Annotated in this window: 55 protein-coding genes (2 of these 55 cut by a window edge); 26 read left to right on the top strand and 29 right to left on the bottom strand. The window is 71.2% G+C overall.

The features are described 5' to 3' along the window. Positions 1-86: the 5' portion of a hypothetical protein gene (locus tag ACFYWS_RS07990; RefSeq protein WP_389270984.1), read on the bottom strand. Its footprint begins 283 nt before the window's first position; only the first 86 of its 369 coding nucleotides appear in the window; the start codon lies at positions 84-86; its stop codon lies beyond the left edge, outside the window. A 350-nt stretch (positions 87-436) separates the two neighbouring features. Between ACFYWS_RS07990 and ACFYWS_RS07995 the strand changes: the two genes are divergently transcribed. Beyond that, a complete protein-coding gene (locus ACFYWS_RS07995; protein WP_389270987.1) occupies positions 437-1,186 on the top strand; it encodes a hypothetical protein in 750 nt (249 codons plus the stop codon). A 74-nt stretch (positions 1,187-1,260) separates the two neighbouring features. Here the strand turns inward: ACFYWS_RS07995 and ACFYWS_RS08000 are convergent, their stop codons facing one another. Next, positions 1,261-3,138, bottom strand: coding sequence for a lysine--tRNA ligase (locus ACFYWS_RS08000; RefSeq protein WP_389270990.1), 1,878 nt, complete (start codon positions 3,136-3,138; stop codon positions 1,261-1,263). Positions 3,139-3,278: 140 nt separating this feature from the next. Between ACFYWS_RS08000 and argS the strand changes: the two genes are divergently transcribed. Continuing rightward, positions 3,279-5,039 carry an arginine--tRNA ligase gene (gene argS, locus ACFYWS_RS08005; RefSeq protein WP_389270993.1) on the top strand — a complete coding sequence of 587 codons (1,761 nt, stop codon included), beginning with the start codon at positions 3,279-3,281 and terminating at the stop codon, positions 5,037-5,039. A gap of 62 nt (positions 5,040-5,101) precedes the next feature. Here the strand turns inward: argS and ACFYWS_RS08010 are convergent, their stop codons facing one another. Further along, positions 5,102-5,692, bottom strand: a complete 591-nt coding sequence (locus ACFYWS_RS08010; RefSeq protein ID WP_389270996.1) for a TetR/AcrR family transcriptional regulator — start codon at positions 5,690-5,692, stop codon at positions 5,102-5,104. Between the two features lie 119 nt (positions 5,693-5,811). On the opposite strand from ACFYWS_RS08010, the gene ACFYWS_RS08015 reads away from it, so the two are divergent. Next, complete coding sequence (locus tag ACFYWS_RS08015; RefSeq protein WP_389270999.1) at positions 5,812-7,245, top strand: MFS transporter; 1,434 nt, start codon at positions 5,812-5,814, stop codon at positions 7,243-7,245. Between the two features lie 31 nt (positions 7,246-7,276). Here ACFYWS_RS08015 and ACFYWS_RS08020 read toward each other — a convergent pair whose 3' ends face one another. Beyond that, positions 7,277-8,596 (bottom strand): helix-turn-helix domain-containing protein, encoded by a 1,320-nt coding sequence (locus ACFYWS_RS08020; RefSeq protein WP_389271002.1) that lies wholly within the window; start codon positions 8,594-8,596, stop codon positions 7,277-7,279. 185 nt (positions 8,597-8,781) lie between these two features. Between ACFYWS_RS08020 and ACFYWS_RS08025 the strand changes: the two genes are divergently transcribed. The 6 genes from ACFYWS_RS08025 (at position 8,782) to ACFYWS_RS08050 (ending at position 12,102) form a co-directional block, all read left to right on the top strand. Continuing rightward, a complete protein-coding gene (locus ACFYWS_RS08025) occupies positions 8,782-9,489 on the top strand; it encodes a DUF4232 domain-containing protein (protein ID WP_389271005.1) in 708 nt (235 codons plus the stop codon). A gap of 83 nt (positions 9,490-9,572) precedes the next feature. Beyond that, complete coding sequence (locus ACFYWS_RS08030) at positions 9,573-9,938, top strand: PH domain-containing protein (protein WP_389271008.1); 366 nt, start codon at positions 9,573-9,575, stop codon at positions 9,936-9,938. A gap of 91 nt (positions 9,939-10,029) precedes the next feature. Then, a complete protein-coding gene (locus ACFYWS_RS08035) occupies positions 10,030-10,857 on the top strand; it encodes a Scr1 family TA system antitoxin-like transcriptional regulator (RefSeq protein WP_389271011.1) in 828 nt (275 codons plus the stop codon). Next, positions 10,854-11,048 (top strand): DUF397 domain-containing protein, encoded by a 195-nt coding sequence (locus ACFYWS_RS08040; RefSeq protein WP_389271014.1) that lies wholly within the window; start codon positions 10,854-10,856, stop codon positions 11,046-11,048. Before ACFYWS_RS08035 ends, ACFYWS_RS08040 begins: the two co-directional genes overlap by 4 nt. Before the next feature lie 26 nt (positions 11,049-11,074). Next, complete coding sequence (locus ACFYWS_RS08045) at positions 11,075-11,425, top strand: hypothetical protein (protein WP_389271017.1); 351 nt, start codon at positions 11,075-11,077, stop codon at positions 11,423-11,425. A 2-nt stretch (positions 11,426-11,427) separates the two neighbouring features. Further along, the gene (locus tag ACFYWS_RS08050) at positions 11,428-12,102 is read left to right on the top strand and encodes a nucleotidyl transferase AbiEii/AbiGii toxin family protein (RefSeq protein ID WP_389271790.1); all 675 of its coding nucleotides are present in this window, start codon (positions 11,428-11,430) and stop codon (positions 12,100-12,102) included. Positions 12,103-12,118: 16 nt separating this feature from the next. Here ACFYWS_RS08050 and ACFYWS_RS08055 read toward each other — a convergent pair whose 3' ends face one another. Then, entirely contained in the window at positions 12,119-13,690 is a 1,572-nt protein-coding gene (locus tag ACFYWS_RS08055) for a FadD3 family acyl-CoA ligase (protein WP_389271020.1), read from the bottom strand. Between the two features lie 110 nt (positions 13,691-13,800). On the opposite strand from ACFYWS_RS08055, the gene ACFYWS_RS08060 reads away from it, so the two are divergent. The 3 genes from ACFYWS_RS08060 to ACFYWS_RS08070 all read left to right on the top strand — a co-directional run bounded on the left by ACFYWS_RS08060 (position 13,801) and on the right by ACFYWS_RS08070 (position 16,286). Next, complete coding sequence (locus tag ACFYWS_RS08060; RefSeq protein WP_389271023.1) at positions 13,801-14,952, top strand: lipid-transfer protein; 1,152 nt, start codon at positions 13,801-13,803, stop codon at positions 14,950-14,952. 105 nt (positions 14,953-15,057) lie between these two features. Further along, the gene (locus ACFYWS_RS08065; protein ID WP_389271026.1) at positions 15,058-15,516 is read left to right on the top strand and encodes a Zn-ribbon domain-containing OB-fold protein; all 459 of its coding nucleotides are present in this window, start codon (positions 15,058-15,060) and stop codon (positions 15,514-15,516) included. Next, a complete protein-coding gene (locus ACFYWS_RS08070; protein ID WP_389271029.1) occupies positions 15,513-16,286 on the top strand; it encodes an enoyl-CoA hydratase/isomerase family protein in 774 nt (257 codons plus the stop codon). The genes ACFYWS_RS08065 and ACFYWS_RS08070 overlap by 4 nt, the downstream gene beginning before the upstream one ends. 12 nt (positions 16,287-16,298) lie before the next feature. Here ACFYWS_RS08070 and ACFYWS_RS08075 read toward each other — a convergent pair whose 3' ends face one another. The 3 genes from ACFYWS_RS08075 to ACFYWS_RS08085 all read right to left on the bottom strand — a co-directional run bounded on the left by ACFYWS_RS08075 (position 16,299) and on the right by ACFYWS_RS08085 (position 19,799). Beyond that, the gene (locus tag ACFYWS_RS08075) at positions 16,299-16,451 is read right to left on the bottom strand and encodes a hypothetical protein (protein WP_389271031.1); all 153 of its coding nucleotides are present in this window, start codon (positions 16,449-16,451) and stop codon (positions 16,299-16,301) included. 71 nt (positions 16,452-16,522) lie between these two features. Next, the gene (locus ACFYWS_RS08080) at positions 16,523-18,901 is read right to left on the bottom strand and encodes a PQQ-binding-like beta-propeller repeat protein (protein ID WP_389271034.1); all 2,379 of its coding nucleotides are present in this window, start codon (positions 18,899-18,901) and stop codon (positions 16,523-16,525) included. A 181-nt stretch (positions 18,902-19,082) separates the two neighbouring features. Next, entirely contained in the window at positions 19,083-19,799 is a 717-nt protein-coding gene (locus tag ACFYWS_RS08085; protein WP_389271037.1) for a VOC family protein, read from the bottom strand. Between the two features lie 163 nt (positions 19,800-19,962). Between ACFYWS_RS08085 and ACFYWS_RS08090 the strand changes: the two genes are divergently transcribed. Next, complete coding sequence (locus tag ACFYWS_RS08090) at positions 19,963-20,610, top strand: TetR family transcriptional regulator (protein WP_389271040.1); 648 nt, start codon at positions 19,963-19,965, stop codon at positions 20,608-20,610. Between the two features lie 79 nt (positions 20,611-20,689). Here ACFYWS_RS08090 and ACFYWS_RS08095 read toward each other — a convergent pair whose 3' ends face one another. Next, positions 20,690-21,166 carry a nitroreductase family deazaflavin-dependent oxidoreductase gene (locus ACFYWS_RS08095; RefSeq protein ID WP_389271043.1) on the bottom strand — a complete coding sequence of 159 codons (477 nt, stop codon included), beginning with the start codon at positions 21,164-21,166 and terminating at the stop codon, positions 20,690-20,692. Further along, on the bottom strand, positions 21,166-22,371 hold the full coding sequence (locus ACFYWS_RS08100; RefSeq protein ID WP_389271045.1) for an acyl-CoA dehydrogenase family protein: 1,206 nt from the start codon (positions 22,369-22,371) through the stop codon (positions 21,166-21,168). The genes ACFYWS_RS08095 and ACFYWS_RS08100 overlap by 1 nt, the downstream gene beginning before the upstream one ends. Positions 22,372-22,499: 128 nt before the next feature. On the opposite strand from ACFYWS_RS08100, the gene ACFYWS_RS08105 reads away from it, so the two are divergent. Both ACFYWS_RS08105 and ACFYWS_RS08110 read left to right on the top strand, forming a co-directional pair. Beyond that, positions 22,500-23,669 (top strand): acetyl-CoA acetyltransferase, encoded by a 1,170-nt coding sequence (locus ACFYWS_RS08105; protein WP_389271048.1) that lies wholly within the window; start codon positions 22,500-22,502, stop codon positions 23,667-23,669. Positions 23,670-23,724: 55 nt separating this feature from the next. Beyond that, positions 23,725-24,390, top strand: a complete 666-nt coding sequence (locus tag ACFYWS_RS08110; RefSeq protein WP_389271051.1) for a pyridoxal 5'-phosphate synthase — start codon at positions 23,725-23,727, stop codon at positions 24,388-24,390. 34 nt (positions 24,391-24,424) lie between these two features. Here ACFYWS_RS08110 and ACFYWS_RS08115 read toward each other — a convergent pair whose 3' ends face one another. The 4 genes from ACFYWS_RS08115 to ACFYWS_RS08130 all read right to left on the bottom strand — a co-directional run bounded on the left by ACFYWS_RS08115 (position 24,425) and on the right by ACFYWS_RS08130 (position 26,093). Next, complete coding sequence (locus ACFYWS_RS08115) at positions 24,425-24,838, bottom strand: PIN domain-containing protein (RefSeq protein WP_389271054.1); 414 nt, start codon at positions 24,836-24,838, stop codon at positions 24,425-24,427. Beyond that, the gene (locus ACFYWS_RS08120) at positions 24,835-25,098 is read right to left on the bottom strand and encodes a CopG family transcriptional regulator (RefSeq protein WP_389271057.1); all 264 of its coding nucleotides are present in this window, start codon (positions 25,096-25,098) and stop codon (positions 24,835-24,837) included. The genes ACFYWS_RS08115 and ACFYWS_RS08120 overlap by 4 nt, the downstream gene beginning before the upstream one ends. 111 nt (positions 25,099-25,209) lie before the next feature. Further along, positions 25,210-25,644, bottom strand: a complete 435-nt coding sequence (locus ACFYWS_RS08125) for a Zn-ribbon domain-containing OB-fold protein (protein WP_389271060.1) — start codon at positions 25,642-25,644, stop codon at positions 25,210-25,212. Further along, entirely contained in the window at positions 25,641-26,093 is a 453-nt protein-coding gene (locus tag ACFYWS_RS08130) for a DoxX family membrane protein (protein ID WP_389271063.1), read from the bottom strand. Before ACFYWS_RS08130 ends, ACFYWS_RS08125 begins: the two co-directional genes overlap by 4 nt. Positions 26,094-26,293: 200 nt before the next feature. On the opposite strand from ACFYWS_RS08130, the gene ACFYWS_RS08135 reads away from it, so the two are divergent. From ACFYWS_RS08135 to ACFYWS_RS08145, 3 genes are all read left to right on the top strand, one after another. Beyond that, positions 26,294-27,454 (top strand): flavin-containing monooxygenase, encoded by a 1,161-nt coding sequence (locus tag ACFYWS_RS08135; protein ID WP_389271066.1) that lies wholly within the window; start codon positions 26,294-26,296, stop codon positions 27,452-27,454. Positions 27,455-27,667: 213 nt separating this feature from the next. Continuing rightward, entirely contained in the window at positions 27,668-29,890 is a 2,223-nt protein-coding gene (locus ACFYWS_RS08140) for an acetate--CoA ligase family protein (RefSeq protein ID WP_389271069.1), read from the top strand. Between the two features lie 53 nt (positions 29,891-29,943). Beyond that, entirely contained in the window at positions 29,944-30,774 is an 831-nt protein-coding gene (locus ACFYWS_RS08145) for an enoyl-CoA hydratase/isomerase family protein (RefSeq protein ID WP_389271072.1), read from the top strand. Here ACFYWS_RS08145 and ACFYWS_RS08150 read toward each other — a convergent pair. Further along, positions 30,761-31,852, bottom strand: coding sequence for a GlxA family transcriptional regulator (locus tag ACFYWS_RS08150; protein WP_389271075.1), 1,092 nt, complete (start codon positions 31,850-31,852; stop codon positions 30,761-30,763). The genes ACFYWS_RS08145 and ACFYWS_RS08150 overlap by 14 nt on opposite strands. An 82-nt stretch (positions 31,853-31,934) precedes the next feature. On the opposite strand from ACFYWS_RS08150, the gene ACFYWS_RS08155 reads away from it, so the two are divergent. Next, positions 31,935-33,272 carry an MFS transporter gene (locus ACFYWS_RS08155; RefSeq protein ID WP_389271793.1) on the top strand — a complete coding sequence of 446 codons (1,338 nt, stop codon included), beginning with the start codon at positions 31,935-31,937 and terminating at the stop codon, positions 33,270-33,272. Here the strand turns inward: ACFYWS_RS08155 and ACFYWS_RS08160 are convergent. From ACFYWS_RS08160 to ACFYWS_RS08175, 4 genes are all read right to left on the bottom strand, one after another. Beyond that, a complete protein-coding gene (locus tag ACFYWS_RS08160) occupies positions 33,261-33,872 on the bottom strand; it encodes a flavin reductase family protein (protein ID WP_389271796.1) in 612 nt (203 codons plus the stop codon). The two genes, ACFYWS_RS08155 and ACFYWS_RS08160, sit on opposite strands and share 12 nt — an antisense overlap. 123 nt (positions 33,873-33,995) lie before the next feature. Continuing rightward, positions 33,996-35,045: a Zn-dependent alcohol dehydrogenase gene (locus tag ACFYWS_RS08165; protein ID WP_389271078.1), complete on the bottom strand. Its 1,050-nt coding sequence runs from the start codon at positions 35,043-35,045 to the stop codon at positions 33,996-33,998. Next, the gene (locus ACFYWS_RS08170) at positions 35,042-36,268 is read right to left on the bottom strand and encodes an acyl-CoA dehydrogenase family protein (protein WP_389271081.1); all 1,227 of its coding nucleotides are present in this window, start codon (positions 36,266-36,268) and stop codon (positions 35,042-35,044) included. The genes ACFYWS_RS08165 and ACFYWS_RS08170 overlap by 4 nt, the downstream gene beginning before the upstream one ends. A 15-nt stretch (positions 36,269-36,283) precedes the next feature. After that, complete coding sequence (locus ACFYWS_RS08175; protein WP_389271084.1) at positions 36,284-37,198, bottom strand: SDR family oxidoreductase; 915 nt, start codon at positions 37,196-37,198, stop codon at positions 36,284-36,286. Between the two features lie 101 nt (positions 37,199-37,299). On the opposite strand from ACFYWS_RS08175, the gene ACFYWS_RS08180 reads away from it, so the two are divergent. After that, on the top strand, positions 37,300-38,226 hold the full coding sequence (locus ACFYWS_RS08180; protein ID WP_389271087.1) for a cyclase family protein: 927 nt from the start codon (positions 37,300-37,302) through the stop codon (positions 38,224-38,226). A gap of 66 nt (positions 38,227-38,292) precedes the next feature. Here the strand turns inward: ACFYWS_RS08180 and ACFYWS_RS08185 are convergent, their stop codons facing one another. The 4 genes from ACFYWS_RS08185 to ACFYWS_RS08200 form a co-directional block, all read right to left on the bottom strand. Next, positions 38,293-38,748: an ATP-binding protein gene (locus tag ACFYWS_RS08185; protein WP_389271090.1), complete on the bottom strand. Its 456-nt coding sequence runs from the start codon at positions 38,746-38,748 to the stop codon at positions 38,293-38,295. Positions 38,749-39,234: 486 nt separating this feature from the next. Beyond that, positions 39,235-40,092 (bottom strand): acyl-CoA dehydrogenase family protein, encoded by an 858-nt coding sequence (locus tag ACFYWS_RS08190; RefSeq protein WP_389271093.1) that lies wholly within the window; start codon positions 40,090-40,092, stop codon positions 39,235-39,237. A 2-nt stretch (positions 40,093-40,094) separates the two neighbouring features. Next, positions 40,095-41,243, bottom strand: coding sequence for an acyl-CoA dehydrogenase family protein (locus ACFYWS_RS08195; RefSeq protein WP_389271095.1), 1,149 nt, complete (start codon positions 41,241-41,243; stop codon positions 40,095-40,097). A gap of 3 nt (positions 41,244-41,246) precedes the next feature. Continuing rightward, positions 41,247-42,440: an amidohydrolase family protein gene (locus ACFYWS_RS08200; protein WP_389271098.1), complete on the bottom strand. Its 1,194-nt coding sequence runs from the start codon at positions 42,438-42,440 to the stop codon at positions 41,247-41,249. A gap of 147 nt (positions 42,441-42,587) precedes the next feature. Between ACFYWS_RS08200 and ACFYWS_RS08205 the strand changes: the two genes are divergently transcribed. Further along, the gene (locus ACFYWS_RS08205; RefSeq protein ID WP_389271101.1) at positions 42,588-44,144 is read left to right on the top strand and encodes a class I adenylate-forming enzyme family protein; all 1,557 of its coding nucleotides are present in this window, start codon (positions 42,588-42,590) and stop codon (positions 44,142-44,144) included. Positions 44,145-44,477: 333 nt separating this feature from the next. Here the strand turns inward: ACFYWS_RS08205 and ACFYWS_RS08210 are convergent, their stop codons facing one another. Further along, positions 44,478-44,975, bottom strand: coding sequence for an EF-hand domain-containing protein (locus ACFYWS_RS08210; protein WP_389271799.1), 498 nt, complete (start codon positions 44,973-44,975; stop codon positions 44,478-44,480). 121 nt (positions 44,976-45,096) lie between these two features. Then, on the bottom strand, positions 45,097-45,471 hold the full coding sequence (locus ACFYWS_RS08215) for an STAS domain-containing protein (protein WP_389271104.1): 375 nt from the start codon (positions 45,469-45,471) through the stop codon (positions 45,097-45,099). A 299-nt stretch (positions 45,472-45,770) separates the two neighbouring features. On the opposite strand from ACFYWS_RS08215, the gene ACFYWS_RS08220 reads away from it, so the two are divergent. Then, complete coding sequence (locus ACFYWS_RS08220) at positions 45,771-46,346, top strand: sigma-70 family RNA polymerase sigma factor (protein WP_389271107.1); 576 nt, start codon at positions 45,771-45,773, stop codon at positions 46,344-46,346. Next, on the top strand, positions 46,343-47,605 hold the full coding sequence (locus ACFYWS_RS08225; protein WP_389271110.1) for an MDMPI N domain containing protein: 1,263 nt from the start codon (positions 46,343-46,345) through the stop codon (positions 47,603-47,605). The genes ACFYWS_RS08220 and ACFYWS_RS08225 overlap by 4 nt, the downstream gene beginning before the upstream one ends. A 61-nt stretch (positions 47,606-47,666) precedes the next feature. On the opposite strand, the gene purU is transcribed toward ACFYWS_RS08225, so the two are convergent. Continuing rightward, positions 47,667-48,539 (bottom strand): formyltetrahydrofolate deformylase, encoded by an 873-nt coding sequence (gene purU, locus ACFYWS_RS08230; RefSeq protein ID WP_389271113.1) that lies wholly within the window; start codon positions 48,537-48,539, stop codon positions 47,667-47,669. A 46-nt stretch (positions 48,540-48,585) separates the two neighbouring features. Further along, positions 48,586-49,086, bottom strand: coding sequence for a hypothetical protein (locus tag ACFYWS_RS08235; RefSeq protein WP_389271116.1), 501 nt, complete (start codon positions 49,084-49,086; stop codon positions 48,586-48,588). Positions 49,087-49,203: 117 nt separating this feature from the next. Between ACFYWS_RS08235 and ACFYWS_RS08240 the strand changes: the two genes are divergently transcribed. Continuing rightward, the gene (locus ACFYWS_RS08240; protein WP_389271119.1) at positions 49,204-50,487 is read left to right on the top strand and encodes an ABC transporter substrate-binding protein; all 1,284 of its coding nucleotides are present in this window, start codon (positions 49,204-49,206) and stop codon (positions 50,485-50,487) included. 36 nt (positions 50,488-50,523) lie between these two features. Here ACFYWS_RS08240 and ACFYWS_RS08245 read toward each other — a convergent pair whose 3' ends face one another. Together ACFYWS_RS08245 and ACFYWS_RS08250 are read right to left on the bottom strand one after the other, a co-directional pair. Then, positions 50,524-52,059 (bottom strand): hypothetical protein, encoded by a 1,536-nt coding sequence (locus ACFYWS_RS08245; RefSeq protein WP_389271122.1) that lies wholly within the window; start codon positions 52,057-52,059, stop codon positions 50,524-50,526. Between the two features lie 145 nt (positions 52,060-52,204). Then, entirely contained in the window at positions 52,205-53,593 is a 1,389-nt protein-coding gene (locus tag ACFYWS_RS08250; RefSeq protein WP_389271125.1) for a transcriptional regulator, read from the bottom strand. Between the two features lie 302 nt (positions 53,594-53,895). Here ACFYWS_RS08250 and ACFYWS_RS08255 point away from each other — a divergent pair, with 302 nt between their 5' ends. Continuing rightward, a complete protein-coding gene (locus ACFYWS_RS08255; protein WP_389271128.1) occupies positions 53,896-54,582 on the top strand; it encodes a bifunctional DNA primase/polymerase in 687 nt (228 codons plus the stop codon). A gap of 77 nt (positions 54,583-54,659) precedes the next feature. Further along, a protein-coding gene (locus ACFYWS_RS08260; protein ID WP_389271131.1) for an ABC transporter ATP-binding protein crosses the window boundary here: on the top strand, positions 54,660-55,246 show its 5' portion. Its footprint extends 301 nt past the window's final position; 587 of the gene's 888 nt are visible here — the first part of the coding sequence; it begins with the start codon at positions 54,660-54,662; its stop codon lies off the right edge, out of view.

The raw sequence follows: 55,246 nt of genomic DNA on the forward strand, positions 1-55,246 counted from the left end.
GTTTCACCCTCAGCTGCACCACCGTGACGACGGCGTCGGAATGTGACCAGGCTCTTGAGGGCGGGCTTCCAGAGTTCGGTGCCCATGGCTCCCCCCATAGAGGCAGCGGCTGTGAGCAGAAGATCGGCCGATGTTGTCACGACAAACTCCCCCATGCGTGGCCGTCACAGCTCGGTCCTGCAGGCCAAAGATCCTGCTGTTCACTGCGACTTGTAGGAGGATGGTATGTCCACGTCGATCGTTTCAGGTGCCGAGCGAACACGGTGGCTTGATTCTGTTGATGGTGTAAGTGCCCTTGCAGCTCCAGAAGAACGCGAGCCAAGTAGCCACGCCTGAAAGCAGGCCTGCAGCACCTTTAGGTGCCCGCGTAACTCACATCCCAGACATCTCTTTTGCGCCTCCACCTGTAGAGACGTGCCGTTGACTAGAGATAAGGATGAAGCTGTGGGAGCTGCGTTCGTACGACCAGGTCATCAAGTTGGAGCAGGAGCGGCTCGTCTATCAGGCGCGGCTGCGTTCGCGGTTCGGGAAGGGGTGGCGGCGGAAGGCTCCGGTGGAGTCGCTGATGCCGCTGCGTCTGGCGCGTTACGGGGTGCCGCTGTCGCAGACCGCGCCGGAGGGTCTCGCGGCGGCGGGCATCGACCCGCAGTTGCTTCCGGCGGCTCCGCGCGAGGCTCCGGCCCAGCTCCCCTCGGCGCAGCCGCGGCCCGAGGCGCCCTCCGAGGATGTGGGCTATGTCCCGCCGGCGTTCAACGGGCAGCCGCGGAAGGAGTACCGGGGTGGTTACGACCCGAACTTCGAGCCGTCGGTGTCCGTTCCCGAGCCGGAGCACCAGGGCCGGTACGAGGAGCGGTCGCCGCGGGCCCAGGTGCCGGTGCCGGCTCCCCGCGCCCCGGAGCCCGAGCCGGAACCGCAGTTCCAGGAGCCGCAGTTCCCGGTGCCCAACGGGGCGGGCGGGACGCGGCCGATGGGGGACGGCGCTCCGGAACTCGTCGAGGAGCCCACGGACGACGAGCTCTATCAGGTGTTCCGGAACGCGATAGACGGCGAGGGGTATCCCACGAAGAAGGTGTTCGCGGCGAACGTGGAGGCGCAGTACAGGCAGCGGCTGACGCCGGACGACGTGGACCGGTACATGAACCAGTTCGCGGTCCGCTTCGAGCAGGACATGATGAGCGAGGCGTAGTGCCCTGGTGGCATGCGTGAGGGGCGGCACCGGATCGGATCCGGTGCCGCCCCTCACGTGTGTCCGGTGACCCGTTACGCGCCGAGCAGCTTGCGCACGCGGTCCGCGCCGACGGCGAGGAGCAGCGTGGGCAGTCGCGGTCCGGTGTCGCGGCCGACGAGCAGGTGGTAGAGCAGCGCGAAGAACGAGCGCTGGGCGACCTTGATCTCGGCGGGGAGTTCCTTGGCGGTGGCGTCGGCGGGGAAGCCGGCCTGCACCTTGGGAACGCCGTACACGTGGTGGGTCAGGCCGTCGAGCGACCAGTGGTCGTCGAGGCCTTCGAGGAGCAGGCGGATGGATTCGCGGCCCTGCTCGTCGAGTGCGGTGAGCGCCTCGGTGTCGGGCTCGGTGCGCACGATGGTGCGGGACTCGGCGGGTACGTACTTGGTGATCCAGGCCTCGGCCTTGTCGAGCCGGGGGCGGACGGTGTCCAGGTCCGTGACCGGGTTGTCCGGGTCGAGTTCGGAGAGGATCCGCTGGGTCTGCTCCTCGTCCCCCGCGGTGACGTCGGCGACGGAGGCGAGCGTGCGGTACGGCAGGGGGCGCGGGGTGCGGGGCAGTTCGCGGATCCCGACCTCGGCCGCGCGGGTGCCGTCGGCTGTCGGGCCTGCCTGTCCGGCCGGGGGTCCGGGGGTTGCCCCCCGGGAAGACACAGCGCGGCCTGCGACGCCGATGGCGCGGCTGTGGGCGGCGGCGTCGGCGGGCAGCGCGGTGCCGTCGGCGACCTTCGCGTTCAGCTTGTCCCACTCGTCGTAGAGCCGCTGGATCTCCTGGTCGAAGGCGATCTTGAACGACTGGTTGGGCCTGCGGCGGGCGTACAGCCAGCGCAGCAGCTGCGGTTCCATGATCTGGAGCGCGTCGCTGGGGGTGGGGACCCCGCCCTTGCTCGACGACATCTTGGCCATGCCGGAGATGCCGACGAAGGCGTACATCGGGCCGATGGGCTGCTTGCCGCCGAAGACCTGGTCGACGATCTGGCCGCCGACCTGGAACGACGAGCCCGGCGACGAGTGGTCGACGCCGGAGGGCTCGAAGATGACGCCTTCGTAGGCCCAGCGCATCGGCCAGTCGACCTTCCAGACCAGCTTGCCGCGGTTGAACTCCGACAGCGGGACGGTCTCGGTGTAGCCGTCGAGCGTGCAGGTGTAGGACAGCTCGGTGGTCTCGTCGTCGTACGACGTGACGGTGGTGAGGTCCTTGCCGCACTGGCCGCAGAACGGCTTGTACGGGTAGTAGCCGCCGGCGCCGCCGCTGCCGTCGTCCTCGGACGCGGCGCCGGAGCCCTCGGCGGCCTCCAGCTCGGCCTCGTCGAGCGGCTTCTGCTGCTGCTTCTTGCCGCCCTTGGCCGGGTCCTTCTTGGTGCGGTACTGGTCGAGGATCGCGTCGATGTCGCCGCGGTGCTTCATCGCGTGCAGGATCTGCTCGCGGTACGTACCGGCCTGGTACTGCTCGGTCTGGCTGATGCCGTCGAACTCGACGCCGAGGTCGGCGAGGGCCTGGACCATGGCGGCCTTGAAGTGCTCCGCCCAGTTCGGGTACGCGGATCCCGCGGGGGCCGGGACCGAGGTCAGCGGCTTGCCGATGTGCTCGGCCCAGGTCTCGTCGGTGCCGGGGACGCCGGCCGGGACCTTGCGGTAGCGGTCGTAGTCGTCCCAGGAGATGAGGTGCCGCACGGTGTGTCCGCGGCGGCGGACCTCGTCGGCGACCAGGTGCGGGGTCATGACCTCGCGGAGGTTGCCGAGGTGGATCGGGCCGGACGGGGAGAGGCCGGAGGCGACGACGACCGGTTTGCCCGGGGCACGACGCTCGGACTCGGCGATGACATCGTCCGCGTATCGGGAGACCCAGTCCGTGTTCTCGGTGGGCTCGGCGCCTGTGCTCTGGGCCACGATCGGTTGTCCCTCTCTTCGCATCCGGGGTGGGGCTTCATGTCTGCCCACCCCATTCTCCCAGCTTCCCGGTGCGGAACGAAAACGCGTTACGGCTTCGCGGCACGGCTCTGGGATACTGGTGGTGCATTCCAGCCCACCCCGACCAGAACGGCAGCCCCTACATGGCCCCGGTCAAGTCCATCACCGCCAACGTCAACGCACGCCTCGCCGACGCCCTGACTTCCGCCCTGCCGGAGGCCGGCGGCGCGGACCCGCTGCTGCGACGTAGCGACCGGGCCGACTACCAGGCCAACGGGATCCTGGCCCTCGCCAAGAAGGCGAAGGCGAACCCGCGGGAGCTGGCGACGCAGGTCGTCGAGAAGATCACGAACGGCGAGCTGATCGCCGACGTCGAGGTCTCTGGCCCCGGCTTCCTGAACGTGACGGTCACCGACAGGGCGATCACCGACACCCTCGCGGCGCGCGCCGCCGACACGGACCGGCTCGGCGTGCCGCTGAAGGACGTCCCCGGCACGACGGTCATCGACTACGCGCAGCCGAACGTGGCGAAGGAGATGCACGTCGGGCATCTGCGGTCCGCGGTGATCGGTGACGCGCTGCGCGGCATGCTCGACTTCACGGGCGAGAAGACGATCGGCCGGCACCACATCGGTGACTGGGGCACGCAGTTCGGCATGCTCATCCAGTACGTGATCGAGCACCCGGACGAGCTGCCGAAGGCCGGTGCGGACGCCGACGGCGAGCAGGCCATGTCGACGCTGAACCGGATCTACAAGGCCTCGCGTGCGGTCTTCGACGCGGACGAGGACTTCAAGGAGCGGGCCCGTAAGCGGGTCGTCGCGCTCCAGTCCGGCGACAAGGAGACCCTCGACCTGTGGCAGCGGTTCGTCGACGAGTCGAAGGTCTACTTCTACTCGGTCTTCGAGAAGCTCGACATGGAGATCCGGGACGACGAGATCGTCGGCGAGTCGGCGTACAACGACGGCATGCCGGAGACGGCCCGCATCCTGGAGGAGACGGGTGTCGCGGTCCGCTCGGACGGCGCGCTCGTCGTGTTCTTCGACGACATCAAGGGCAAGGACGACCAGCCGGTCCCGCTGATCGTGCAGAAGGCGGACGGCGGCTTCGGCTACGCGGCGTCCGACCTGACGGCGATCCGCAACCGTGTGACGGACCTGGACGCCACGTCGCTGCTCTACGTCGTGGACGTGCGGCAGTCGCTGCACTTCAAGATGGTCTTCGAGACGGCGCGGCGCGCGGGCTGGCTCTCCGACGACGTGTCCGCGCACAACATGGCGTACGGCACGGTGCTCGGCGCGGACGGCAAGCCGTTCAAGACGCGTGCGGGTGAGACGGTGCGGCTGGAGGACCTGCTCGACGAGGCGGTGCAGCGTGCCGCCGAGGTCGTGCGGGAGAAGGCGCGGGACCTCACCGAGGACGAGATCCAGGAGCGGGCCACGCAGGTCGGTATCGGTGCGGTGAAGTACGCGGACCTGTCGACGTCGCCGAGCCGGGACTACAAGTTCGACCTGGACCAGATGGTGTCGCTGCACGGTGACACGTCGGTGTACCTCCAGTACGCGTACGCCCGTATCCAGTCGATCCTGCGCAAGGCGGGTTCTACGGCTCCGGCCGCGCACGCGGAGCTCGAACTGGCCCCGGCGGAGCGGGCGTTGGGACTGCACCTGGACGCGTTCGGTGACACGGTCTTCGAGGCGGCGGCCGAGTACGCGCCGCACAAGCTGGCGGCGTACCTGTACCAGTTGGCGTCGCTGTACACGTCGTTCTACGACAAGTGCCCGGTCCTGAAGGCGGATTCGACGGAGCAGGTGGCCAACCGCCTCTTCTTGTGCGACCTGACGGCGCGGACGCTGCACCGCGGGATGGCGCTGCTCGGCATCCGCACGCCCGAGAAGCTCTGACCCGCACCTGTACGTGCGCCGCGGCCCGCCCTCCCGTTCCGGGAGGGCGGGCCGCGGCGCGTTCAGGCCAGCTCGGGCCAGCCGCGCCGGAAGCGGTCGAACGCGGCGGCCAGGGATTCGCGGGGGGCGGGGTCGGTGGCGACGAGGTCGGGCAGTTCGAGGATGTACCGGGACAGCAGGCGCAGCCCGACCTCGTCGGCGTCCGCCCCCGTCTCCTCCGCGATGACCTGGGCCAGTGCGTGCTCACAGTCGACCCACAGGGTGCGGGCGTAGCGACGCAGGGCGGGGGTGGTGACGACGAGGTCGAGCCTGCGCCGGAACTCGTTGTCGAGGTCGTCGGAGAACATGCCGCGTCCGGCCATGAACTCATGCAGCGCGTCCAGGACGGAGAGGTCTTCGGCGCGCTCGCGCACGGCCGCCGTCAGTGACGCCTTGCGCTCCTCGCTGTCGCCGAGGATCAGCGCCTCCTTCCCGCCGGGGAAGTGCGCGAACAGCGTGGTGAGGGCGGTGTCGGCGGCGGCCGCGATCTCGGCGACCTTCACGTTGTCGTAGCCGCGTTCAAGGAAGAGCCGCAGCGCCGCGTCGGAGAGCGCCCTGCGGGTGGCGGCCTTCTTTCGCTCACGACGGCCGGGGGTCTGCTGCGTCTGCGTCATGCCCTCACGATAACCGCCACCCCCTACTCACTTCAAAGTCGTAGCGATTGCGTTTTCATAGTCGCTATGGTTTTCTGAAATGGCAATGGAGGTCGTCAGCACACCGGAAGGAGCCCGCCATGACGTCCACAGACACCACCCCCACGCATACGACGGGAGCGGGCACGCTCTCGAAAGCCGCCTTCTGGACGGTCCTCGCGCTCGTCCTGCTGGCCGACGCGCTCGACATGATCGACTCGACGGTCACCAACATCGCGGCGCCGACGATCGTCGCCGACATCGGAGGCGGCGAAGCCCTGGTCAAGTGGCTCGGCTCGGCGTACGCCCTCGCGATGGGCGTGCTGCTCGTCATCGGCGGGCGGCTCGGCGACAAGTACGGTCAGCGCCGCCTGTTCCTGATCGGCATGACGGGCTTCACGCTCGCCTCCGCGCTCGCGGGCCTCTCCCCCGACCCGGCGCTGCTGATCGTCGCCCGCGTCCTCCAGGGCGCGTTCGGCGCGCTGCTGATCCCGCAGGGCATGGCGATCATGACGCGGAACTTCTCGCGGGAGCAGCTGAGCAAGGCGTTCGGCCTCTTCGGCCCGCTGCTCGGCCTGTCATCGGTCGGCGGCCCGATCCTCGCCGGATTCCTGATCGACGCCGACATCGCGGGCCTGACCTGGCGGCCCATCTTCCTGATCAACCTGATCCTCGGCACCGTCGGCGTCCTCGCCGCCGCCAGGCTGCTGCCGCGCGACGAGGGCGACCGTACGGTCACCGTCGACACCCGCGGCTCGGTGCTGCTCGCGGCGACGATGTTCGGCCTGATGCTGGGACTGATCGAGGGTTCCAGCAGCGGCTGGGGTCCTCTCGCCCTCGGCTCGCTCGCGGCGGGGCTGCTCTTCCTGGCGCTGTTCCTCCGCCGCCAGCGCACCGCGCCCGATCCCCTGATCAAGCCGTCCCTGCTCCGCAACAAGGGCTTCACATCGGCCCTGCTCCTCGGTCTGATGTTCTTCGCGGTGACCTCGGGTCTGATCTACGTGATCTCGCTGTTCATGCAGCAGGGCCTCGGCGCGGCCCCCGGCGACGCCGCGCTCGGGCTGCTCCCGCTCACCCTCGGCATCATCGTCGCGGCGTTCGCCACCATGGGCGGGCTGACGAAGAAGCTCGGCCGGAACGTGGTGACGCTCGGCCTGCTCCTCACGCTCGCGGGCGGCGCCTGGCTGCTGATGCTGGTCGTCGCCCAGGGCACCGGGCTCTCCCTCTGGGCGATGGCCCCGGCGGTCTTCCTCACCGGACTCGGCATGGGCTGCTGCTTCGGCACGGTCTTCGACCTCGCCCTCGGCGACGTCTCCGCCGAGGAGGCGGGCAGCGCGTCGGGCTCCCTCACCGCGATCCAGCAGCTCGCCAACGGCCTCGGCTCGGCGGTCGTCACCACGGTCTACTTCCACGCGGGCGCCCCCGCCCACGCGATGACCGTCTCCCTGACCGTGGTCCTCGTGGTGACGGCGGCCTGCCTGCCGGTGCTGCGGCTGCTGCCGCGGCGGGCGCCGGAGCAGGCGCACGGCCACTGAGCGAAAGCTCCGGACCGTACGTGGTGTGGCCCTACCCCTCGCGCTCGATCCACTCGCTGCCGCCCAGCGGGTAGTCGTATCCGGGGCGGCCGGAGTTTCCGCTCGTACGGAACGGGGTGCCGCCGTTGTCGACGTGGACGGTGCCGTGGCGGGTACCGCTCGACCAGTCGAGGGTGAGGTCCCAGCGGACGTCGTGCGCCTTGGCGTGCGCGGTGACGTAGAAGACCTCCGGGTCGGACTCGCTGACCTTGTACGGAAAGTCGCGCTGGCCGTTCTTGACGGTGACCGAGGGGCTGCCGTTGTCGAGGTCGATGTCGAACGACTTGGTCCCCACGTTGCCGCCGCAGCCGACGCCCATCGAGTAGTCGTTCCACGCGAGCGGGGCGGCCTTCCCGGCGACGCGTACGTGCAGGTCCTCCAGGACGACGGTCTCCTCGCCGGTCCCCTGCACGGTGAGGGCGACGCGCTGTTCGCCCGAGGAGACCGCCCCGTACGCGGCGGCCCAGCGCGGGGCGTCCTGCTCGCTCGCGGGCGGGCCGACCTGTTCGGGTGCGCTGTCGACGAGGAAGTGCTGGCTGCACGGGCTGTCGTATACGTAGGGGCGGGTCGCGACGTTGAGCGGCGCGGCGCCGCCGTCCTGGCCGCCGGGCGCTGCCGCGTCCGCCCCGCCGCTCTTCGCCGGGGCGGACGGGTCGCCGCTCCGGGCGCCGCCGCTGCCGCTCGGGGAAGGGGTAACGGCGGCGGCGGACGACTTTCCGGCGTGGGGGCGGCCGGTGCCGGTCGTCGAGGCGGTGACGCCGGGGCGGGCCGCCTGCCGTTCGCCGTCGCCGCCCGCGCCGTCCGCACCGCCGGACGGCAGGTTCACGGCGAGGACCACGGCCCCCAGGACCACGGCCGCCGCCGCGGAGGCGATCAGCGCGGTACGGCGACGGGGGCGTGGCGACGCGGCACCGGTCGGCGGGCCGGCGACGACGAGGGCGTCAGGGTCGTGGGGCGCGGGTGCGGGAGCCGGCGCGGGAGGCGTGGCGGAGGTCTGGGGGCTCTCGGGGCTCTGCTCCGGGCCCCGCGCCTCAGTCGTCGGCGGGGCTTGGGGTGCCTTCTTTCCTCGGGTCGCGTCCGCCAGGATCCACCGGCGGTGCAGCTCCACCAGTTCGTCCGGTGTCGCCTTGCAGAGCCGGGCCAGGCGCTCCACCGGGGCGTAGTCGTTCGGCACGGCGGTGCCGTTGCAGTAGCGGTGCAGCGTCGACGTGCTCATGTGCATCCGCTTGGCGAGCGTCCCGTAGCTCAGCCCCGAGCGGTCCTTCAGCTCCCGCAGCAGCGCGGCGAAGCCGTCCCCCGAGTCCTCAGACATCCGTTTCTCCATCCCCCGCGTCCCGGTCCCGCATTCCAGGGGGTGGCCATCTCCCCAGGTCAGAGCCCGTTTCGGCGTTCCAGTGTCCCGAACTCCCCGGCATACGTGGCGGCTGGGACGGATCACCCCACAAGCTCCAGTCATCAAAGCACCACACCCACCGCACCACCGAAGGGGCCCGACCGATGACTGCTCAGCGCACCTCCCGCACCTCCCGTACCCGTCTCCTCACCGCCGCCGCGACCATCACCCTCGCCGCGCTCTCCCTGACCGCGTGCAACGACGGGACGGGAGTCAACGACGAAGGCGCGTCGAAGGGTTCGCCCATGACCTCGTCCTCCGCCACCGACGCTCCGGCCTCGCAGGAGCCGGCCGCGAGCGAGGACCCCGCGCCCGCCGCCTCGAAGCCCGCCGCTTCGAAGCCCGCCGCGAACGCCCCCGCGTCAAAGACCCCCGTGTCCTCCAACAGGACGGTCACCTGCCAGGGCTCCAACACCAAGACCGTCGCGGCCCCACTGAACCGCCCCCTCAACCACATGCTGCTCACGGTCACCAACACCGGCTCCAACACCTGCTACCTCTACGGCTACCCGGCCGTACAGTTCGGCGAGGCCCAGTCCGTGCCCCCGGTCGACGAGGGCACCAAGCCGCAGGCCGTCGTCACGCTCAAGCCCGGTGAGTCCGGCTACGCCTCCGTGAACCTGTCCGCCGCCGACGGCAGCGGCGCGCACGGCCACACGGAGAAGTCCCTGGCCGTCCACTTCTCCAGCCGCGCCGGCAGCGAGGACCTCACCCCGGCCCACCCGTCGCTGCCCGCCGAAGGCCTCCACATCGACGACTCGCTGAAGGTCACGTACTGGCAGCAGTCGATGGACGACGCCATCAGCTGGTGACACCGGCCGCACCGGGAACCCTCGGGCGCACGCACCCGTTCTCTGAACGACGCACGCGGCACGACGACAAAGCGGGGGACCCCATGGCACTGTTCGGCAACGCTCACCCGATCGACCTGGCCAAGGCGGCGCAGGACTACGGGCGGCTGCTCGGCCAGGGTGAGCAGATATACGGCGCGTACCAGTTGATACGCGACGCGATCCTGCTCACCGACCGGCGCATGATCCTCATCGACAAGCAGGGGATGACGGGCAAGAAGGTCGAGTACCACTCGGTGCCCTACCGCAGCATCTCCCACTTCGCCGTGGAGACGGCCGGCCACTTCGACCTGGACGCCGAACTCAAGATCTGGATCTCGGGGAACGCGGTACCGATCGAGAAGACCTTCACCAAGGGGGTCGACATCTACGAGGTGCAGGCGATCCTGACGCAATTCGTCGCCCGCTGACGCTGACGCCGTAGCCGTACGCCGATTTTGTACGGGTGATGTACGGGCGCCGCATGCTCCACGGCGGGCGAACCGGGGGAGCTTTATGACCATGACCTCCAGGCAAGCTCCTCGGAAGCGGAACATCTCGACGATGAAGATGGTCGGCTGCCAGCTCAAGGCGGCCCGCCAGTCGGCGGGTTACACCCAGGCCCAGCTCGGCGAGCTCCTCGGCATGGAGGAGGAGACCATCGCCTCCATCGAACAGGGCAGACGCGCGCTGCTGCCGGATCTGGCGGACCGGCTGGACGAACTCCTCGACACCAAGGGCCTGTTGAGCATCGGTGTGGCCAACATGCCGGAGGTCGACCAGTTCCCGTTGTGGGCGGAGGAGTACATGCGGCAGGAGCGGGAGGCCACGGCCATCTCCTGGTACGACGCGCTCGTGGTGCCGGGCATCCTTCAGACGGAGGAGTACGCGCAGGCTGTACTGCGCGAGCGCGTACCGGCGTACGGCGAGGACGAGATCGAGGCGAAGACGGCGGGACGCGTCGCCCGGCAGGAGGTCCTGCATCGCAAGGTGCCGCCGACGCTGAGCTTCGTGGTGTGGGAGCCGGTGCTGCACGCGGCGGTGGGCGGGCCGAGGGTCCGGCGTGAGCAGTTGCGCCACCTACGGTCGTGTGCCGAACTCCCGGCGGTCTCGCTGCAGTTCCTGCCTCTGGACAGCCCGTCCAATGCCGGGCTGAACGGCCCGTTCACGCTCCTCGAAACCCCGGATCACCAGCATCTCGCGTACACCGAGTCGCAGCGCGGCAGCCAACTGGTGGCCGGCCCCGACGACGTATCCATCCTGACGCGCAAATATGCGATGCTGCGAACGCAGGCCCTCACCGCGCAGCAGTCCCTGGGCCTGGTGGACCGACTGCTAGGAGAACTGTGAGCACCGCAGCAGCAGAACTGAAGTGGTTCAAGTCGACCTACAGCGGCGACGAAGGCGGGCAGTGCGTCGAGGTCGCCGCCTGCCCCCACGCCGACACCGTCCACGTACGGGACTCCAAGAACCCCGAAGGGCCCACGTTCATGGTCCGGCCACAGGCGTGGTCGGCGTTCGCCGGGTTCGCCGCGACGTGACCTTGAGTGCGGGAGATAATCGCGCCATGTCTGCTCCCGAAGATCTCAGCGGCCTGAGCGACGCCGAGCTCTACCGGATCAAGTTCGTCCGGCGCCTCCCCGAGGCGCTGGACGAGCTCGCAGGGCCCGAGCACGGCGTCGTGGACCTGCCGCTGCACGTGGCCTGGTCGGGAGTGACGTCGTACGACGTCGACCGGCCGCGCCAGCGCATGGTGCTGTACAGCACAGTGCTGCAAGAGGGGATGCATGACGACCTGGTCGCCTACCTGAACCGCGACTTCCTCCTCGCCCAATGGCCGGTCCTGCGCAAACTGGTCGGGCGTACGGTGCGCACCGTCTGGGAGAACGCCTTTCCCGAGCTGCGGACTGCCGCGTGAAGATGCCCGACCTGCACGCCCGGCTCCTGGCCGACGTGATCGCCATTGGTTCCCCGTACCCGCTCGTCCTGACGGGAGGCTATGCCGTCCAGGCCCACGATCTGGTGGCCCGCCCCAGCCAGGATCTCGACGTCGCCACCGAGAATCCGGCGCCCATGGACGACATCGCCGCAGCGCTTCGTGACGGGCTGGAGAAGCGGGGCTGGCAGGTAGCCGAGATCGAGATCGCCCCTCTCTCCGCCCGCTTCACCGTCACCGAATGGACCACAGGCATCGCCTGCGAAGTCGATGTCCTCAAGGAGTGCTTCTACCGGCCTCCGATGTCGACCACGTACGGCCCGGTCCTCGCCGAGGAGGACGTGATCGGCACCAAGATCCGCGCCCTCGCGGGACGCACCGTTCCCCGTGACCTCATCGACGCGTTCGCCGCGTCCCGACGGTGGACGAACGCGGACCTGGAGCAGTTCGGCCGCAGGCACTCCCGCGAACGCTTCGATCTGGAAGGCCTCCAGGAGCACCTCGTCGGGGCGGAGTGGTTCGACGACGCCCACTTCGAGGCCTACGGCCTCGACGCCCCCACCATCCACGCCCTGCGCACCTGGGCCCAGGCCTGGGCCGAAGACCTGGCCGAGCGCCTGCACGACGAGGACGACGGAGAGTCGGGCGGGGACTCCTGACGGTGCGCGACGGGGGTCACCCGCGTCGCAGCTCCCCTTTCACCACCTTCCCGCTCGCATTCCTCGGCAGCTCCCCCACGAACTCGACCGACCTGGGCACCTTGTAGTTCGCCATCTCGCGGCGGGACCAGGCGATGAGGTCGTCCTCCGTGAGAACCGTGCCGGGCCTGCGCACCACATACGCCTTCCCGACCTCGCCGAGGCGTCCGTCGGGGACGCCGACCACCGCTACGTCCGCGACGTCCTGGTGCAGGCCGATGAGCTGCTCGATCTCGGCGGGGTACGCGTTGAAGCCGCCGACGATGAACATGTCCTTGATGCGGTCGGTGATCCGGAGGTTGCCGGCCGCGTCCATGACGCCGACGTCTCCGGTCCGCAGCCAGCCGTCCCCGGTGATCGTCTCGGCCGTGGCGGCGGGGTCCTCGAAGTAGCCGCGCATGACGTTGAAGCCGCGGACGAGGACCTCGCCCGGCTCGCCCGAGGCCGCCGAATCGACCCGGACCTCCGTGCCCGGTATCGCCCTCCCCGACGTCTCGGCGATCACCTCCGCCGGGTCGCCGCGGCGGCACATCGTGGCGATGCCGCTGGACTCGGAGAGGCCGTACGCGGTGAGGACCGTGGCCACGCCGAGTTCGCCGCGCAGCCGTTCCACCAGGCGCAGCGGGACCACCGCCGCGCCCGTCACGACGAGCCGCAGCGCCGACAGGTCGTGGGAGTCGCGCGCCGGGTGGTCGAGGAGTGACTGGTGGAGCGTGGGCGGGCCCGGCAGGACCGAGATGCGCTCGGAGGCGATGTTGGCGAGGGCCGTGTCCACGTTGAAGACGGGCTGCGGCACCATCGTCGCGCCCCGCATCAGGCAGGCGAGGACCCCCGCCTTGTAGCCGAACGTGTGGAAGAACGGGTTCACGATCAGATAGCGGTCGCCCTCGCGCAGGCCCGCGAGGTCCGCCCAGATCTCGTAGCCGCGCAGGGTCTGCGCGTGGGTGATGACGGCGCCCTTGGGGCGGCCCGTGGTGCCCGACGTGAAGATGATGTCGGAGGGCGCGGAGGCGTCGACGGCGGCGGAGCGTTCGCGGACCTCGGTGGCCGTGACCTTGTCGCCCGCTGCCAGGAACTCCTTCCAGGTCCGGTAGCCGGGGGCCTCCGGCGCGCCGTCGCCGAGCACCACCACCTGTTCCAGACAGGGAAGTTCGGCCCCCGCCTCCTGCGCGCGGCGCAGCGACGCCACGTAGGACGTGCCGAGGAAGGTGCCCGTGACGAACAGCAGGCGGGCCCGGGAGCGGGCCAGGATGTCCGCTGCCTCGCCGCCCTTGAAGCGGGTGTTGAGCGGTACGAGGACGGCTCCCGCGCTCACCGCGCCCAGCGCCGAGACGATCCAGTCCAGCGTGTTCGGCGCCCAGACCGCGACCCGGTCCCCCGCCTCGACGCCCGCCGCCATGCACGCCGCCGCGGCCCGCTCGACGCGTTCACCGAGTTCCGCGTACGAGATCCGGGTACGCCCCTCGACCACGGCCTCGCGCTCGCCGTACCGTTCGGCAGCGTCCCGTACCAGCTCCGGGACCGTTCCCCACTCGCCATCCGTACGCATCGAGCGACCTCCCACAACGCCGTAGCTGACTATCCGTCAGATTAGCTGTAGCCTGACGCGCTGTCAGCAGAGCGAACCGGGCGGCAGACAGCAACCATGTGGGGGTGCCCATGGCGGGACTCAAGGACGCGACGGCCATCGTCGGTATCGGACAGACGGCTTTCGCGAAGCAACTCCCGGAATCCGAGAAGACGTTGGCGTGCCGGGCGATCATCGACGCACTCGACGACGCGGGGATATCCCCGTCCGAGGTCGACGCCTTCGCCTCCTACACGATGGAGGAGACGGACGAGGTCGAGGTGGCCAAGGCCATCGGCGCCGGCGACGTCACCTACTTCTCCAAGGTCGGCTACGGGGGCGGCGGTTCGTGCGCGACGGTCGCCCACCTGGTCGCGGCGATCGCCACGGGCCAGGCGAGCGTCGGCATCGCGTGGCGCTCCCGCAAGCGCGGCTCGGGGCCACGCCCCTGGAAGAACACGGCCGTCCAACTCCCCACGCCCGCCCAGTGGACGCGCCCGTACGGGCTGCTCCGCCCGGCCGACGAGATCGGGATGCTGGCCCGCCGCTACATGCACGAGTACGGCGCGACGCGGGACCACCTCTTCAACGTCGCGCTCGCCTGCCGCAACCGGGCCAACCAGAACCCGGCCGCGATGATGTACGAGCGCCCCATGACCCGCGACAGCTATATGACCTCGCGCTGGATCAGCGAGCCGCTCTGCCTCTTCGACAACTGCCTGGAGACGGACGGGGCGTTGGCCTGCGTCATCGTCTCCGCCGAACGCGCCCGCGACTGCCGGCAGAAGCCGGTCTATGTGCACTCGGCGGCGCAGGGCCTGCCCGCGCAGCACCACGGCATGGTCAACTACTGGAACGACGACCCGCTGACCGGACCCGCGTGGACGGCGGCCCGCCACCTGTGGAAGAACGCCGACGTCACCCCCGAGGACGTCGACGTCGCGCAGATCTACGACGCGTTCACCCCGCTCATCCCGCTCTCCCTGGAGGGATACGGGTTCTGCGGGCGCGGCGAGGGCGCGGCGTTCACGGAGGGCGGAGCCCTTGAGATCGGCGGGCGGCTCCCCATCAACACGGGTGGCGGCGGCCTCTCGGAGGCGTACGTCCACGGCTTCAACCTCATCAACGAGAGCGTGAAGCAGTTGCGGGGGGTCAGTACGGCGCAGGTACCGGATGCGGAGACGTGTCTGGTGACGGCGGGTGAGGGGGTGCCGACGTCGGCGCTTTTGCTGCGCTCGGCCTGATCAATTTCGTTGCCCCGCGACGGCGTTGCGGTCTCGGGGCTCCGCCCCGGACCCCGCTGCTCAAACGCCGCAGGGGCTTGATTTGCCCGCCCGGAGGACAGCCACATGGCAGACGCGACCACCACCTCTCAACTTCTGACCCCCACCCCCGACGACGACGGCGCCCCCTTCTGGGAGTACGCCGCCCGCGGCGAACTGCGGATACAGGCCTGCGCCGAACCGGACTGCGGGGAGCTCCGGTTCCCGCCCCGCCCCTGCTGCCCGCACTGCCAGTCCTTCGACAGCGAGTGGCGCAGGATGAGCGGCCGGGGGCGCGTCTGGTCCTACGTCATCCCGCACCCACCACTGCTCCCGGCCTACGCCGCCCAGGCCCCGTACAACGCGATCGTCGTCGAACTGGCGGAGGCGCCCCGGATCCGCCTCGTCGGCAATCTGGTGTCCACCCCCGACGCCCCGCTCAACTCCGTCGACCCGGACCGCATCAAGATCGGCGCGCGGGTGCAGGTGGCGTTCACGGAGGTCGACGGGATGACGGTGCCGCGCTGGGTACTGGAGCGGTCATGACGGTACGCACGGAGATCGACAAGGGCACGGGCGTCGCCACAGTCACCCTCGACCGCCCGCGCCGCCACAACGCCCTCGACCAGGCCACCGTCGCCCAACTGGCCGCTACCTGGCGGGATTTCCGCTTCGACGACGCCGTGCGGGCGGTCGTCCTGACCGGGGCGGGCGACCGGGCGTTCTGCACCGGCATCGACCGCGAGTGGGACGTGCCGCAGCCGGACTCCCCGTACTCGGCGGACGATCCGCTGCCCACGGTCGGGCCGAAGGCCAACGATCTGTGGAAGCCGGTGATCGCCGCGGTCAACGGCATGGCCTGCGGCGGGGCGTTCTACCTGATCGGCGAGTCGGAGTTCGTGGTCGCGGACGAGACGGCGACGTTCTTCGATCCGCACACCACGTACGGCATGGTCAACGCCTTCGAGTCGATCTACCTCGCCCACCGGATGCCGCCGGGCGAGGTGGCCAGGCTCGCGCTGATGGGCGCCGCGGAACGGATGTCCGCCCGGCGCGCCCACGAGACCGGCCTGGTGTCCGAACTCACGCCACCCGGCGGCGCGTTGGAGGCCGCGCTGCGCTGCGCGACGGTCATCGCGGGCCATCCGACCGAGGCCGTCCAGGGCACGGTGAAGGCGCTGTGGACCGCGAAGGAGGCGACCCGCTCGCACGCCTTCGCGCGGGCACCCGACCTGATCAAGCTGGGCAACCTGCCACCGGAGCGGCAGGCCGACCTCTTCAACTCCCGTACGCAGGGCGGCTTTCGGACACGCTAGCCGCCCAGGAGCCTAGGAGCGGGAGCCGTCGTGCAACTGCGAGGAGCTGCTGCAACCGCCCCCGCTGCTGCGGCTCTTGCTCTTCCCCTTGGCGGACGTGAACCCGGTCAGGGCCAGAACGGCCACGATGGCTACTGCCGTGAGTTTCATTCCCCGTGTCATCACGCCCGGCACCCTACCCAACAACGACCCCGCGCTACCGGTTTCTCGGCAAAGGCAAAGGGGGCGGGGCCCGGTCAGCGGCTGGTCCCCGTTCCCTTCTCCGCGTCGAGCGCGTACACGCAGCGGTCCTTGCTGCACGCGTAGACGACGCCGTCCCTGACGACCGGTGTGCCGGTGATCTCGCCGCCCGTGGCGAGCTTCCAGCGCAGTCGGCCGTCGTCGGCCTTCAGCGTGTAGAGCAGGTGGTCCGTGGAGCCGAAGTGGATCCGCCCGTCCGCCACCACGGGCGCCCCGACGATCTCGCCGCCGGCCTGGAAGCGCCACTTCGGGGTGCCGGTCACGGCGTCCAGGGTGTAGAGCCCCTGGCCGCTGCCGACGTGCACGTGGCCCTGCGCGACCAGGGCCGGGTCGACCGACGAGGGCCGGGCCTCGGTCGCGATGCGCCAGCGGTCCCGGCCGTCCGTGGCGTCGAGCGCGTACACGGTGCCGTGGTGGTCGACGAGGTAGACGCCGCCTCCGGTGACCGCGGCGCCCGGGGCGAACGCGGGCGGGCTGAGGAACACGGCGGGCGCCTCGAAGTGCCAGCGGACATGGCCCGAGGCGGCGTCGATGGCGAGGACCCGGGTGCCCGCGGCGACGTACACATGGCCGTCGGACGCGGGCGTCAGGCGCATCGGGACGCCGCCGCAGGAGCCCGCGTCGCCGATCGGGTACGACCAGCGCTCGTCACCCGTACGGGCGTCGAGGGCGCGGAGCCGCGCGTCCTGCCACACGTAGACCGTGCCGTCGTACATGACGGGTCCGGCCTCCGCGGCCTCGAAGTCGGTCTGGCAGCCGGTGATCTCCCACTGGAGGTCGCCGCTGACGGCCTCGCGGGCCTGGACGCCGCCGCCGCGGGTGGCGGTGACGACGGTGCCGTTGCCCGCCTGCATCGCGTACCCCCAGGCGTCGGTCTGGATCCGCCACAGGTCGCCGCCGTCGCGGGCGTCGAGCGCCCACAGGGTGGGGCCGTCGGAGGCGTGGATGCAGCCGTCGGCGACGGCCATGGACCAGGCGACGTCGCGGGTCTTGAAGCGGCGTCGGCCGGTCGCCACGTCCAGGACGTGCACCTCGAACGACGTGACGTAGACGAGGTCGCCCGCCACCGCGGGCGTGCCCCACACGTCGTTCGACATACGGAACCGCCAGGGCCGCCAGGCCGCGCCCTCGGCCGTGGCGGGCGCGGGGACGACGGGTTCGTGCGAGCCGTTCACGGCGGGCTTGGAGCGGGACCAGGATCCGGCGAGGCCCGATTCGGCGGGCGGCGCCTTCACGGCTGCGGCCCGCGCGTCGGCGACCCGCGGACCGGGGCCGATCGGCACCTGCGCCCCGGCGAGGTGCACGGGCCCGTCCGCGACGAGGCTCTGGCCCGCGGGTACGGGCGAGTGCCGCCAGCCGTCGGTGGACACGGGCTGCGGGCCGGGGGCGGGCGGCTGCGAGGGCATGGCGGGGATGGGCGCGCCGCCGTGCCCGTTCGGAGCGGGGGGCGCCCGGTGCGGGGCCGGCTTGGGGGCGGGGCGGCTGCCGCGCCGCGACTCGATCAGGGCGACGGAGCGCTCGGGCAGCCAGGCGGAGGCCGTACCGCTGTCGTCGCTGCCCGCGCCGAACAGATGCGGGGCGAGCTGGGACTGGAGGTCGGCAGGGGAGGGCCGCTGGGCCGCCTCCATCTGCATGCACGCTTCGAGCAGCGGCCGCAGCTCCGCCGGGAGCCCTTCCAGGTCCGGGCCCTCGCGCAGCAGCATGAACACGGTCTCGACCGGGTTCGCGCCGTGGAAGGGGGCGTGCCCGGTCGCCGCGAAGACGAGCGTCGAGCCGAGCGAGAAGACGTCCGACGCCCCCGTCACGCTGCGCGAGTCCTTCGCCTGCTCCGGCGACATGTACGCGGGCGTGCCCACCGCCACGTTCGTCATGGTCAGGCGCGTGTTCGAGACGCCGGACGCGATGCCGAAGTCGATGACGCGCGGGCCGTCCTCGACGACCAGCACGTTCGACGGCTTGAGGTCGCGGTGCACCAGACCCGCGCCGTGGATCGACTGCAGGGCCTCGGCGATGCCCGCGGCGAGCCAGCGCACGGCCTGGGCGGGCAGCGGCCCGGTCTCGTTCACTATTTCTTCGAGGGAGGGCGCCGGTACGTACGCGGTGGCGAGCCAGGGCACGGCCGCGCGCGGGTCGGCGTCGACGACGGCGGCCGTGTAGAAGCCGGACACCGCCCGTGCCGCCTCGACCTCGCGCGTGAAACGGACCCGGAAGAGCTGGTCCTCCGCGAGTTCCGTACGCACCGTCTTGATCGCCACGCGTCGGCCCGAAGCCGAGCGCGCCAGATAGACCAGGCCCATGCCGCCCGCCCCGAGCCGTCCCAGAACCTCGAACGGACCGATCCGCCTCGGATCGTGCTGCGTCAGCTGATCCATCACTCGCCTGCCACCTCCCCGTGCGGGCCACCGCACTCACGGCCCCGTCAGCGTCTCACCACCGAAGCGCCACGGCGGCACGCACCCCGATTCTTCCTGTCTCGGCCCTCAGTTGCGAACCTCGGGTCAAAACGGGGTGTCTCGGAGCATTCGGGGCCCAGGGCCCGTCGTCGAACGACAGGTCCTACTCCTGCTCGCACACCGCGAACAGCGCCCCTTGATCATCCTCGATCACGGCGGCCCGTCCGTACGCCGTGAGGTGCGGCCCCCTTCGCACCCGCCCTCCGAGGCGGACCGCGGCCGCCGCCGTGGCGTCGGCGTCGGCGCAGCCGAAGTGCAGCAGGAACCGGCCGGGCCTCCCGGGGACGACCCTACGGCGGACGGCCGCCCCGAAGGCCCCCTCTTCGAATACGGCTCCGTAGAAGGATTCGCTCAGTGCGGCATCCGGCGTGAGCAGCTCGGCGCCGCGGAACGCCCCGGGCCCGCCCATCCGCTCGAACCCCCGGTGGCTCCCCGCCTGCCGCAGGACGAACGCCGCACCCTCGGGCCCCCGCGCGAGCGCCACGGTCGCCTCCGTCCCGCCGGACAGCGGCCCCGCCACGATGTGCCCGCCCGCCGCGAAGACCCGTTCGGCGGCGGCGTACGCGTCGCGCACCGCGAGGTGGACCCGCCACTGGACGCCCAGGTTCGCCGGGGCGAGGGCGGCGACGGAGCGGTCCTCGCTGTAGGCCGCCGTGTAGTAGCCGCGCTCGGCGCCCGCGCCCTCGTCGAAGGTCCAGCCGAGGAGATCGCCGTAGAACCGTTTTCCCGCCTCGACGTCCGCGAGCCGGGCGTCGGCCCAGCACGGGGCCCCTTCGGGAAATTCGGGGGAGGCGGGCCGGTCGCGGCGGGCGGGGCGCATGAGCGTCACGCTAACCAGGCCGAACGGGCCGTCGCGCTTTAAATTCGAACGTTTGGCCAATTCCGATCGCTCACGGCGCGTCATTTGACCGGAGGCCATGACCACCAACCCCATTTGCAGTCGGCCAGATCGCGCTCCGATCACCCCTCGGTAAGCTGACGGCATGACAGGACAAGTACGGACCGTCGACGGCCGCGTGGCCGGCCGGCGTGGTCAGGCGACACGTCAGAAGCTGCTCGACTGCCTCGGCGAGATGCTCAGCTCCTCGCCCTACCGGGACGTCAAAGTCATTGATGTCGCGCGAAAGGCGGGCACTTCGCCCGCGACCTTCTATCAGTACTTCCCGGACGTCGAGGGCGCCGTCCTGGAGATCGCCGAGCAAATGGCCACCGTGGGCGCGGGGTTGACCGAACTGGTCGCGGACCGCTCCTGGGTCGGCAAGGCCGGCTGGGCCACGGCTCAGGAACTCGTGGACGGATTCCTGGAGTTCTGGCGCAAGAACGACGCGATCCTGCGTGTCGTCGACCTCGGCGCCGCCGAGGGCGACAAGCGCTTCTACAAGCTCCGCATGAAGATCCTGAACTCGGTGAACAACTCCCTCGCGGATGCCGTCAAGGATCTTCAGGACAAGGGCAAGGTCGACAAGGACGTGAGTCCGGCCGCGGTCGCCGGTTCGCTGGTCGCGATGCTCGCGGCGGTCGCCTCGCACCAGAGGGGCTTCCAGACCTGGGGCGTCAAGCAGGCAGAACTCAAGCCGAACCTCGCCCTGTTGGTGCACCTGGGCGTGACCGGAAAGAAGCCCACCAAGTAACTCTTCCTGGTCCTGTCGTGCAGCGGCGGTTCGCGTGGTGCAACGTGAGCCGCCGCTGTTGCAGCTTCCGGTCCCCCGCTCAGCGGCGCTCAAGGCGGAACAGCCGGATCTCCCGTTCCACCCGCCGCTGGTACGCGGCGTAGGGCGGCCAGAACTTCAGCGCCGCCACCCAGGCCTCCTCCCGCTCGCTCCCCCGAAGGAGCCGGGCCGTCACCGCGACGTCCGCGCCGCGCCAGTTGATCTCGGCGTCCGGGTGCGCGAGCAGGTTCGCGGTCCAGGCGGGATGGCCGGGCCGCCCGAAGTTCGACCCGATCAGCAGCCACGTCCCCCGCTCCCCCTCGGGCATGCACGCGAGGGGGGTACGCCGCTCGATCCCGCTCTTCGCGCCGCGCACGCAGAGGATCACCCCCGGCAGCATCTGTGCGCTGAGCAGCACCTTTCCGCGGGTGAGCCGGTGCACGGCGCGGTCGAGGGCGGGGATGACGTGCGGCGCGAGGCGGCCGAACGTCCGCGTCGACGACACCTTCTGCACCAGCTTGATGCCCGGCGGCGCCATCAGACCGCCACCCCCAGACTCGTCTCAGGCCCCGGCGCGAACAGCTCGGCGGCCTGCGCGGCACGGTCGCGCAGCAGGTGCACGGGCCCGAACAGCAGCTCGTCGCCGGTGGCCCGCTTCAGGTACAGGTGCGCGTCGTGCTCCCAGGTGAACCCGATGCCGCCGTGCAGCTGCACGGCCTCCCCGGCACCGGTCCGCAGCGCCTCAAGGGCCTGGGCGAGCGCGAGCCCGCCGACGCGCGCCTCGTCGGGGGTGGTCGCCGCCCACGCCGCGTAGTAGGCGGCCGAGCGCGCCGCCTGGACCTGTACGTACACGTCGGCGAGCCGGTGCTTCACGGCCTGGAAGGACCCGATGGGCCGGCCGAACTGCTCCCGTTCCTTGACGTAGTCGACGGTCCGCTCAAGGGCCCGGTCCGCGGCGCCGACGGCCTCCGCGGCGAGCAGCGTGGCGACGGTGTCCCCGACGGCGGCGAGCGCCCCGTTCACATCGCCGTCCTCCTCGCCCAGCAACTCGGCCTCGACGTCGCGGAGTTCGACGCGCGCCTGCGGCCGCGTCTCGTCCATGGCCGTCTGCCGTACGCGGACGAGTCCGGCGGCGTCCTCGCGTACGAGGAACAGGAGCGTGCGGGAGCGGGCGAAGCCTCCGGTGTGCGCGGCGACGAGCAGCAGTCCGGCGCTGTGGCCGTCGAGCACCTGCTCGGCCTGCCCGTAGAGCCGCCATCCGTTCTCCCGCCGGGCGGCCTGCACGCCGCCGGCCCGGCCGCCGCCCGCCCAGTCCCCGGCGTTGTCGGCGACGAGCCCGAGGGCGGTGGCGAGGCCCGTGCCCGGCACGGCGAGCGTCGCGGTCAGGGCACCTTCGGCGATCTTCGGCAGCAGCGCGGTGCGCTGGGCCTCGGTGCCGAGGGCGGAGATCAGCGGGGCCGCTAGCCCGCTGGTGGCGAGCAGCGGCGTGGGCGCGAGAGCACGCCCCAACTCCTCGCCCGCGAGCGCAAGTTCTACGAAGGTTCCGCCCACGCCCCCGCACACCTCCGGCAGTGCGAGCCCGGGAAGGCCGAGTTCCGCGCTGAGGGTGCCCCACAGGGCGAGGTCATGGCCGACGGGGGTGCCGGTGGCGGCCTTGACGTCGTCCGGGGTGCAGCGCTTGGTGGCGAGTTCGCGCAGGGTACGGCGGATCTCTTGCTGTTCCTCGGTGAACCTGGCGTCCATGTGGGCCCCTTTCTGACGGGGCGTCATGTTAGGACGCCGACCGCCGGATGCCCAGAGGCGCGCACACTCCCACACACACTCCCACGCCCACCCCTCCACACATCCGAATCTGATGTACCGTCAGATTCATGACTGAGAGCGGAAGCAAGGTCGCCATCGCGGGCATCGCCCTCTCCGACTGCGGCCGCGTCGACGAAGCCACTCCCTACGCCCTGCACGCCCAGGCCGCCCGCCGGGCGCTCGCCGACGCGGGCCTGTCCCCTTCCGTCATCGACGGCTTCGCGTCGGCGGGCCTCGGCACCCTCGCACCGGTCGAGGTCGCCGAGTACCTGGGGCTCAAACCCCGCTGGGTCGACTCCACTTCGGTCGGCGGCTCCACCTGGGAGGTCATGGCGGCGCACGCGGCGGACGCGATCCGGGCGGGTCACGCGCGCGCCGTCCTCCTCGTCTACGGCTCCACGGCCCGCGCCGACATCAAGGCGAAGCGCCGCACCTCGAACCTCTCCTTCGGTGCACGCGGCCCCCTCCAGTTCGAGGTCCCGTACGGCCATTCCCTCATCGCCAAGTACGCGATGGCGGCCCGCCGCCACATGCACGAGTACGGCACGACCCTCGATCAGCTCGCCCAGGTCGCGGTCCAGGCCCGCGCGAACGCCTCCCGCAACCCGGACGCCATGTTCCGCGACCCGATCACGGTCGACGAGGTGCTGGGCGGCCCGATGATCGCGGACCCCTTCACGAAACTGCACTGCTGCATACGCTCGGACGGCGGCGCGGCGGTGCTGCTCGTGGCCGAGGACCTGGTGCGCGACTGCGCGAAACCTCCGGTGTGGGTGCTGGGCTCCGGCGAGCACGTCTCGCACACCACCATGTCCGAGTGGGACGACTTCACGGTCTCGCCCGCGGCGGTGAGCGGGCGCCTGGCCTTCGAACGGGCCGGGGTCACCCCGGCCGAGATCGACATCGCGGAGATCTACGACGCCTTCACGTACATGACGCTCGTGACCCTTGAGGACCTCGGCTTCTGCGCCAAGGGGGAAGGCGGCGCGTTCGTCGAGAAGGGCCGCCTCCTGCACGACGGCGAACTCCCCACGAACACGGACGGCGGCGGCCTGTCCGCCCAACACCCCGGCATGCGCGGCCTGTTCCTCCTGGTGGAGGCGGCACGACAGCTGCGCGGCGAGGCGGGGGGCCACCAGGTACGTCGGGCGGACGGTTCGCTGCCACGGCTGGCGGTGGCGTCGGGGACGGGCGGATGGTTCTGCTCGGCGGGGACGGTGGTGCTGGGGCGGGACTGACGCGCCGACCGGGCGCCGCGGCAGCCGCCGGTCCGCCCGTGGCACGATCGGCCGCATGGAACCGGAACCCGACCTGGACGCCCTCCTGCGCTCCCTGCGCGTATGGGACACCGAGCTGCCCGCCTTCGACCCGCGGGACACTCCCGCGGCGCCCCTCCCCCTGTTCACGCAGTGGTTCGCCGCGGCCGTGGCGGCCGGCCAGCCGGAACCCCACACCCCGTCGCTCGCGACGACGGACGCCGAGGGCCACCCCGACATCCGTACGGTGATGCTGCACGGCGCCGACGAGGCGCACGGCTGGCACTTCGCCTCGCACGCGGGCAGCGCCAAGGGCCGCCAGCTCGCCGCCCGCCCGTACGCCGCGCTCGGCTTCTACTGGCCGTCGCAGGGCCGCCAGATCCGCGTCCGCGGCCCCGTCCGCACGGCGCCGCCCGAGACCGCCCACACCGACCTGCACGCCCGCTCGACCGGCGCGCTCGCCTCGGCCCTCATCGGCCACCAGAGCGAACCGCTCGGCTCCTACGAGGAGTTGGAGCGCGCCTCGGACGCGGCGTGGGACCGCGCGCAGCGCGAACCGGACGCCGCGGCCCCCTCCTGGACGGTCTACGAACTGGCCCCGGACGAGGTGGAATTCTTCCAGGGCGACGCGCGACGCCGCCACGTCCGGCTCAGGTACCGACGCACGGCGGAGGGCTGGGAGAAGGGGCTGTTGTGGCCGTGAGGTGCGCCCGGCGGGGGGAACGGAGGGGCAGCGCCTAGACCTTGATGATGCTGACGCGGGAGCCACACAGGACGGTCAGATCCTCGGGGTCCGAGGTGAGAACTGCCGTCGGGCCGGGAGCGGCAAGGGCGGTGGCGCTGAGTATGGCGTCGATCGCGTACTTGTGGCCGTGCAGGCCGGCCTCGGCGAGGAGGGCGGACGCGTGGCGGGCAACGGGTTCGGTGACCGGTTCGATGACGATGCGGGAGAGGGTCCACTCCAGGGCCGAGCGATTGATCCGAGGGTGGGCCACTTCCACGAGAGTGGCAGCAGAAGTGATCACCCGCAGGTCGTCGGCGAGGGCGAGAGCGAGCCAGCCGGTGACCGTACGGTCACGGAGGACGGCCTTGGCCAGCCCTTCACTGTCGAGGACAAGCGTGCCGCCGGGGGTGGCGGGGGATCGGGTCACGCGGCGCTTGTCCCGCCCCGGGGCTGCCGTGCCCGGGCTTCGTGGAGTTGGTCGCGCAGCGACTGGATCTCTTCGTCGGCGATGGGGCCGTGCTCGGCCTCCGCGACCGCGATGAGCTCGCTGAGATTGTCCCGCTCGATCTGGCGGGCGACGGCCGCGGCGACGTAGGAGGACAGCCCGGACGGGCCGCTGCGGGCCTTGGCCGCTTCGGCGATGTCGCGCGGCATGGTGATCGAGTACTTGCCGGTAGGCTCACTCATGCCACTTATCCTACCTCGCATCCTCCCGGCCGGTATCGACGACCTGATTCCCTCACCGGGCCGGGCCGGCCAGGAGTCGCGGCACGGGCACCCGGCCGCGCGGCCACCCGGTCACGGCACAGGCCTGAACACCGGTACGGCGAAGCCCTCTTCGCCCTCCCCGCCATCCCGGAAACAGACCATCAGCTCCATCCCCATCCGCAGATCCGCCTCCGCACACTCCACGATCTCCGTCATCATCCGCGGCCCCTCGGCGAGGTCGACGACGGCGGCGACGTACGGGGTGCGGCCCCCGAAGGGCGGCAGGTCGTTGCGGTGCACGACGGACCACGTGTAGAGCGTGGCCCGGCCGCTCGCGTCCGCCCAGCGCCCGTCCTCGCTCCAGCAGAACGGACAGAACTCCCGCGGATAGTGATGGTCCCGCCCACAGGCCGCGCAGTGCCTGAGCAGCAGCCGCCCCCCGGCGGCCGCGTCCCAGTAGGGGCGGGTGAAGGCGTCGGGCTCGGGAACATCGAAACGTACGTCGCCACCGGCAGCAGCACTCACGAGAACAGTCCGATCGCATGGTCGAGGGACCAGGCCTGCCAGGACATGGCGAACAGCGCGACGAGCGAGATCAGGCCCATCATCGCGTTCTGCCCCTGCTCGGCCCAGTCGTGGATCATGAGGGTGAAGTACAGAAGGTTGAGCAGCAGCCCGCCGACCAGCGCGATCGGCGTCAGGAATCCGAGGATCAGGCCGACCCCCAGGGCGAGTTCGGCATACACCACGACGTACGCCATCGTCTTCGGCCGCGGTCTCACGACGACCTCGAAGCCGCTGCGCACCGCGTTCCACTTGTGCTTGCCGGCGACATCGGCGGCCCAGGCGATACCCGTCCCCCGCTCGAACCAGCCCTTCTTGTCCTTGTGCCGCCAGCTCTCCAGCCACCACAGGCCGAGCCCGATGCGCAGCACGGCGAGCCATTCGGCTCCGCTGAGCCCTATCGCGTCCATGAAGTCCGGCCCCTCCTTCAGTTTCTGACGGTACGTCAGTTCCCTGGGTGAGCCAGTTCAACGCATCCGGCACCGCCTCCGCAAGAGCCCCGCACGCGACAACGGCCGGGCGGCCCCCGAACCGCGGCCCGTGATCAATTCGCAACCGGTTTCCGCCTTGACCGGTCCCGCTCAAACCGGCGCGGGAATACGCTCCGTACATGGCCGACTCCCCACAAGCACCGGCACGCAGCCATGAACGCCCGCCCGTGTACGTCATCGGGGGCGGTCCCGGCGGACTCGCCGCGGCCGTCGGCCTGGAGGCGCACGGCGTCCGAGCCGTCGCCCTGGAGAAGTCCGACCGCGTCGGCACCTCCTGGCGCGGCCATTACGACCGCCTCCACCTGCACACCACCCGCCGCCTCTCGGGCCTGCCCGGCCTTCCGATGCCGCGCCGCTTCGGCCGCTGGGTCGCCCGCGACGACGTCGTGCGCTATCTGGAGAAGTACGTCGAGCACCACGACCTGGAAGTCGTCACGGGCGTCGAGGTCACCCGCGTCGAGCGGACCTCCGACGACTCGGGGTGGCTCCTTCGCGCGACCGGTGGCCGCGAGCTGACCTCGGCCGCCGTGGTCGTCGCCACCGGCTACAACCACACCCCGCACCTGCCCGACTGGCCCGGCGCCTCCTCGTACACCGGGAAGCTGCTGCACGCGGGCGAGTACCGCAGCCCGGCCCCCTTCACCGGCCAGGACGTCCTCGTCGTCGGCGCGGGGAACACCGGCACCGAGATCGCCGTCGACCTGATCGAGGGCGGCGCCGCGCGCGTCCGCATCGCCGTGCGCACCGCGCCGCACATCGTGCGCCGCTCCACCCTCGGCTGGCCCGCCCAGCGCACCGGCATCCTCTGTCGGCGCCTGCCGGTCGGCCTCGTCGACCGGCTCGCGGTCCCGCTCGGCAAGGCCAGCGTCCCCGACCTGTCGGCGCAGGGCCTGCCGCGCCCCGACACCGGCCTCTATTCGCGGGTCCGCCAGGGCGCCATCCCGGTGCAGGACGCCGGCTTCGTCGACGCCGTACGGTCCGGGAAGGTCGAGCCCGTCGCCGCCGTCACCTCCTTCGACGCGGACGCGGTGGTCCTCTCCGACGGCACCCGCGTCACCCCGGACTCGGTGATCGCGGCCACCGGATACCGGCAGGGCCTTCAGGACCTGGTGGGCCACCTGGACGTCCTGGACCCCGCCACGGGGCGCCCCCGCGAGGCCTCTCCCGCCCCCGGCCTCCACTTCACCGGCTACACGAACCCGATCTCGGGCATGCTCCGCGAACTGGCCCTGGACGCGGGCCGCATCGGCAAGAAGGTGGCAGCACAACTACCCGCGTAACCGCCTCCCGGGCACCCGCGTGAGCACGCCCCTCGGAACATTCGCCCCACCTTTTGCCTGCAGCCCTGTTCCTGACGGAGCGTCAGTTAAGTAATCTGACAGTGCGTCAGTTAACAAACACTCGAAGGAAGTTCGAGGCACTGCACAGGCAAGAGATTTCACTGATGTCGCTGATATCGCTGATGTCGCTGTCACACAGGAGCGGGCGGACCGATGCTTGGATCGACGTACGGCACCCTGACCACCGACTCCCGCCGGGCCCGCGTGATCGCCTGCGGTGAGCAGCCCGGACCCGCCGTGCACGGGCGGGCCGGCACCGAAGAACTGGACGTCAGCGGGCTTCCGCTGCACTCCGACGTACCGGACCTGGACCGGTTCTTCCGGCCCGAGTCCGTCGCCGTCGTCGGCGCGTCCGATGCCGAGGGGCGACCGAACACCGGCATCACGCGGCAGCTGATGGGCTGGGCGGAACGGGTCGGCGCGCGCCTGTATCCGGTGCACCCGACGCGCGAGTCCGTCTTCGGACTGCCGTGCTCGTCGTCGGTGGCCGAGCTGCCCGAGCAGGTCGACCTGGCCGTGCTGCTCGTCGCGGACCCGCTGCCCGTCATCGAGCAACTCGCCGACACGAAGGTGAAGTTCGCCGTCGCCTTCGCCTCCGGGTTCGCCGAGACCGGCGATGAGGGCGCCGCCGCGCAAGCCCGCCTCTCCGCCGCCGTGCAGCGCTCGGGCCTGCGCCTCCTCGGGCCCAACACCAACCTCAACGCCTTCGAGCACTTCCGCGAGGACCTCGAAGGCCCCGCCATCGCGCTGATCACCCAGTCCGGCCACCAGGGCCGCCCGGTCTTCGCCCTCCAAGAGCTCGGCATCCGGCTCTCCCACTGGGCGCCGACCGGCAACGAGGCCGACCTGGAGACCGCCGACTTCATCTCCTACTTCGCGCAGCGCCCCGAGGTCGGCGCCATCGCCTGCTACGTGGAGGGCCTCAAGGACGGCCGCTCCTTCCTCCTCGCCGCCGACCGGGCCGCGCGCGAGGGGGTGCCGGTCGTCGCCGTGAAGGTCGGCAGGACCGAGACCGGCGCCCGCACCGCGGCCTCGCACACCGGCAAGCTCACCGGCGCGGACACCGTCGTGGACGCGGCGATGCGCCAGTTCGGCGTCATCCGCGTCGACGGCCTGGACGAGCTCCAGGACACGGCCACCCTCCTCGCCCGCGCCAAGCCGCCGCAGGCCGACGGAGTCGTCGTCTACTCGATCTCCGGCGGCACGGGCGCCCACTTCTCCGACCTGGCGACGGAAGCCGGCCTCCAACTCCCCACCCTCCCCCCGGAGAAGCAGGACGAACTACACCAGTGGATACCCGACTATCTGAGCGTGGCGAACCCGGTCGACAACGGCGGCCACCCGGTCGGCGACTGGCGCGGCCGCAAGATCATCGACGCGATCCTGGCCGACCCCTCCGTCGGCGTCCTCATCTGCCCCATCACCGGCCCCTTCCCGCCCATGAGCGACAAACTGGCCCAGGACCTGGTGGACGCGGCCGAACAGACGGACAAGCTGGTGTGCGTGGTGTGGGGCTCGCCGGTGGGCACGGAGGACGCCTACCGGAAAACCCTGCTCGGCTCCTCCCGGGTGGCCACCTTCCGCACCTTCGCCAACTGCATCACCGCCGTCCGCGCCCACCTCGACCACCACCGCTTCACGGCCTCGTACGTCTCCCCCTTCGACGAGGCGCCGCGCACCCCCTCGCCCTCCTTCCGCAAGGCGCAGGCCCTGATGCGCCCGGGCCACCAGCTGAGCGAGCACGCGGCGAAGCAGCTGCTGCGGGCGTACGGGATCCGCGTGCCGCGCGAGCAGCTGGTGACGAGCGCCGCGGCGGCGGTGCGGGCCGCCTCCCTCGTCGGCTACCCGGTCGTCATGAAGGCATCGGCTCCCCAGCTCGCCCACAAGTCGGAACTCGGCCTCGTAAAAGTGGAGTTGACATCCGCGAGCCAGGTACGGGACGCGTACCGCGAACTCACCGACATCGCCCGCTACGAGGGCATCGAGCTCGACGGCGTACTCGTCTGCCAGATGGTCGAGCGGGGCGTCGAGATGGTCGTCGGCGTCACGCGCGACGACCTGTTCGGCCCCACCGTGACCGTCGGCCTCGGCGGCGTACTCGTGGAGGTACTGCGGGACACCGCCGTCGCCGTCCCGCCCTTCGGCGAGAGCCAGGCGCGAGCGGTCCTCGACCAACTCCGCGGGCGGCCCCTGCTCGACGGAGTCAGGGGCGCACCGCCCGTCGACATCGACGCACTGGTCGAAGTGATCCTCCGGGTACAACGCATGGCACTCGAACTCGGCGACGACCTCGCCGAGCTGGACATCAACCCGCTGATGGTGCTGCCGCGCGGCCAGGGCGCCGTCGCCCTCGACGCGCTCGCGGTGTGCCGCTGAACCGGCCGCCACCGACCTCGACGCCAAACTCGACGCCAAAACGGAGCTCCCCCATGACCACCCCCTCCCCCGACGAGTCCCTCGCCGACTCCCAGGACTCATTGATACTGCACGCCACTGACAACGGCGTCTCGTGGATCACCCTCAACCGCCCCGAGGCCATGAACGCCGTCACCTGGGACCAGCGCGAACGCGTCATCGCGCTGCTCGCCGAGGCCTCCGCCGACCCGGACGTACGGGCCGTCGTGATCACCGCGACGGGCAAGGGCTTCTGCGCGGGCGCGGATCTGCGGGGCGGGAGTCCGGACGCCGGGGAACGGGTCGCGGGCGACGTCGCCCGCATGATCCGCCTCGGCGCGCAACGCCTGATCTCCGCCGTCCAGGACTGCGAGAAGCCGGTGATCGCGGCGGTGAACGGCACGGCGGCCGGCATCGGGGCGCACCTCGCGCTCGCCTGCGACCTGGTCCTGGCCGCCGAGTCGGCGCGCTTCATCGAGGTGTTCGTCCGCCGCGGCCTCGTCCCGGACGGGGGCGGCGCCTACCTCCTCCCCCGCCTGATCGGCCCGCAGCGCGCCAAGGAGCTCATGTTCTTCGGCGACGCCCTGCCCGCCGCCGACGCGGAGCGCCTCGGCCTGGTCAACCGGGTCGTCCCGGACGACGAGCTGCCGAAGGTGGCGCGGGAATGGTCGGAACGCCTCGCGTCGGGCCCGACCCGCGCCCTGGCGATGACCAAGTCCCTGGTCAACACCTCCCTCGACTCGGACCGCTCCACGGCCTTCGCGGCAGAGGCGACAGCCCAGGAGCTGAACATGACCACCCACGACGCGAACGAGGGCGTCGCCAGCTTCGTGGAGCGGCGGCGGCCGGAGTTCAGGGGCCGCTGAGCGCTCCGCACCCCGCATCGGGACTGTGACGGGAAACCACGAACAGACCGTGGTTTCCCGTCACAGCTGTTCGTTCCTCGGCCGCGCGGAACGTCCGCCGGTACCCCGTCGGTGTCACCCCCACCGACGCGTGGAAGTGCTGGCGCAGGGACTGGGCCGTGCCGAAGCCGGAGCGGCGGGCGACCTCGTCGATGGAGAGGCCGGAGGTCTCCAGGAGGTGGCGGGCGCGTTCCACCCGTTGGCTCGTGAGCCACTGGCCGGGGCTGACGCCCACCTCCTCCCGGAAGCGGCGCGTGAACGTCCGGACGGACAGCGATTCGCGGTCGGCCAGGTCGCGGAGCTGGATCGGGTCGCCCAGGTGGTCGAGGGCCCACGCGCGCGCGTGCGCGGTGGATGCCAACGTCGGTTCCGGGAGCGGGCGTTCGATGTACTGGGCCTGGCCGCCGTCCCGGTGCGGCGGCACCACCGTGCGGCGGGCCACGTCGTTGGCGACGGCCGCGCCGTGGTCGCGCCGCACCAGGTGCAGGCACAGGTCGATGCCCGCGGCGACGCCCGCCGAGGAGAGCACGTCGCCGTCGTCGATGAACAGGACGTTCGGGTCGACCTTGATGCGCGGGAAGACGCTCTGGAAGTGGTCCGCCTCCGCCCAGTGCGTGGTCGCCGGGCGGCCGTCGAGCAGGCCCGCCGCCCCGAGGACGTAGCTGCCGGTGCAGATGGAGACCATGCGGGTCCCCGGGCGGATCCAGCCCAGCGCCGACTCCAACTCCGGGGTGAGGACGCCCTCTTCGTATACCGGGCCCATCTCGTACGAGGCCGGGACGATCACCGTGTCCGCCGTGCCCAGAACCTCCGGGCCGTGCTCCACGTGGATCGCGTAGTCGGCTTCGGTCTGCACGCGGCCCGGCTCGCGGACCGCGCACGTGACCACTTCGTACAGCCGCCGCCCCGTCGCGTCGCGGGCGCGGCCGAAGATGCGCTGCGGGATGCCGAACTCGAAGGGGATGAGGCCGTCGAGCGCGAGCACCGCGACGCGGTGCGGGGTGTGAGTGGGAGTGTGCCGTTCACTGCGAGACACCATGGCCCGATCCTAGCGAACAGTGGCGTTCGGGCCACTCGATCCGGGCGCGGAGGTCCGCGAAGCTTCTCGGGTGACCGAGACAGTGACCGATACACAGACCCCACCGGAGGGCCGGGACCGCGCCCGTCAAAGACGCCGTCCCCACAGGCGCCCCCACCGCGCCTGGGCCGTCGCCGCCGTGACCTTCGTGACGATCGTCGGGGCCGCCGCCTTCGCCTCCCTGCCGGGGCTGCTCATCGAGCCGCTGCACGACCCCGACACGGGGTTCGGCTGGTCGCGCGGCACCATCGGCTTCGCCGTGTCCATGAACCTCGCGCTGTACGGGGTCACGGCCCCGTTCGCCGCCGCGCTCATGGACCGGTTCGGGATACGGAAGGTGGTGGCCCTGGCGCTGATCGTCATCTCCGGCGGGTCGCTGCTCACCGTGTGGATGACCGCTGCCTGGCAACTGGTCATGTACTGGGGTGTGTTGGTGGGGCTCGGGAGCGGGTCGATGGCGCTCGCCTTCGCCGCCACCGTCACCAATAGGTGGTTCGTCGCGCGGCGTGGGCTGGTCACTGGCGTGCTGACCGCGGCCGGGGCCTCGGGGCAGCTGGTTTTTCTGCCGCTGCTGTCCTGGATCGTCGACCGGCACGGCTGGCGGCCCGCCGCCGTGACCGTGGCGCTCTCCGCGCTCGCCGTTGTCCCGCTGGTGTGGCTGCTGCTGCGCGACCATCCCGCCGACGCGGGCGTGGCGCCGTACGGGGCCAAGGAGTTCGTGCCGAAGCCCGCGCCCGTGCTGGGAGCCGGGAAGCGGGCCGTGACCGTCCTCGTGAAGGCCGCCCGCACCGGGCCCTTCTGGCTGCTCGCCGGCACCTTCGCGATCTGCGGCGCCTCCACGAACGGCCTGATCAAAACGCACTTCGTGCCCGCGGCCCACGACCACCACATGCCCATCACCACGGCCGCCTCACTGCTCGCCGTCATCGGCGTCTTCGACATCGTCGGGACCATCGCGTCGGGCTGGTTCACCGACCGGATCGAGGCGCGCCGGCTGCTCGCCGTCTACTACGCGCTGCGCGGCGTCTCGCTGCTGTTCCTGCCGATGCTGCTCGGGCCGGAGGTCCGGCCGCCAATGATCTTCTTCATCGTCTTCTATGGCTTGGACTGGGTCGCCACCGTGCCGCCGACCATCGCGTTGTGCCGCGAGCACTACGGCGAGGACAGTGCCATCGTGTTCGGCTGGGTGCTCGCATCGCACCAGGTGGGGGCCGCGATCGTGGCCTTCCTTGGCGGTGTCGCGCGGGATGTCTTCGGACGGTACGACGTGGTCTGGTACGCCTCGGGCGCGCTGTGCGCCGCGGCGGCGCTGATGTCGCTCATCATCCGGCGGGGCCGGGCGGGCGCCACCGACGCCGCCCCCGCGCCTTCAGTCTCGTAGCCCCGAGAAGGTTCCCCTGTGGAAGAGGAGCGGACCGGTGCCGCCGTCCTCCGCTCCCAGCGCCGTCACGCGGCCCACGACGATCAGGTGGTCCCCGCCTGTGTGCACCGCGTGGATGGCGCAGTCGATCCACGCGGCGGCGCCTTCGAGCCGCGGCGCGCCCGATACCGGCGCCTCGTCGTACGCGACACCGGCGAACTTGTCCGCCCCGCTGACCGCGAAGCCCCGGCACAACTCGCCCTGGTCCGCGCCCAGTACGTTCACGCAGAACGCCCCGGCGCGGGCGATCCGCGGCCAGGTCGTCGACGTACGGGCCACCATGAACGCGACGAGGGGCGGGTCGAGGGACAGGGACGCGAAGGACTGGCAGGCGAAGCCGGCGGGACCCGCGTCCGGCTCGGCCGCCGTCACCACGGTCACTCCGCTGGCGAACTCGCCCATGACGCGGCGGAATTCGGCCGGGTCGACGGGTGCCCGCTCGTCGTCACCGACGGCCCGGAGGTCCGGTCGCGGCAGCGCCTCCACCGGTGACTCGGCAGTGGGCGCACCGACCGACCTGAGGTAACGGACGACGGTGGCCGCCATCCCTGCGTGTCCCATCATGCGTGTCCCCTCATGAAATCCATTGAAGCTGACGGTTCGTCAGATGGGAAGGGGTGCGGCAGCCCCGGACGGCCGTGCCCCCGGACCCTCCGCACCCCGGCCCGCAGAGTCAGAAGGCCGTCAGAAGGTCAGCACCCCGCGCGCCACCCTCCCCGCCTCCGCGTCCTCGACCGCCTTCCCGAAGTCCTCCACCGGGTACGTCCGTGTCACCAGCTCGTCGAGCAGCAGCCGGCCCTGCGCGTACAGGTCCGCGTACAGCTTGATGTCGCGCTGCGGGCGCGAGGAGCCGTAGCGGCAGCCGAGGATCGACTTGTCGAGGAACAGTTCGGCGGGGACGAAGGATGCCTCCGCCTTCGCCGCCGGCATCCCGAGGATCACGGCCTGACCGTGCCGGTCGAGGAGGTCGACCGCGGCGCGGATGAGTTCCACCCGGCCCACGCACTCGAAGACGTGGTCGGCACCGTCCGGCAGTATCTCCCGGACCGCCCCCACGTCGCTCAGGAAGTCCGTGGCGCCGAACTGCCGTGCCACCTCCTCCTTCGCGGGGTTCGTGTCGACCGCGACGATCCGCAGCGCACCGGCCACCCGCGCGCCCTGGAGCACGTTCAGCCCGACCCCGCCTGTGCCAATCACGACGACCGTGTCGCCCCGGTCGACCCGCGCCCGGTTCAGGACCGCGCCGACACCCGTGAGCACCCCGCAGCCGATCAGTGCCGCCGACGTCAGCGGGATCTCCTTCGGGATCTTCACCGCCTGCACCGCCTTCACCACGGTCCGCTCGGCGAACGCCGAGTTCGAGGCGAACTGGTAGAGGTCCTTCCCGCCTCGCGCGAACGGTTTCTGCGGCATCCCGATCGCCTTGCGGCACATCGTCGGGCGGCCCCGGTCGCACTCCGCGCAGGCCCCGCAGTTGGCGAGCGTGGAGAGCGACACGTGGTCGCCGGGCGCGACGTGGGTGACGCCCGAGCCGACCGCCTCCACCACTCCCGCGCCCTCGTGCCCGAGGACCACCGGGCGCGGGAACGGGATCGTCCCGTCGATCACCGACAGGTCGCTGTGGCACAGGCCCGCGGCGGCGACGCCGACGAGCACCTCCCCCGGGCCCGGGTCCCGTATCTCCAAGTCGTCTACGACGACGGCCTCTTCGCCGTCGAACACAACACCCCTCACGTGGCCTCCCTGGGCAGGCCGAGCACCCGCTCGGCGATGATGGTGCGCTGGATCTCGTCCGAGCCGCCGTAGATCGTGTCGGCCCGGCTGAAGAGGAAGAGACGCTGCTGTTCGTCGAGGTCGTAGGGCCGGCCGGGCGTCCAGTCCGTGGGGCCGACGGCCGCCTCCGCGCCACGCACCCGCAGGGCCAGCTCACCGAGCCGCTGGTGCCAGCCGCCCCACAGCAGCTTCGCGACGCTCGGCGCGCCCGCGTCGGGGGCTCCGCCGAGGGTGCGCAGCGCGTTCCAGCGCATCGTGCGCAGCTCGGACCAGAGGCGTACGAGCTGGGCGCGTACGAGCGGGTCCCGGATCGCCCCGTTGGTGGTGGCCGTGCGGACGACCGCCCGCAGCTCCTCGTCGAACCCGATCTGCTGGGCGAGGGTGGAGACCCCGCGTTCGAAGGCGAGCAGGCCCATGGCAACCTTCCAGCCCTCGCCCTCGCCGCCGACGACCTCCTCGGCGACGGCTCCGTCGAAGAACACCTCGTTGAACTCGCTCGTCCCGGTGAGCTGCCGGATCGGGCGTACGTCGATGTGGTCCGGCTGGTCCATGGGGACGAGAAGGAAGGAGACGCCCTTGTGTCGGCGCGCGTCCGGGTCGGTGCGGGCCAGTACGAAGCACCAGTCGGCCTCGTGCGCGAGCGACGTCCACACCTTCTGGCCGCTCACCCGCCAGCGGCCGTCCTTGCCGCGGGTCGCCGACGTACGCAGCGACGCCAGGTCGGAGCCCGCCCCCGGCTCGCTGTAGCCCTGGCACCACAGGTCCTCACCGCGCGCGATGCCGGGCAGGAAGCGACGCTGCTGCTCCCCGGTGCCGTACGCGAGCAGGGTGGGGGCCAGGAGGTTCTCGCCGATGTGGCCGTAGCGGCCCGGCGCCCGCACGCGCGCGTACTCCTCCGCCCAGACGACCTGCTGGGTGAGCGTGGCGGCGCGGTTGCCGAAGCCCGCGTCCGGATCCGCCGGCCAGCCGATTCCGATCCAGCCGCCCTTGCCCAACTCCCGTTCCCAGGCGCGCCGTTCTGCGCCGCCCTCGTGCTCGCTGCCCGGGCCTCCGCGCCCCACGGCGGCCGTGAACCGCTCGTCCAGATGGTGCTCCAGCCACTCCCGGGCCTCGCCCCGGAAAGCCTCATCCGCCTTGTCGAACCCGAACCCGAACCCGAACCCGATTCCGAACCCGAACTCCACGCCCCGCCACCCCCGTTACTGGTTGGGTCGGTCCTTGGCCGCCGCCGCCCGCGCCATCTCCTGGAGCTGCTCAAGGAGCGGCATGGGGTCGGTGCCGACCGTCCCCGGCAGAAAGTCCGCGATCTTCTCCGGCGTCCAGGGCCCGCCGTCCGCGTACCCGGCGCGCAGCTCGCGCGGTTGCGCCCATACGGCGATCTTCGGCCCGGCCACCGTGTAGACCTGCCCGGTGATCTTCTCCTCGCGGGCCCGCTCGCTGAGCAGATAGACGACGAAGGCCGCGACGTCCTCCGGCTCCCCGATCTCCTTCAGCTCCATCGGCACGTTCGCCGACATCCGGGTACGGGCCACGGGCGCGACGGCGTTCGCGGTCACGCCGTACTTGTTGAGCCCGAGGGCCGCGCTGCGCACGAGCGAGATGATGCCGCCCTTCGCGGAGGCGTAGTTGGCCTGCGCCACGGACCCCTGGTGGTTTCCGCTGGTGAAGCCGATGAGCGTGCCCGTCTTCTGCTTGCGCATGACGGCGGACGCGGCGCGGAAGACGGTGAAGGTTCCCTTGAGGTGCGTCTGGACGACCGGGTCCCACTCGTCCTCGGACATGTTGAACAGCATCCGCTCGCGCAGGATGCCGGCGACGCACACCACCCCGTCGATCCGCCCGTACTCGTTCACGGCCGTGTCCACGATGCGCTGGCCACCGGCCATGCTGGACACGTCGTCGGCCACGGCGACCGCGGTGCCGCCCGCCGCCTCGATCTCCTTGACCACGCCCTGCGCCACGTCCGACGTGGGCTCGCCGCCCTCGATGGACACTCCGTAGTCGTTGACGACGACCTTCGCGCCCTCGGCGGCGCACGCGAGCGCCACCGCCCTGCCGATGCCTCGCCCCGCTCCCGTGACGGCGACGACCTTGCCTGCCAAGAAGTTCCCCATGCCCGGCCCCTTCCCGCGGTTTCTGACGACCCGTTAGATTTCAACTCCGGTCGGAGTGTACGACCTGCCATCCGCCGGAACACAAGACCCGGGAGGACCCGATGCCCCTGCCCGCCGAGTTCCATGACATCGCCAAACGCGTGAACAACTGGGGGCGTTGGGGGGAGGCCGACGAGATCGGCACCCTGAATCTCGTCACCGACGACGTCGTGCGCGAGGCCGCCGCCGAGGTCCGCACGGGCCGCCGCGTCCCCCTCGCACTGCCCCTCAAGGAGGACGGCGTGCAGTCCGGGATGATCCCGGGCCGCATCAACCCGTTCCACACGATGGTGCAGATCAACTACGAGATCTTCGGCCCGGAAACCGTCGCCACCAGCGACGACGCCGTGACGATGGGCCTACAGGCGGCCACCCACTGGGACGCCCTCACCCACGTCTCGCACTCCGGCAAGCTCTACAACGGCCGCCCCGCCGACACCATCACGGCGCACCACGGCGCCCAGTTCAGCGGCATCGACAAGGCGCCGTACATCGTCTCGCGCGGCGTACTGCTCGACGTGGCGGCGGCGAAGGGGCTCGACCGGCTGCCCGGTGATCACGCGGTCACCCCCGAAGACCTCGACGAGGCGGCCGAGTTCGGGCGCGTGACGGTCGGGGCCGGCGACATCGTGCTCGTACGGACCGGCCAGATCCAGGTGTATCTGGCCGGGGACAAGAACGGGTACGGCTATCCGTCACCGGGCCTTTCGGTGCGTACGCCCGAGTGGTTCCACGCGCGGGACGTGGCGGCCGTCGCCAACGACACCCTGACCTTCGAGATCTTCCCGCCGGAGATCGAGAACCTGTGGCTGCCCGTGCACGCGCTCGATCTGGTCGAGATGGGGATGCTGCAAGGCCAGAACTGGAATCTCGAATCTTTGTCCACAGCCTGTGGAGAAGTCGGGCGTTATTCGTTCCTGCTGTCGGCGATGCCGGAACCCTTCAAGGGCGGGACCGGGACGCCGGTGGCACCCGTAGCGGTGTTCTGACGGCCCCACCGGACACGGAAAGCGGCGCGGGCACCCCCCACGGGGCCCGCGCCGCTCCGTGCGCGCTCACACCGCTTCGAACGCCACACCCTGGAACGCGCCGGTCGTCACCGCGGCGCACTGGTCGATCTCGCACCAGATCGCCTTGCCCGCACCCTCGGGGCGCCAGCCCCAGCGGTCCGCGAGCCCGTCGACGAGTTCGAGCCCTCGCCCGTTCGTCTCCTCGCCGTCCGCGTGCCGGGGCGCCGGCGGCCGCTCGCAGGTGTCCGCGACCTCCACACGTACGGTCCCGAGGCACGCCGCGGGGACGTCGCTGGGCAACGCCATGCGCAGCACGGCCGGATGCCCCGTGTGCACCACCGCGTTGGTGACCAGCTCGGAGACGATCAGAATCAGCGTCTCCGCCAACGACTCGTCGGCCTCTACGCCCGAACCGGCGAGACGCGAACGCGCCCACCTGCGGGCCCGCCCCACCTCCGCGGGGTCGGTCCCGACCTCCAGTTGAACCTGAAGCACCTGCACCGCTCACACCATCCGAATCCGGCGGGACCGCTGGAGTACTGCCTCGCGCCACTTACCGTGCTGACCAGCGAGAGGGATCACGGAACGTGAACCCCTTGAGACACAGCATGGTTGACGTACAGTCACCTCAACAAGCGCTTCGGGCATATTCCAGCGCGAAGGAGTACGCGTGCGGCATACTGTGCGACGCGTCCGGCCGAGGCTCGAACAGGCGGGGGCAGAACCCCGCCCTGCGCTGCGAGGGGCGCACATTGAGGGCCCCGGAGCCGCCTCGGAGGCAACACCGGCGCAGTCGCTCGGGTTCAGCACCACTCGCATCTGCCACAAGGTACCGGAGCGGGAGGCCGACTCCGTGCCGTGACGAGCCCCCCGCAGGACACAACCCGATAACCGCGCACGGTCACTGTGCGTGCACCCTTGCTCAGGCCCTCCGCTCAGACAGCCGCGCGTTCGCTTTCCGGACGCGCGGCCGTCTTCGTACGCAGGTCAGAGCGCCGCCGCGAGCACCTCTTCCGCAGCCCTCGCGCTGCCGCCCAACTCGGCCCGCACCCACGCCCGCTTCAGATGCAGATGCACGTCCGCCTCCCAGGTGAAGCCCATGCCGCCGTGCACCTGGAGGCAGTCGCGGGCGCCCTGCACGGCGGCCTCGTCGGCGAGCAGTTCGGCGCCCGCGACCTCGACCGGATCGGCGGTGACGGCCGCCGCGTACACGGCGGCGCGGGCCACCTCGACCCGTACGAGCATCTCGGCACACAAGTGCTTCACCGCCTGGAACGAGCCGATCGGTGATCCGAACTGCTCACGCTCCCGGGCGTGTTGGACCGCCATGTCGAGCGTGCGGCCGGCCGACCCGAGCTGTTCGGCGGCGTACAGGAGGGTCGCCTCCAGGGGGACGGGGGCGGGCTCGGGGAGCGCGTGCAGGGGGGTGAGCGGGTCCGCCGAGGCGATCGGGCGGGCCGTGGACACGTCGCCGCGCACCACGTCCGCGTCGTCCCGCCACGGCAGCAGGGAGCCGAACGGCGTGGTCACCACCGACTCACCCGCCGCGGCGCCCGGCACCTCGCCCGCCGCGAGGAAGGTGGCCACCAGCGGGCCCGGCACGAGGGCCCGCCCCACCTCCTCGAACACCACCACCGCGTCCGGCAGGCCGAGCCCGACGCCGCCCTCGGCCTCCGGCAGACACAGCGAGAACAGCCCGGCGCCGCCGAGCTCGCGCCACAACGCCCGGTCGATCGCGGGTGCGTCCACCGCGGCCCGCAGCGCGTCCCGCCCGAACCGCCCGGCGAGCAGCTCCCGCGTGCCGTCGCGCAATGCCCGTTGTTCCTCGGTCAGTTGGAAGTGCACGCCTACCGTCCCCCCTGTGACGACTTGGGCAGTCCGAGGATCCGCTCGGCGACGATGTTGCGCTGGATCTGCGAGGTGCCCGCGGCGATCGTGTACGACAGCGAGGAGAGCCGGTCGAGCGTCCACTCCTGGTCGGTGTCGAGGGCGCCCGCGCCGCCGAGGACCCGGGCCGCGGCCTCGTAGAGACGCTGCCGGGCGTGCGAGTACCGCAGCTTGAACACGGACCCGCCCACGCCCGGCACGCCGCCGGTCGCCTGTGCCTCGCTCACGTTCCACTGGGTGAGCCGCCACAGCGCGCCGAACTCGGCCGACAGCAGGGCGAGTTCGCGGCGCAGCACGGCGTCGTCCCAGCGGCCGGTCTTCTTCGCGTGGGCGGCGAGTTCACCGAGGACCCGGCGGCAGGCGACGACCTCGCCGACGAACGCGGTGCCGCGTTCGAAGGACAGGGTCACCATGGTCACGCGCCAGCCGTCGTTCTCCTCGCCGACCCGGTTGCCTACCGGCACCCGCACATCGTCGAGGAACATCTCGGCGAACTCGGTCGACCCGGCGAGCGTGCGCAGCGGCCGCACCGTGATGCCGGGCGCGTCCATCGGCATGGCGAGCCAGGAGATGCCGCGGTGCTTGGGAGCCGACGGGTCGGTGCGCACGAGCAGTTCGCACCAGTCGGCGACCTCGGCGTGCGAGGTCCAGATCTTCGAGCCGCTGATCACGTACTCATCGCCCTCGCGCCGCGCCTTCGTACGCAGCGCCGCCAGGTCGGACCCGGCGTCCGGTTCGCTGAACCCCTGGCACCACACCTCGTCGCCGCTGAGGATCGGCGCGAGCCAGCGGTCCCGCTGCCCGGCGCTGCCTTCGGCGGCGATCGTCGGCCCCGCGTGCAGCAGCCCGACGAAATTCGCGCCTACGTAGGGTGCGCCCGCCCGTTCCGTCTCCTCCAGGAAGATGAGCCTCTTCGTAGGCGAGGCGTCCCAGTGCACGTCCCCGTACCCGGCGTCGTACAGACGCCGCTGCCAGCCCATGTCGTACGCGCGTCTGCCCGGCCAGTCGTCGGGCGACGGCTTCGGCGGCAGCGTGGGCAGCACGCCGCCCAGCCACTCCCGGAGCCGCGCCCGGAACCCCTCTTCCTCGTCCGTGTACGTGAGGTCCACGGGCTACCGGTCCAGGTCGAGATCGAGCATGCGGATCGCGTTGCCGCGCATCAGCTTGTAGATCGTCTCGTCGTCGAGGCCCTTCACGTGATCGAGCGCGACCTCCTTGGTGTTCGGGAAGGTCGAGTCGACGTGCGGATAGTCCGTCTCGAACGTCGCGTTGTCCCGGCCGACGGTGTCGAGGGACGCCACCCCGTGCTTGTCGCGGAAGAAGCAGCAGAAGATCTGCCGGTAGTAGTACGAGGACGGGGGCTCGGGGATCAGGTCCCGGACGCCGCCCCACGCGCGGTGCTCCTCCCACACGTCGTCGGCGCGCTCCAGGGCGTACGGGATCCAGCCCATCTGCCCCTCGCTGTAGGCGAGTTTGAGGCTCGGGAACTTGACGAGCACGCCACTGAACAGGAAGTCCATCATCGAGGCCATCGCGTTGTTGAAGCTGAGCGAGGCCTGGACGGCGGGCGGCGCGTCGGGGGAGGCGGCCGGCATCTGCGAGCTGGAGCCGATGTGCATGTTGACGACCGTCCCGGTCTCCTGGCACACGGCGAAGAACGGGTCCCAGTAGCCGGAGTGGATGGACGGAAGCCCCAGGTGGGTGGGGATCTCGGAGAACGTCACGGCCTTGACGCCCCGCGCGGCATTGCGCCGGATCTCGGCGACGGCGAGCTCGATGTCCCAGAGCGGGATGATGCACAGCGGGATCAGCCGGCCGCCGCTGTCGCCGCACCACTCCTCGACCATCCAGTCGTTGTAGGCGCGCACGCAGGCGAGCGCGACCTCCTTGTCGTGCGCCTCAGCGAAGGTCTGACCGCAGAAGCGGGGGAAGGTCGGGAAGCAGAGGGACGCCTCTACGTGGTTGAGATCCATGTCGGCGAGCCGCGCCTTCGGATCCCAGCACCCGCGCCGCATCTCGGCCCGCGTGATCCCTTCCAGGGTCATGTCGTCGCGGTCGAAGCCGACGGCCGCGATATTGCGCTTGTACGGGAACTTGAGGTCCTCGTAGATCCACCAGTCGGTGGGCGGCCCCGCCGGATCCATCGTGATCTGGTACTTGCCCGCCACGTAGGCGAGTTCGCCGATTCCCGCGGTCAGCGGCTTCGGCCCCTTGTCCCGGTACTTGGCCGGCAGCCAGGTCTCGAAGAGATGAGGCGGTTCGATCACATGGTCGTCGACGCTGACGATGCGCGGCAGTTCCGTCATGAGTGTTCAGCCCCTCGCCGTATCTGATGACCCGTCAGATAGCAGGCTAGCCCCGCACCTCTGGACCGACAAGGAGCGCGGACTTACGCTCTCAGCCAGATCTGACAACCCGTCAGGTAACGGCACCGGCCGTGAAGGGGTACAGAGATGACCGACACCGCACACGCCCTGGGCGCCTCCCGCACGCTCTGGGACCTGGTCGAGCGCCGCGCCGAACTCACCCCCGACCACCCGGTGCTGCTCCAGGACGACCGCACCCTGACCTTCGGTGAGTTGCGCGACCGCGGAGAGCGCGTGGCGGCCGGTCTGTACGACCTGGGCATCCGCCCCGGCACCGTGGTCGCCTGGCAGCTCCCCACCCGCATCGAGACGGCCCTGCTCTCCTTCGCGCTCGCCCGCATCGGAGCGGTGCAGTCGCCGGTCATCCCCTTCTACCGGGACCGCGAAGTCGGCTTCGCGCTACGGGAGTCGAAGGCCGAATTCTTCGCGACACCGGGCGTCTGGCGCGGCTTCGACCACACCGACATGGCCCGGCGGCTCGGCGCGCGCGGCATCTTCGAGGCGTACGAGAACCTGCCGGAGGGCGACCCGGCAGTCCTTCCCCCGCCACCCGCCTCCGGCACGGACGTCCGCTGGATCTACTGGACCTCGGGCACGACGTCCGACCCCAAGGGCGTGCTGCACACGGACCGCTCCCTCATCGCGGGCGGCTCCTGCCTCGCCCACGCGCTGCACCTGTCCGCCTCCGACGTCGGCTCGATGGCGTTCCCGTTCGCGCACATAGCGGGCCCCGACTACACCGTGATGCTGCTCCTGTACGGCTTCCCGGCGGCGATGTTCGAGCACTTCGCGATGCCGGACTCACTGGACGAGTACCGCAGGCACGGAGTGACGGTCGCGGGCGGCTCCACGGCCTTCTACTCGATGTTCCTGACCGAACAACGCAAGCAGCCGGACGAGAAACTCATCCCCACGCTGCGCCTGCTGGCGGGCGGCGGGGCCCCGAAGCCGCCGGAGGTCTACCACTCGGTCGTCCGCGAGATGGACGTCCAACTCACCCACGGATACGGCATGACGGAAGTCCCGATGATCACGATGGGGGCGCCGGACGACACCGCGGAGAACCTGGCGACGACGGAGGGCCGCCCGCCCGAGGGCATGGAGATCCGCGTCGTCGACGCCGGCGGCAAGCAGGTGCCGCCCGGCGTCGACGGCGACGTACGGCTGCGCGGCGAGGCTGTCTGCCAGGGCTACCTCGACCCGCGCCAGAGCGCGGGCGCCTTCGACGAGGACGGCTTCCTGATCACCGGCGACCTGGGCCATCTGCTGCCCGAGGGCCACCTGGTCCTCACCGGCCGCGCCAAGGACGTCATCATCCGCAAGGGCGAGAACATCTCCGCCAAGGAGATCGAGGACCTGCTGCACGAACACCCCGCCGTCCAGGACGCGGCAGTGATCGGCCTCCCCGACACGGAACGCGGGGAACGGGTGTGCGCGGTACTCGAACTGCGCCCGGGACAGCCCCCGTTGACCCTCCCCGAACTCACCGCATACCTGCGCGACCAGAGCCTCTCCACGTTCAAACTGCCCGAACAACTGGAGACGGTGGACGCCCTCCCACGCAACGAGACGCTGCGCAAGGTACTGAAGTACAAACTCCGGGACCGCTTCAACGGAACCACACCAACCCCCGCCGGCGATTGAGGCCCGGGGCCCCGAGTCAGCCCCGCCCGGACCAATCAAGCCCCTGCGGCGATTGAGAGCGGGGTCCGGGCAGCGCCCCGAGACCGCAACGCCGGTGGGCCTGCTCCGGGACCGGGGGCATTCGAAGCCCCGCCGGCGATTGAGGCGCGGGGCCCCGAGGCAGCGCCCCCGGGCCAATCAAGCCCCTGCGGCGATTGAGCAGCGGGGTCCGGGGCAGCGCCCCGAAACCGCAACGCCGGTGGACCTGCTCCGGGACCGGGGACATTCGAAGCCCCGCCGACGATTGAGGCGCGGGGTCCGGGGCGGAGCCCCGGGACCGCAACGCCGGTGCGGCTATTCCGGGACGGTGAAGTACCGAGCGAAAGCCCGGACGACCACATCCTCCGAGACCCGGCCGGAGCCCCCCGCCTCCAACGCCTCAACCGCCGCCCGCGCCACATCCGCCTCAACCCCGAACGCCCCAAGCACCCGCAGCGCGGTATCCGCCGCGATCCCGTCCCCCTCCGCCCCGGCCACCGCGAGAGCCCCCCGCAGAAACGGCCGGGCGATCTCGGCAAACCGGTCCGGATTGTCCCGCAGCCGCTTCACGGCCCCGGTCACGAACTCCTCGCGGGTCACCCTCTGGTCCCCGTCGACATCCGCGATCCCGGCCATGCCCTGCCAGAACGCCTCGGCCCCGGCGAACAGCGACTGCCCCCGATCACACCGCGCGGTCACCCCGAACTCGGCGAGCAGCGCCTTCGCGGCGACGTAGAAGTCCTCGCGGTCGATGTATCCGTTGCCGTCCTGGTCGAAGCCGGCGAACCGGGCCGCGATCCTCCGCTCGTCCATGCTCATGGGCCGCCTCTCGGGTCGATGGGTCTTACGCAACGGAGCGTACGACGGTCCCGTGCGCGCACGCCCCGAACTGCGACGATTTGTGTCAAGGCCGGTGAGAATCCGGTACAAGCCGTTACGCCGACATCGGCGCCGCGTCCTCGTCCACCGCCGAGGCGACATCCGGGTAGACATCGAAGAGGCGGCGGACACCGAGGGCGCCGAGCACGCGGTTCACGTGGGAGCCGTCGACCGCGCCCTGAGCCGGCAGGATCAGGCGCAGGCGGCCCTGGCAGGAGCGCATCAGACGGCGTGCCGCGATCAGCACGCCGACGCCGCTCGAATCACAGAACAGCACGTCGGAGAGGTCGAGCACGACGCTGCGGCGGCCGTCGGCCACCGCCTCGTGCACCTGCTGACGCAGCGCCGGGGACGTCACGAGGTCCATCTCTCCCGACGCGCACACGACGGCCCAGTCGCCCTGCCCTGACTCGGTCACCTTGAGCGTCACGCGCCACGCCTCTCGCTCGGGAATATGACGATTCGGAATCCGTCCCTACGTTTCTTCTGCGCGGCTGCCCTGCCGCACGGGGATGAAACACTCCCGCAGACCTATCACATATGACCTGGTTAAGCCCTGGCCGGTCACCTGTGAAGCGAATCGCTCATGGGGTTCCACGGCGCGATTGGTCTTTATCATCCGCTGCTCTCCAGGGGCGCACAATGCGGCAAAGGGGCGTGCGCTGTCGGCGCCGACGGTTACATTCGAGTACTAGGCAAAGTAGTTCGGGCAGTCGGTGAGGGGGCCCCATGCCCAAGGACACCCCGTCCCGCTGGGACCGCAGGATGCAGCAGCGCCTGGCCCACGGGGAGGCGGCGGCGCTCGGCGAGCTCTACGACCGGTTCGCCTCGCTGGTGCACGGCCTGGCACACCGCGTCCTCGACGACGAGACGGCGGCCGACCAGATCACCCGTGACGTGTTCACACAGATCTGGGAGAATCCGGAGTCCTACGACCCCAAGCAGGGCCCGCTGCGCTCCTTCATCGCCACCCTCACCCACCGGCACGCGGTGCAGCGCCTGCGCCAGACCGAGTCCGCCGCCCTCGTGCGCACCGGGCTCGGCACCACCGAGGACCTGGAGCGCAAGGTGCGTCACGCCTCCGCAGCGGCCCGCGCCGACTACATCGTGACGTCGATGCCCGCCCCACTGCGCGACGCGCTCAACCTCGCCTACTTCCAGCGCCGTGACTACCGCCAGACCGCCGCCGACCTCGGCGTCACCGAGGACGAGGCCCGCCGCAGGCTCCGCCTCGGCCTGCAACTCCTGTCGACGGCCCACAACGCGGGCACACCTCCCGGCCGCAGCTACGGGAGGCCGGCGTGAGCGCGGCGAACGGACCGGACCGGTTCGACCCCTACGAGGAGGAACCCGACGGCACGGGACCGGCGGACCGGCCCTGGATACCGACACCCCGCTCCTCCGTCGAGGACACCGGCCGCCCGCTGCCCGACGTGACGGCGGCCGAACCGGCCGTCCTGGAGCACCACGTCCTCAAGTCACTGCTCGGCGCCTGGGCGCTCGCCGCCTGCGCCCCCGAGGAAGCGGCCGCCGTCGAGATCCACCTGGGCGAGTGCGGCGCCTGCGCCGAAGAGGCACTGCGGCTGCGCGACGCCGTCGGCCTGCTGCACGCCGAGGAGAGCCTCGACCTCGACCCGTTGCTGCGCTCCCGCGTCCTGGAGGGCTGCCTCACCCGCCGCCCCGCCCGCATCCCCGTCCCCGGCTGGGCCACCCCGTACGACTCGGAGACCGCCCGGCTCGACGCGCTGCTCCAGGACATCGGCGACGGCGAATGGCACGCGCCGGTGCGGCTGCGCTGGTACGAGGGCGCGGAGCAGGTCGGCAAGAAGACCACGGTGGCCGGGGTGATCGCCCACCTCACCAGCGTCGACGGCCTGGTCGCCCGCGCCCTCGGCCTGGAGGACCCGGCGCCGTCGCTCCTCGACCCCACCGCGCGCACGAAGGCGTACTGGCAGGCGTCCTACTTCCCGCCCACGCGCGCGGTACGGGCGCCCTGGCGCGAGCAGTCGCACTCCGTCATCCGCACGGTGTCCTTCGCGGGCTCGGACCAGGGCGGCGCCGGAGGCTCCGGTCAACTCCCGGTCTCGTACGGCAATTTCGAGCTCGCGCTGCGCGACGCGATGATCGACCGGGCCTTCGAGTGCTGGATCCACGCCGGTGACATCGCGGACGCGGTCGACTACCCGTACGAGGCCCCGCCCCCGCGCCACCTCAACCGGATGATCGACCTCGCCGCCCGGCTGCTCCCCGGCTCCCTGGCCGCGCGCCGCCGGCACGGCCTCGCGGCCCCCGCCAGAGAACTCGTCGGCGCGGGACGCCCCGGCCGCAGTCTGCGCCTCGAGGTCGAGGGAGCGGGCGGCGGCGAGTGGCTGATCGCCCTCGACTCCCCCGCGGCGGTCGGTTCCGACGAGCGGGAAGTGGCCCATGTCGCCCTGGACGGCGTCGAATTCTGCCGCCTCGCCGCGGGCCACGTCCTCCCGGAGGAAGCGGCGGCCGGCCAGGTCGGCGACCGCGAGGCCATCCAGGACGTCCTCTCAGCAACGGCGGGCCTGAGCCGCTTGTAGGCCCATCAAGCCCCGGTTCGGCCAATCAAGCCCCGCCGGCGATTGAGGCGCGGGGGCTCAATCAGGCGAAGACGACCGTCCGCCGACCGTTCAAAAGAATCCTGCGCTCCGCATGCCACTTCACGGCCCGCGCCAGCGCCTGGCACTCGACATCCCGCCCCACCGCCACCAACTGGTCAGGCGTGACCTCGTGCCCGACCCGCTCGACCTCCTGCTCGATGATCGGCCCCTCGTCGAGGTCGGCGGTCACGTAGTGCGCGGTCGCCCCGATCAGCTTCACGCCCCGCGCATGCGCCTGGTGGTACGGCTTCGCGCCCTTGAAGCTCGGCAGGAACGAGTGGTGGATGTTGATGATCCGCCCGCTGAGCGCCTTGCACAGGTCGTCCGAGAGCACCTGCATATAGCGCGCGAGCACGACCAGCTCGATGCCCTCGTCCCGCACCAGATCGAGCACCTGCTGCTCGGCCTGCGCCTTCGTCTCCTTCGTCACCGGGATGTGGTGGAAGGGGATGTCGTACGAGGCGACGAGCTCGCGGAAGTCCGTGTGGTTGGAGACCACCGCGGCGATGTCGACGGGCAGCGCCCCGATCCGCGCCCGGAAGAGGAGATCGTTCAGGCAGTGCCCGAACTTGCTGACCATCAGGACGACCTTCATCCGGTCCGAGGCCCGGTGGATCTGCCAGTCCATCTGGAACGAGTCGCCGATCGCGGCGAAGCTGGCGCGCAGCTTCTCCACGGTCACGGGGGCGTCCGCGCTGAAGTGGACGCGCATGAAGAACAGTCCTGTGTCGTGGTCACCGAACTGCTGGCTGTCCTCGATGTTGCAGCCGGTCATGAAGAGGTAGCTCGACACGGCGTGCACGATGCCCTGCTTGTCGGGGCAGGAGAGGGTGAGGACGTACTGCTCGGGGCCAGGTGCGGACTGCGCGTTCATGCGCCAAGGGTCCCACACCCCCGGCCCCTCCCAGCGAGCTGTCCGGCTACGCCGCCCTCGTCATGATGTGCAGCACCTCAAGCGTCTGCGGCACCGCATCCGGATCGTCGGCGTCGCTCGTGGCGAGCCTCACATGGGCGTCGCGGGCCGCGCGGACCGCGTCCGGCCAGCCCTCGTGGTTCAGATACGCGGCGACCGGGGCGTCGGGGCCCACCTGGTGCATGATCCGCAGCACCCGCAGCACGGCGGCGTCGACGAGCGCGCCCTCCTGCGAGTCCCGGAAGATCGTCCCCACGTACTTCTCGGCGGACCAGTTGTCCAGCCAGGTGTCCTCGACGAGGCGGTACACGGCGTCGGTGACGTCTCCGTATCCGTCCACGCCTGCCTGCCAGACGTCCCGCTGGAACGCCGGGTCGGAGAGCATGTGCAGCGCGGAACGCACGTTGCTGCGCCAGCGCCACCACGGCATGTCGTTGAGTGGCATGCCGCCCATCTTCGTTGAGCGACGGCCACGACGGGAAGAGTTGTCCGAGGTTTGCACGGTCATCGATCGTACGTCCCGACCCCCTGAGCCCCGCACGACCCCCGCAATTCACCTCATCGTCACCACGCGTTGACCACGGGTCACTCGACCGTTGGCGGCACGGCGGAATCGTGCGGGCACATGACCGGCAGTCGCCCCAGCACCCGTGACCGCACCACTCCCCTGAGCCACATACGCACCGCGGCCGTGCTCCTGAGCGCCGCCCTGGTCGCCGGGTGCGGGCTCGTCCCCGGCGACGCCAAGGGCGCGGAGGAACAGCCGGTGACCGTCATGACCTGGGCACCCGAGAAGACCAAAGCGACGAACATGCCCGGAATGCCCGCCATGGCGCGGGCCTACGCCCGCTGGATCAACGCCCACGGCGGCATCGGCGGTCGGCCGCTGAAGGTCCTCACCTGCAACGACCACAACGACAGCGTGGACGCCGCCAGGTGCGCCCGCTCCGCCGTCGAACACGACGCCGTGGCGGTCGTCGGCTCGTACAGCCAGCACTCGAACGCCTTCCTGCCCCCGCTGGAGTCCGCGGGCATCCCCTACATCGGGGGCTACGGCGCCACCGAGGCGGAGTTCACCAGCCCGCTGTCGTACCCGGTCAACGGCGGCCAGGCCGCCCTCCTCGCCGGCAACGGGCGCCAGCTGTCCGGGCCTTGCGCCCGCACCGTCCTGATCCGCCCCGACTCCATCGCGGGCGACCAGCTCGCGCCTCTGCTCAACTCCGGTCTCTCGCTGCGCGACCGCCCCGCCGCCGTCGACATGCTCGCCGACGACGACGCCACCGACTACGCCGACCAGGCCCGCCGCGCCCTCGACACCGCGAGCGGGGCGCCGCAGGGCGAGGGCTGCGTCGCGGCGGTGCTCGGGGAGCGTACGAACACGTTCTTCGACTCGTTCCGGCGACTGCGCGAGGACTACCCCTCGGTGCGCACCGCGACCGTCCTCGGCAGCGTCGACCAGACCGTCGTCGACCGCACCGGCGGCCCGGACAGCCCGTACGAAGGGGCGTACGTCACCAGCTGGTACCCGGCGTCGGGCGACGCGCGCTGGGGCCCCATGAAGCGGGCGATCAACGAGCAGGCCTTCGGCGACAACCGGATCGACCCGGCGGACGCGGGTGTGCAGACCACCTGGATCGCGTACGAGGTGCTGCGTCAGGTCATCGAGTCGGTCGGCGACGGCGCGGTGACCTCGCGCACCGTACGCACCGCGCTCGACGACGACCTCAAGGTCACGACGGGCGGGCTCACACCGCCGCTGCGCTGGGGCTACGGCCACATGTCCCCGGTCGGCGACTTCCCGCGCCTGGTCAACGCGCGGGTGACCTTCCAGCAGGTCGTCTCCGGGCGGCTCAAAGCGACCAGGAAGTCCTCGGTGGACGTGACGGGCACGCTCGCCGGGATTTCCTGATCGCTGCCTTCTAAAGAAGTCGTCAGAAAGAAGTCGTCAGAGCTGGACGGCCGAGCGCTGGGTCAGCCCGTACTTGCTCGCGATCTGGTTCCACAGCTTCGAGGCCAGCTGCTTCTGCTTGGACGCCGTTCCGCTCGCCGCGTCACCCGCCCTGCGCTCGGGCGTCGCCTTGGCATGGCCCTTCTTGCACAGCGCGCGCTTCTTCGCGGCGACCTGGTCGCCCCACTTCGCGTAGTGGGCGTCCGCCGACGCGGAGGCCTTCCAGGCGCTGGTGAGCGCGGCGGTGAGGCGGGCGTGCTCGGGCAGCTTGTCCACGGACAGCGTGCCGAGCCGCGTCACCAGGTCATTGCGCTGCGTCGCGGCACTGCTCAGGTCCTTCGAGGCCTGCGGCAGCGCCTTGCAGCCGCCGATGTTCGCGACCGAACGCACCACGGCGGAGCGGCTGTTGTTGGAGTCGCCGAGCAGCTTGTCGAGCTCGACCGCCTGCTCCTTGGCCGGGTCCACGGACGGCGAGGGCGACTCGGACGCGGGCGCCGAGTCCGACACGTTCTTCGTCGCGTCCGTCTTCTTGTCGTCGTCCCCGCCACTGAGCATGGCGCCCGCGCCGACACCCACGACGAGAATGGCCACGCCGATCGCGGCGATCAGCGGCACCTTGGAACCGGTGCGGCTCTTGCCGCCGCGCGGCGGCTCGGGCTGGTACCCGTACTGCTGCGGGGGCGGCGTCATGCCCGGCGCCCCCGGCCCACCGGGCCCGGCCTGCGCCGCGTGCGGGTCGAAGCGCGGCATCTGCTGCGTCTGTGCGGCACCGCCCTCCGGCTCCGTACGGAACAGGGCGTCGAACTCGGCCGGCGGCGGCCGCTCACCGGGCGCTCCGGGACGTGGGCCGTAGCCCTGATCCTGAGCGGGCATCGCCTGCCCCGGCATGGGCTGACCCGGCATCCGCTGACCGGGCACCGGCGGTATGTACTGCGTGGCCTCGCTGTCGGCGGAGCCGCCGTAGCCGGGCGGCGCCGCGTCGGGCATCGGCTGCGCGCGCCCCAGGAACTGCGTGGCGTCCGGGGCCGGAGCCTCCGGCGGCAGCCCGGGACCGGCCGCGTGCTGGGCCGTCTGCTGGGCCGCCGGGGGTATGTACTGCGTGGCGTCCCCGTCGTACGCACCGGGAGCGGGGGCCGCGGGCGGCAGCGGGCCGGCCTCCGCGTACTGCTGCGGCAGCGCCTGCGCGGGCTGCTGCTGCGGAAGAGCGGCACCGTACGACTGGGGCGGCAGCGCCCCGAAGTCCTGCGGCGGCGCCGGCGGCATGGGCGCGGAGCCCTGCGGCTGACCCCACTCGTACGTAGGCACGGACCCGTCGTAGGTCGGCATCGGCCCGGCATTGTGCGCCTGCTGGGACTCGGGCCCCCAGGGCTGCCCCCACGGACTCGCGCCCGCAGGACCCGCCTGGTCGCCGTACGTGCCCGGCAACAGGGGCTCACCGCCGTCGGCAGGCAGCACGACACCTTCGTGCGTCTGCCGCGCCTGCGGAAGGTGCGGGCGTTCGCCCTGCCCGCTCTGCCCGCTCTGCTCCGTCACCGTAAGACTCCTACGTAGGGGGTCCGAATCGTCGGCTCACGCTACCGGGTCTTCGTACGCCCGTGCTACGCACCTCAAACCCCGGAAACCTCCCCAGTGACGCGACTAACAAAACCGCCTGCCGGCTTGCCCGTTATGACACAGCTCACGCCGCCTGAAGCTCCACGCGCGCCCCGAACTCCCGCACCACGGGCTCCTCCCGGAACGGATCGAGGCGCTCCCTGAAGTCGTCCAGATACTCCGCACCCCGGTTCGAACGCAGCGTGCCGAGCAGCTCCACGGCCCGAAGTCCCGTATGACAGGCCTGTTCCACCTCACGCTGCTGCACCTGCGCCGTCGCGAGCAGCACGAGACCGATCGCGCGGCGCCTGGCCCTCGACTCCGGATGCCCGGTCAACGACTCCTGCGCACACCGCGCCGCTTCCCTCGACTGCCCCAAGTCCCGGTGGCAGTGCGCCAGTTCGTCCGCCAGATAGGCGTGGTCGAAGTGCGCGATCCACACCGGGTCGTCCCCGGAGTCGGTCCGCCCGTCGGCCTGTTCCAGGGCGGCGACCGCGCGCGAGGACGAGGACTGCGCCGACCTCGCGTCCCCGAGAAGTGCGTGGCCGCGCGCTTCGGCGGCGTGGAACATCGCCTCAGCGCGCGGCGTCACACGCCCGCGCGCCCCCTCCTGAGCCGCGCGGGCGAGCTGGGCGATCTCGCGCGGGTTGCCGAGCTGCGCCGCCAGGTGACTCATGGACGCGGCCAGTACGTACCCGCCGTAGCCACGGTCACCGGCCGCCTGGGCGAGCCGCAGCGCCTGGATGTAGTACCGCTGGGCGAGCCCCGGCTGACCGGTGTCGATCGCCATGTACCCGGCGAGCTCCGTCAACCGCGCGACGGCGGAGAACAGTTCACGCCCCACCGCCTCCCGGTACGAACCGGCGAGCAGCCCGCTCACCACACTGTTCAGGTAGTGCACCACCACCGGGCGGACGTGCCCGCTCCCGTACTGATGGTCCAGATCGGTCAGCGCCTGCGTCATCGCCCGCACCGCCGCCACGTCCGAGGGCCCGACCCGCGGCCCGGCCGCCCGCGCCACCTGCGAGTCCGGCACGGAGATCAGCCAGTCCCGGCTCGGCTCGACGAGCGCCGACGCCGCGACGGACGAACCGGAGAGAAAGTCCCTGCGCCCCACGTCACTTCGCCACAGCTCGCACACCTGCTCAATGGCGCCGAGCACGGTGGGCGAGAACTGAAGCCCGACACCGGAGGCGAGGTTCTTCCCGTTGGCCATCCCGATCTCGTCGATGGTCACCGTGCGCCCCAGCTTGCGCCCCAGCGCCTCCGCGATGATCCCCGGCGCCCGGCCGCGCGGCTGCTGCCCACGCAGCCAACGCGCCACGGACGTCTTGTCGTAGCGCAGATCGAGCCCGTGCTCCGCACCGCACAGATTGACCCGGCGCGCGAGCCCCGCGTTCGAACAGCCCGCTTCCTGGATGAGCGCCTGCAGCCGTTCATTGGGCTGTCGCGCTACGAGAGGCCGTGCGGCCATGACGTACCCCCTGCTGTGCCCGTCCGGGTGTCCGACTGCCGGTCAACAGCCGGTCGTTGGATCATCACTGCCCTGCGCGGAAACGGAAGATGCACCACAAACGGGTGTCAAACGCATGCCCGTGTGACGCCGGCCCGCCGCGTCGCCGTTCTCGTTACCTCCCCGCACTACCCACCACCCGCGGCCTCCTCGCCCGCGCGCCCCCACCCATGCACCCATGCGCCCCACATGCGGGAACGATGCCCCCGCTCCGCCCGTACGTGCGCCCGTAACCCTCCGTGGCGGCGAGAGTTGAGAACGACGTGGAAGAGACCATCGCAGGCACCTCGGACGTCAGCTCACCCGTCACCGCCGCCGGGCAGATCCCGCATCAGCGCGGCGAATCACTCCTGGACACCGCCGTCCGCTACGCGGAGGAGCGGCACTGGGACGTGTTCCCGGGCACCTGGCTGGAGACCGGCGACGGCGTCCAGCGCTGCTCGTGCGCCTCCCCCCAGTGCCCCGCCCCCGGCGCGCACCCCGCCCGCCCCGACTGGGCGACACAGGCGACCGGCAGCGCGACCGCGGCCCGCCGCCTGTGGTCGAAGCAGCCGAACGCGTCGATCCTCCTCCCCACGGGCCGCACCTTCGACGCGATCGACGTGCCGGAGACCGCCGGGTTCCTCGCCCTCGCCCGCATGGAGCGCATGGAACTCACCCTCGGCCCCGTGACCTGCACCCCGGACCGCCGTATGCAGTTCCTCGTCCTGCCCGGCGCGGCCGCCAAGGTCCCCGACCTCGTACGGAAGCTGGGCTGGCCCCCGGCCTCCCTCGATCTGCTCACGCTCGGCGAGGGCCGCTACGTCGCCGCTCCCCCGACCCGCTTCGGCAACCAGGGCGCCGCCCAATGGGCCTGCCGCCCAACCGCCGCGAACCGCTGGCTCCCGGACGCGGAGGAACTCATCTCCCCCCTGGCGTACGCGTGCGGGCGCGAGGGCCGGCGCGGGTAGCGCGGCGCCTCCCTGTGGCCCGCCCCCGGCCGACGTATCGTGCCCGGACGGACGAAGACGACGAAGGGCGGGCCCAGTTGACCTCGGCCGAGGAAACCGCAGCCGTACGCGTGCACGACCTATGGAAGTCGTTCGGGCAGCAGACCGCCGTGGCCGGCATCGAACTCGCCCTGCCCGCAGGCCGGTTCATCGGCCTCGTCGGGCCGAACGGAGCGGGCAAGACCACCACCCTCTCCATGGTCACCGGCCTGCTCCGCCCCGACCGGGGCACCGTGTACGTCGCCGGCCACGACGTCTGGGCCGACCCCGCCGAGGTCAAGGCACGCATCGGCGTCCTCCCCGAGGGCCTGCGCCTCTTCGAACGCCTCTCCGGCCACGAACTCCTCGCCTACACCGGCCGATTGCGCGGACTGCCCGGCACGGAGGTCGACAAACGCGCCGACCAGCTCCTCGACGTACTGGACCTGGCCGGGGCCCGCAACAAACTCGTCGTCGACTACTCGACCGGCATGCGCAAGAAGATCGGCCTCGCCGCGGCCCTCCTCCACAACCCCGAAGTCCTCTTCCTCGACGAACCGTTCGAGGGCGTCGACCCGGTCTCGGCCCAGACGATCCGCGGCGTCCTGGAACGCTACACACGCTCCGGCGCGACGGTCGTCTTCTC

The sequence above is a fragment of the Streptomyces sp. NPDC002795 genome (assembly GCF_042888725.1).
Taxonomy (GTDB): Bacteria; Actinomycetota; Actinomycetes; order Streptomycetales; family Streptomycetaceae; genus Streptomyces.

Excerpts from the sequence above, each read along its gene's own strand:
- ACFYWS_RS08000 (WP_389270990.1), bottom strand. The coding sequence starts at position 3,138 with ATGCGAAGAGAGGGACAACCGATCGTGGCCCAGAGCACAGGCGCCGAG.
- ACFYWS_RS08065 (WP_389271026.1), top strand. The coding sequence starts at position 15,058 with ATGGCAGACGCGACCACCACCTCTCAACTTCTGACCCCCACCCCCGAC.
- ACFYWS_RS08205 (WP_389271101.1), top strand. The coding sequence starts at position 42,588 with ATGACCGACACCGCACACGCCCTGGGCGCCTCCCGCACGCTCTGGGAC.
- ACFYWS_RS08250 (WP_389271125.1), bottom strand. The coding sequence starts at position 53,593 with ATGGCCGCACGGCCTCTCGTAGCGCGACAGCCCAATGAACGGCTGCAG.
- ACFYWS_RS08060 (WP_389271023.1), top strand. The coding sequence starts at position 13,801 with ATGGCGGGACTCAAGGACGCGACGGCCATCGTCGGTATCGGACAGACG.
- ACFYWS_RS08135 (WP_389271066.1), top strand. The coding sequence starts at position 26,294 with ATGGCCGACTCCCCACAAGCACCGGCACGCAGCCATGAACGCCCGCCC.
- ACFYWS_RS08150 (WP_389271075.1), bottom strand. The coding sequence starts at position 31,852 with ATGGTGTCTCGCAGTGAACGGCACACTCCCACTCACACCCCGCACCGC.
- ACFYWS_RS08200 (WP_389271098.1), bottom strand. The coding sequence starts at position 42,440 with ATGACGGAACTGCCGCGCATCGTCAGCGTCGACGACCATGTGATCGAA.
- ACFYWS_RS08235 (WP_389271116.1), bottom strand. The coding sequence starts at position 49,086 with ATGACCGTGCAAACCTCGGACAACTCTTCCCGTCGTGGCCGTCGCTCA.
- ACFYWS_RS08035 (WP_389271011.1), top strand. The coding sequence starts at position 10,030 with ATGACCTCCAGGCAAGCTCCTCGGAAGCGGAACATCTCGACGATGAAG.
- ACFYWS_RS08030 (WP_389271008.1), top strand. The coding sequence starts at position 9,573 with ATGGCACTGTTCGGCAACGCTCACCCGATCGACCTGGCCAAGGCGGCG.
- ACFYWS_RS08180 (WP_389271087.1), top strand. The coding sequence starts at position 37,300 with ATGCCCCTGCCCGCCGAGTTCCATGACATCGCCAAACGCGTGAACAAC.
- ACFYWS_RS08015 (WP_389270999.1), top strand. The coding sequence starts at position 5,812 with ATGACGTCCACAGACACCACCCCCACGCATACGACGGGAGCGGGCACG.
- ACFYWS_RS08050 (WP_389271790.1), top strand. The coding sequence starts at position 11,428 with ATGCCCGACCTGCACGCCCGGCTCCTGGCCGACGTGATCGCCATTGGT.
- ACFYWS_RS08110 (WP_389271051.1), top strand. The coding sequence starts at position 23,725 with ATGGAACCGGAACCCGACCTGGACGCCCTCCTGCGCTCCCTGCGCGTA.
- ACFYWS_RS08020 (WP_389271002.1), bottom strand. The coding sequence starts at position 8,596 with ATGTCTGAGGACTCGGGGGACGGCTTCGCCGCGCTGCTGCGGGAGCTG.
- argS (WP_389270993.1), top strand. The coding sequence starts at position 3,279 with ATGGCCCCGGTCAAGTCCATCACCGCCAACGTCAACGCACGCCTCGCC.
- ACFYWS_RS07995 (WP_389270987.1), top strand. The coding sequence starts at position 437 with ATGAAGCTGTGGGAGCTGCGTTCGTACGACCAGGTCATCAAGTTGGAG.
- ACFYWS_RS08130 (WP_389271063.1), bottom strand. The coding sequence starts at position 26,093 with ATGGACGCGATAGGGCTCAGCGGAGCCGAATGGCTCGCCGTGCTGCGC.
- ACFYWS_RS08105 (WP_389271048.1), top strand. The coding sequence starts at position 22,500 with ATGACTGAGAGCGGAAGCAAGGTCGCCATCGCGGGCATCGCCCTCTCC.
- ACFYWS_RS08095 (WP_389271043.1), bottom strand. The coding sequence starts at position 21,166 with ATGGCGCCGCCGGGCATCAAGCTGGTGCAGAAGGTGTCGTCGACGCGG.
- ACFYWS_RS08140 (WP_389271069.1), top strand. The coding sequence starts at position 27,668 with ATGCTTGGATCGACGTACGGCACCCTGACCACCGACTCCCGCCGGGCC.
- ACFYWS_RS08055 (WP_389271020.1), bottom strand. The coding sequence starts at position 13,690 with ATGCGTACGGATGGCGAGTGGGGAACGGTCCCGGAGCTGGTACGGGAC.
- ACFYWS_RS08220 (WP_389271107.1), top strand. The coding sequence starts at position 45,771 with ATGCCCAAGGACACCCCGTCCCGCTGGGACCGCAGGATGCAGCAGCGC.
- ACFYWS_RS08025 (WP_389271005.1), top strand. The coding sequence starts at position 8,782 with ATGACTGCTCAGCGCACCTCCCGCACCTCCCGTACCCGTCTCCTCACC.
- ACFYWS_RS08175 (WP_389271084.1), bottom strand. The coding sequence starts at position 37,198 with ATGGGGAACTTCTTGGCAGGCAAGGTCGTCGCCGTCACGGGAGCGGGG.
- ACFYWS_RS08010 (WP_389270996.1), bottom strand. The coding sequence starts at position 5,692 with ATGACGCAGACGCAGCAGACCCCCGGCCGTCGTGAGCGAAAGAAGGCC.
- ACFYWS_RS08160 (WP_389271796.1), bottom strand. The coding sequence starts at position 33,872 with ATGGGACACGCAGGGATGGCGGCCACCGTCGTCCGTTACCTCAGGTCG.
- ACFYWS_RS08145 (WP_389271072.1), top strand. The coding sequence starts at position 29,944 with ATGACCACCCCCTCCCCCGACGAGTCCCTCGCCGACTCCCAGGACTCA.
- purU (WP_389271113.1), bottom strand. The coding sequence starts at position 48,539 with ATGAACGCGCAGTCCGCACCTGGCCCCGAGCAGTACGTCCTCACCCTC.
- ACFYWS_RS08100 (WP_389271045.1), bottom strand. The coding sequence starts at position 22,371 with ATGGACGCCAGGTTCACCGAGGAACAGCAAGAGATCCGCCGTACCCTG.
- ACFYWS_RS08120 (WP_389271057.1), bottom strand. The coding sequence starts at position 25,098 with ATGAGTGAGCCTACCGGCAAGTACTCGATCACCATGCCGCGCGACATC.
- ACFYWS_RS08070 (WP_389271029.1), top strand. The coding sequence starts at position 15,513 with ATGACGGTACGCACGGAGATCGACAAGGGCACGGGCGTCGCCACAGTC.
- ACFYWS_RS08090 (WP_389271040.1), top strand. The coding sequence starts at position 19,963 with ATGACAGGACAAGTACGGACCGTCGACGGCCGCGTGGCCGGCCGGCGT.
- ACFYWS_RS08085 (WP_389271037.1), bottom strand. The coding sequence starts at position 19,799 with ATGCGCCCCGCCCGCCGCGACCGGCCCGCCTCCCCCGAATTTCCCGAA.
- ACFYWS_RS08240 (WP_389271119.1), top strand. The coding sequence starts at position 49,204 with ATGACCGGCAGTCGCCCCAGCACCCGTGACCGCACCACTCCCCTGAGC.
- ACFYWS_RS08210 (WP_389271799.1), bottom strand. The coding sequence starts at position 44,975 with ATGGACGAGCGGAGGATCGCGGCCCGGTTCGCCGGCTTCGACCAGGAC.
- ACFYWS_RS08045 (WP_389271017.1), top strand. The coding sequence starts at position 11,075 with ATGTCTGCTCCCGAAGATCTCAGCGGCCTGAGCGACGCCGAGCTCTAC.